Annotated in this window: 49 protein-coding genes and 2 tRNA genes (2 of these 51 running past the window's edge); 22 read left to right on the top strand and 29 right to left on the bottom strand. The window is 39.4% G+C overall.

The features are described 5' to 3' along the window. From FAZ19_RS18815 to FAZ19_RS18805, 3 genes are all read right to left on the bottom strand, one after another. Nucleotides 1-1,456, bottom strand: partial view of a RagB/SusD family nutrient uptake outer membrane protein gene (locus FAZ19_RS18815; RefSeq protein WP_136822298.1) — the 5' portion only. The gene continues 572 nt to the left of window position 1, outside the view; the window shows 1,456 of its 2,028 coding nt (coding positions 1-1,456); its start codon is at nucleotides 1,454-1,456; its stop codon lies off the left edge, out of view. A 10-nt stretch (nucleotides 1,457-1,466) separates the two neighbouring features. Then, the gene (locus FAZ19_RS18810; RefSeq protein WP_136822297.1) at nucleotides 1,467-4,904 is read right to left on the bottom strand and encodes a SusC/RagA family TonB-linked outer membrane protein; all 3,438 of its coding nucleotides are present in this window, start codon (nucleotides 4,902-4,904) and stop codon (nucleotides 1,467-1,469) included. Nucleotides 4,905-5,173: 269 nt separating this feature from the next. Then, the gene (locus FAZ19_RS18805) at nucleotides 5,174-9,475 is read right to left on the bottom strand and encodes a hybrid sensor histidine kinase/response regulator transcription factor (RefSeq protein WP_136822296.1); all 4,302 of its coding nucleotides are present in this window, start codon (nucleotides 9,473-9,475) and stop codon (nucleotides 5,174-5,176) included. Between the two features lie 203 nt (nucleotides 9,476-9,678). On the opposite strand from FAZ19_RS18805, the gene FAZ19_RS18800 reads away from it, so the two are divergent. Further along, complete coding sequence (locus FAZ19_RS18800) at nucleotides 9,679-10,104, top strand: nuclear transport factor 2 family protein (RefSeq protein WP_136822295.1); 426 nt, start codon at nucleotides 9,679-9,681, stop codon at nucleotides 10,102-10,104. Nucleotides 10,105-10,233: 129 nt separating this feature from the next. Then, nucleotides 10,234-10,998 carry a type I methionyl aminopeptidase gene (map, locus tag FAZ19_RS18795; RefSeq protein WP_136822294.1) on the top strand — a complete coding sequence of 255 codons (765 nt, stop codon included), beginning with the start codon at nucleotides 10,234-10,236 and terminating at the stop codon, nucleotides 10,996-10,998. Nucleotides 10,999-11,015: 17 nt separating this feature from the next. Here map and FAZ19_RS18790 read toward each other — a convergent pair whose 3' ends face one another. The 7 genes from FAZ19_RS18790 to FAZ19_RS18760 all read right to left on the bottom strand — a co-directional run bounded on the left by FAZ19_RS18790 (nucleotide 11,016) and on the right by FAZ19_RS18760 (nucleotide 14,469). Further along, nucleotides 11,016-11,651, bottom strand: a complete 636-nt coding sequence (locus FAZ19_RS18790) for a nitroreductase family protein (protein ID WP_136822293.1) — start codon at nucleotides 11,649-11,651, stop codon at nucleotides 11,016-11,018. Between the two features lie 89 nt (nucleotides 11,652-11,740). Next, on the bottom strand, nucleotides 11,741-12,163 hold the full coding sequence (locus FAZ19_RS18785; protein WP_136822292.1) for an organic hydroperoxide resistance protein: 423 nt from the start codon (nucleotides 12,161-12,163) through the stop codon (nucleotides 11,741-11,743). A gap of 4 nt (nucleotides 12,164-12,167) precedes the next feature. Continuing rightward, on the bottom strand, nucleotides 12,168-12,593 hold the full coding sequence (locus FAZ19_RS18780; protein ID WP_136822291.1) for a MarR family winged helix-turn-helix transcriptional regulator: 426 nt from the start codon (nucleotides 12,591-12,593) through the stop codon (nucleotides 12,168-12,170). Nucleotides 12,594-12,699: 106 nt separating this feature from the next. Further along, nucleotides 12,700-13,101, bottom strand: coding sequence for a VOC family protein (locus tag FAZ19_RS18775; protein WP_136822290.1), 402 nt, complete (start codon nucleotides 13,099-13,101; stop codon nucleotides 12,700-12,702). Between the two features lie 11 nt (nucleotides 13,102-13,112). Beyond that, a complete protein-coding gene (locus FAZ19_RS18770; protein ID WP_136822289.1) occupies nucleotides 13,113-13,562 on the bottom strand; it encodes an SRPBCC family protein in 450 nt (149 codons plus the stop codon). Nucleotides 13,563-13,643: 81 nt separating this feature from the next. Next, nucleotides 13,644-14,027, bottom strand: coding sequence for a DoxX family protein (locus FAZ19_RS18765; RefSeq protein ID WP_136822288.1), 384 nt, complete (start codon nucleotides 14,025-14,027; stop codon nucleotides 13,644-13,646). 19 nt (nucleotides 14,028-14,046) lie between these two features. Then, nucleotides 14,047-14,469, bottom strand: a complete 423-nt coding sequence (locus FAZ19_RS18760; protein ID WP_136822287.1) for an SRPBCC family protein — start codon at nucleotides 14,467-14,469, stop codon at nucleotides 14,047-14,049. A gap of 145 nt (nucleotides 14,470-14,614) precedes the next feature. Between FAZ19_RS18760 and FAZ19_RS18755 the strand changes: the two genes are divergently transcribed. After that, complete coding sequence (locus FAZ19_RS18755; protein WP_136822286.1) at nucleotides 14,615-15,595, top strand: GlxA family transcriptional regulator; 981 nt, start codon at nucleotides 14,615-14,617, stop codon at nucleotides 15,593-15,595. 127 nt (nucleotides 15,596-15,722) lie between these two features. Next, on the top strand, nucleotides 15,723-16,031 hold the full coding sequence (locus FAZ19_RS18750; protein ID WP_136822285.1) for a hypothetical protein: 309 nt from the start codon (nucleotides 15,723-15,725) through the stop codon (nucleotides 16,029-16,031). A 4-nt stretch (nucleotides 16,032-16,035) separates the two neighbouring features. On the opposite strand, the gene FAZ19_RS18745 is transcribed toward FAZ19_RS18750, so the two are convergent. The 4 genes from FAZ19_RS18745 to FAZ19_RS24275 all read right to left on the bottom strand — a co-directional run bounded on the left by FAZ19_RS18745 (nucleotide 16,036) and on the right by FAZ19_RS24275 (nucleotide 21,323). Further along, nucleotides 16,036-17,904, bottom strand: coding sequence for an MGH1-like glycoside hydrolase domain-containing protein (locus FAZ19_RS18745; protein ID WP_136822284.1), 1,869 nt, complete (start codon nucleotides 17,902-17,904; stop codon nucleotides 16,036-16,038). Next, nucleotides 17,901-19,439, bottom strand: coding sequence for a glycoside hydrolase family 43 protein (locus tag FAZ19_RS18740; RefSeq protein ID WP_136822283.1), 1,539 nt, complete (start codon nucleotides 19,437-19,439; stop codon nucleotides 17,901-17,903). Before FAZ19_RS18740 ends, FAZ19_RS18745 begins: the two co-directional genes overlap by 4 nt. 107 nt (nucleotides 19,440-19,546) lie before the next feature. Then, nucleotides 19,547-20,845 (bottom strand): dicarboxylate/amino acid:cation symporter, encoded by a 1,299-nt coding sequence (locus tag FAZ19_RS18735; protein ID WP_136822282.1) that lies wholly within the window; start codon nucleotides 20,843-20,845, stop codon nucleotides 19,547-19,549. Between the two features lie 91 nt (nucleotides 20,846-20,936). Next, nucleotides 20,937-21,323, bottom strand: coding sequence for a hypothetical protein (locus tag FAZ19_RS24275; RefSeq protein WP_229707641.1), 387 nt, complete (start codon nucleotides 21,321-21,323; stop codon nucleotides 20,937-20,939). Between FAZ19_RS24275 and FAZ19_RS18730 the strand changes: the two genes are divergently transcribed. Together FAZ19_RS18730 and FAZ19_RS18725 are read left to right on the top strand one after the other, a co-directional pair. Beyond that, nucleotides 21,310-22,143: a mechanosensitive ion channel family protein gene (locus FAZ19_RS18730; protein ID WP_229707640.1), complete on the top strand. Its 834-nt coding sequence runs from the start codon at nucleotides 21,310-21,312 to the stop codon at nucleotides 22,141-22,143. The two genes, FAZ19_RS24275 and FAZ19_RS18730, sit on opposite strands and share 14 nt — an antisense overlap. Before the next feature lie 77 nt (nucleotides 22,144-22,220). Then, nucleotides 22,221-22,601 (top strand): DUF1304 domain-containing protein, encoded by a 381-nt coding sequence (locus FAZ19_RS18725; protein WP_136822280.1) that lies wholly within the window; start codon nucleotides 22,221-22,223, stop codon nucleotides 22,599-22,601. A 25-nt stretch (nucleotides 22,602-22,626) separates the two neighbouring features. Here FAZ19_RS18725 and FAZ19_RS18720 read toward each other — a convergent pair whose 3' ends face one another. Then, complete coding sequence (locus FAZ19_RS18720; protein WP_136822279.1) at nucleotides 22,627-23,121, bottom strand: hypothetical protein; 495 nt, start codon at nucleotides 23,119-23,121, stop codon at nucleotides 22,627-22,629. A 131-nt stretch (nucleotides 23,122-23,252) separates the two neighbouring features. Further along, a complete protein-coding gene (locus tag FAZ19_RS18715) occupies nucleotides 23,253-23,891 on the bottom strand; it encodes a hypothetical protein (RefSeq protein WP_136822278.1) in 639 nt (212 codons plus the stop codon). Between the two features lie 120 nt (nucleotides 23,892-24,011). On the opposite strand from FAZ19_RS18715, the gene ychF reads away from it, so the two are divergent. Further along, on the top strand, nucleotides 24,012-25,112 hold the full coding sequence (ychF, locus tag FAZ19_RS18710; protein WP_136822277.1) for a redox-regulated ATPase YchF: 1,101 nt from the start codon (nucleotides 24,012-24,014) through the stop codon (nucleotides 25,110-25,112). 142 nt (nucleotides 25,113-25,254) lie between these two features. Here ychF and FAZ19_RS18705 read toward each other — a convergent pair whose 3' ends face one another. Beyond that, nucleotides 25,255-25,569, bottom strand: coding sequence for a hypothetical protein (locus tag FAZ19_RS18705; RefSeq protein WP_136822276.1), 315 nt, complete (start codon nucleotides 25,567-25,569; stop codon nucleotides 25,255-25,257). Nucleotides 25,570-25,675: 106 nt separating this feature from the next. Between FAZ19_RS18705 and mazG the strand changes: the two genes are divergently transcribed. Next, entirely contained in the window at nucleotides 25,676-26,485 is an 810-nt protein-coding gene (gene mazG, locus FAZ19_RS18700; protein ID WP_136822275.1) for a nucleoside triphosphate pyrophosphohydrolase, read from the top strand. Between the two features lie 13 nt (nucleotides 26,486-26,498). On the opposite strand, the gene FAZ19_RS18695 is transcribed toward mazG, so the two are convergent. Beyond that, the gene (locus FAZ19_RS18695; protein WP_136822274.1) at nucleotides 26,499-27,188 is read right to left on the bottom strand and encodes a hypothetical protein; all 690 of its coding nucleotides are present in this window, start codon (nucleotides 27,186-27,188) and stop codon (nucleotides 26,499-26,501) included. A 77-nt stretch (nucleotides 27,189-27,265) separates the two neighbouring features. Between FAZ19_RS18695 and trpS the strand changes: the two genes are divergently transcribed. The 3 genes from trpS (at nucleotide 27,266) to kdsB (ending at nucleotide 29,835) form a co-directional block, all read left to right on the top strand. Next, entirely contained in the window at nucleotides 27,266-28,264 is a 999-nt protein-coding gene (trpS, locus tag FAZ19_RS18690; RefSeq protein WP_136822273.1) for a tryptophan--tRNA ligase, read from the top strand. An 8-nt stretch (nucleotides 28,265-28,272) separates the two neighbouring features. Beyond that, on the top strand, nucleotides 28,273-28,887 hold the full coding sequence (locus tag FAZ19_RS18685; protein WP_136822272.1) for a deoxynucleoside kinase: 615 nt from the start codon (nucleotides 28,273-28,275) through the stop codon (nucleotides 28,885-28,887). Between the two features lie 204 nt (nucleotides 28,888-29,091). Then, nucleotides 29,092-29,835: a 3-deoxy-manno-octulosonate cytidylyltransferase gene (kdsB, locus tag FAZ19_RS18680; protein ID WP_136822271.1), complete on the top strand. Its 744-nt coding sequence runs from the start codon at nucleotides 29,092-29,094 to the stop codon at nucleotides 29,833-29,835. A gap of 28 nt (nucleotides 29,836-29,863) precedes the next feature. Here the strand turns inward: kdsB and FAZ19_RS18675 are convergent, their stop codons facing one another. The 3 genes from FAZ19_RS18675 to FAZ19_RS18665 are packed head-to-tail and all read right to left on the bottom strand — an operon-like array spanning nucleotide 29,864 to nucleotide 32,418. After that, nucleotides 29,864-30,769 carry an aldo/keto reductase gene (locus tag FAZ19_RS18675; protein ID WP_136822270.1) on the bottom strand — a complete coding sequence of 302 codons (906 nt, stop codon included), beginning with the start codon at nucleotides 30,767-30,769 and terminating at the stop codon, nucleotides 29,864-29,866. Then, nucleotides 30,759-31,430, bottom strand: a complete 672-nt coding sequence (locus tag FAZ19_RS18670; protein WP_136822269.1) for an FKBP-type peptidyl-prolyl cis-trans isomerase — start codon at nucleotides 31,428-31,430, stop codon at nucleotides 30,759-30,761. Before FAZ19_RS18670 ends, FAZ19_RS18675 begins: the two co-directional genes overlap by 11 nt. Before the next feature lies 1 nt (nucleotide 31,431). Continuing rightward, the gene (locus FAZ19_RS18665; protein ID WP_136822268.1) at nucleotides 31,432-32,418 is read right to left on the bottom strand and encodes a glycosyltransferase family protein; all 987 of its coding nucleotides are present in this window, start codon (nucleotides 32,416-32,418) and stop codon (nucleotides 31,432-31,434) included. 190 nt (nucleotides 32,419-32,608) lie between these two features. Here FAZ19_RS18665 and FAZ19_RS18660 point away from each other — a divergent pair, with 190 nt between their 5' ends. After that, nucleotides 32,609-33,550: a zinc dependent phospholipase C family protein gene (locus FAZ19_RS18660; protein WP_136822267.1), complete on the top strand. Its 942-nt coding sequence runs from the start codon at nucleotides 32,609-32,611 to the stop codon at nucleotides 33,548-33,550. 59 nt (nucleotides 33,551-33,609) lie between these two features. On the opposite strand, the gene trxA is transcribed toward FAZ19_RS18660, so the two are convergent. Beyond that, nucleotides 33,610-33,930: a thioredoxin gene (gene trxA, locus FAZ19_RS18655; RefSeq protein WP_136822266.1), complete on the bottom strand. Its 321-nt coding sequence runs from the start codon at nucleotides 33,928-33,930 to the stop codon at nucleotides 33,610-33,612. A 97-nt stretch (nucleotides 33,931-34,027) separates the two neighbouring features. Then, nucleotides 34,028-38,446, bottom strand: a complete 4,419-nt coding sequence (gene dnaE / locus FAZ19_RS18650) for a DNA polymerase III subunit alpha (protein WP_136822265.1) — start codon at nucleotides 38,444-38,446, stop codon at nucleotides 34,028-34,030. A gap of 137 nt (nucleotides 38,447-38,583) precedes the next feature. On the opposite strand from dnaE, the gene FAZ19_RS18645 reads away from it, so the two are divergent. Continuing rightward, nucleotides 38,584-38,814, top strand: coding sequence for a PLDc N-terminal domain-containing protein (locus FAZ19_RS18645; protein ID WP_136822264.1), 231 nt, complete (start codon nucleotides 38,584-38,586; stop codon nucleotides 38,812-38,814). Nucleotides 38,815-38,868: 54 nt separating this feature from the next. Here FAZ19_RS18645 and FAZ19_RS18640 read toward each other — a convergent pair whose 3' ends face one another. Both FAZ19_RS18640 and FAZ19_RS18635 read right to left on the bottom strand, forming a co-directional pair. Beyond that, nucleotides 38,869-39,435, bottom strand: coding sequence for an OmpA family protein (locus FAZ19_RS18640; protein ID WP_229707639.1), 567 nt, complete (start codon nucleotides 39,433-39,435; stop codon nucleotides 38,869-38,871). Then, nucleotides 39,428-41,635: a glucoamylase family protein gene (locus tag FAZ19_RS18635; RefSeq protein WP_136822263.1), complete on the bottom strand. Its 2,208-nt coding sequence runs from the start codon at nucleotides 41,633-41,635 to the stop codon at nucleotides 39,428-39,430. Before FAZ19_RS18635 ends, FAZ19_RS18640 begins: the two co-directional genes overlap by 8 nt. Nucleotides 41,636-41,820: 185 nt before the next feature. On the opposite strand from FAZ19_RS18635, the gene FAZ19_RS18630 reads away from it, so the two are divergent. Together FAZ19_RS18630 and FAZ19_RS18625 are read left to right on the top strand one after the other, a co-directional pair. Beyond that, nucleotides 41,821-41,893, top strand: a tRNA-Gly gene (locus tag FAZ19_RS18630). A gap of 5 nt (nucleotides 41,894-41,898) precedes the next feature. Continuing rightward, nucleotides 41,899-41,983: transfer RNA gene (locus tag FAZ19_RS18625), tRNA-Leu, on the top strand. 73 nt (nucleotides 41,984-42,056) lie between these two features. Here FAZ19_RS18625 and FAZ19_RS18620 read toward each other — a convergent pair. Further along, on the bottom strand, nucleotides 42,057-44,615 hold the full coding sequence (locus FAZ19_RS18620) for a BamA/TamA family outer membrane protein (protein ID WP_136822262.1): 2,559 nt from the start codon (nucleotides 44,613-44,615) through the stop codon (nucleotides 42,057-42,059). Nucleotides 44,616-44,954: 339 nt separating this feature from the next. Here FAZ19_RS18620 and FAZ19_RS18615 point away from each other — a divergent pair, with 339 nt between their 5' ends. Then, nucleotides 44,955-45,653, top strand: a complete 699-nt coding sequence (locus tag FAZ19_RS18615; protein WP_136822261.1) for a DUF4397 domain-containing protein — start codon at nucleotides 44,955-44,957, stop codon at nucleotides 45,651-45,653. Between the two features lie 198 nt (nucleotides 45,654-45,851). Continuing rightward, nucleotides 45,852-49,394 carry a chromosome segregation protein SMC gene (gene smc / locus FAZ19_RS18610; protein ID WP_136822260.1) on the top strand — a complete coding sequence of 1,181 codons (3,543 nt, stop codon included), beginning with the start codon at nucleotides 45,852-45,854 and terminating at the stop codon, nucleotides 49,392-49,394. Between the two features lie 42 nt (nucleotides 49,395-49,436). Here the strand turns inward: smc and radC are convergent, their stop codons facing one another. Next, nucleotides 49,437-50,123 carry a RadC family protein gene (radC, locus tag FAZ19_RS18605; RefSeq protein WP_136822259.1) on the bottom strand — a complete coding sequence of 229 codons (687 nt, stop codon included), beginning with the start codon at nucleotides 50,121-50,123 and terminating at the stop codon, nucleotides 49,437-49,439. Between the two features lie 153 nt (nucleotides 50,124-50,276). Between radC and FAZ19_RS18600 the strand changes: the two genes are divergently transcribed. Beyond that, on the top strand, nucleotides 50,277-50,735 hold the full coding sequence (locus FAZ19_RS18600; RefSeq protein WP_136822258.1) for a peptidylprolyl isomerase: 459 nt from the start codon (nucleotides 50,277-50,279) through the stop codon (nucleotides 50,733-50,735). A 17-nt stretch (nucleotides 50,736-50,752) separates the two neighbouring features. Continuing rightward, on the top strand, nucleotides 50,753-51,157 hold the full coding sequence (locus FAZ19_RS18595) for a DUF5606 family protein (RefSeq protein ID WP_136822257.1): 405 nt from the start codon (nucleotides 50,753-50,755) through the stop codon (nucleotides 51,155-51,157). A 56-nt stretch (nucleotides 51,158-51,213) separates the two neighbouring features. Here FAZ19_RS18595 and FAZ19_RS18590 read toward each other — a convergent pair whose 3' ends face one another. Continuing rightward, nucleotides 51,214-51,975: a carboxylesterase family protein gene (locus FAZ19_RS18590; RefSeq protein WP_136822256.1), complete on the bottom strand. Its 762-nt coding sequence runs from the start codon at nucleotides 51,973-51,975 to the stop codon at nucleotides 51,214-51,216. Nucleotides 51,976-52,093: 118 nt separating this feature from the next. On the opposite strand from FAZ19_RS18590, the gene FAZ19_RS18585 reads away from it, so the two are divergent. From FAZ19_RS18585 to FAZ19_RS18575, 3 genes are all read left to right on the top strand, one after another. Then, nucleotides 52,094-52,375, top strand: a complete 282-nt coding sequence (locus tag FAZ19_RS18585) for a SelT/SelW/SelH family protein (protein WP_136822255.1) — start codon at nucleotides 52,094-52,096, stop codon at nucleotides 52,373-52,375. Nucleotides 52,376-52,483: 108 nt separating this feature from the next. After that, nucleotides 52,484-53,713 (top strand): metallophosphoesterase family protein, encoded by a 1,230-nt coding sequence (locus tag FAZ19_RS18580; protein ID WP_136822254.1) that lies wholly within the window; start codon nucleotides 52,484-52,486, stop codon nucleotides 53,711-53,713. A 3-nt stretch (nucleotides 53,714-53,716) separates the two neighbouring features. After that, nucleotides 53,717-56,755 (top strand): AAA family ATPase, encoded by a 3,039-nt coding sequence (locus FAZ19_RS18575; protein ID WP_136822253.1) that lies wholly within the window; start codon nucleotides 53,717-53,719, stop codon nucleotides 56,753-56,755. A 54-nt stretch (nucleotides 56,756-56,809) separates the two neighbouring features. Here the strand turns inward: FAZ19_RS18575 and FAZ19_RS18570 are convergent, their stop codons facing one another. Then, nucleotides 56,810-57,671, bottom strand: partial view of a M16 family metallopeptidase gene (locus FAZ19_RS18570; protein WP_136822252.1) — the 3' end only. 2,006 nt of this gene lie beyond the right edge of the window; only the last 862 of its 2,868 coding nucleotides appear in the window; its start codon lies off the right edge, out of view; its stop codon occupies nucleotides 56,810-56,812.

Raw genomic sequence — 57,671 nt, 5'->3', positions numbered from 1 at the left:
CCAAAAAGTTCGAATCGTAGGTATATATCTTCGGGGAACCTGTACCGAAAGCGCGTTCACGAACCTTTTCTAACGCTTGACGTGCAGATAAACCTCCTGCAGCTTCATGAACAGCATCTGCATTTTCAATTTGACTCATTGCCTCAGCATACATTAAATACACATCCGAATAACGCATCAATATCCAGTTCACCCCAGTCGCAACCCTACTTGTTGCCGTTCTGTGTAAGGCCAGATAAGCATCTGACATCCAATATATCCTCCATTTGCCGAGTTTGACATCATTGGGATTTGTATTGATGGATTCCTTGTTCTCCGATGTATAACGCAACCAAGTTAACGTAACATCTCGCCGTTGATCTTCCCGATCAAAGGAATAAAAATAATAGGCTGTAGAGGTTACATAACTTCCTCCAAACCCCCGAGTACCGTACCGGGAATTGCCCGCAACCTCGTATCCCATTAGTGATCCAATATCTCCGTTATTCCCCATACCAAAAGCCACTTCAAATAAGTTTTCATTAAACGAATTAGGACGTCCGCCACACACGGATTCCCAAACATTCTGAAAGCTTGGATCCAGACTATGGGGATTTTCGGACGAGCCGATAATTTCAGCAGTTTGTTGTGCAGCGATACGGTAATAGTCTCTCCAATTTTGAGGTCGGCCTACATAATATCCACTTATCTCTGATAGTGTAGGATGTTTCTCTGCTGTCGAATTCGGAAATTGGTTCGCGTCACGCAGGGACCATCCGCCGGCAAACAGTGCGACTCGAGCTAATAATCCTTTTGCAAAACCTTTTGTGACACGTTCTACAGTCCCGTATTCGGCATTGCCCCCTTTCCAGGGAAGATAGCTTTGGGCTTCTTCCAAATCCTGCACTAGATAGTGATATACCGTATCCTTATCCGACTTGCCCATATAAACGTTGGAAAGATCTGATTTTGACGCCTCCTTCTTGTAAGGAGCATCACCCCAATACCGTACGAGCTCAAAGAAAGCCAGCGACTTGAGTGTCAACGCTTCGCCCAACAGCGGTTTCATAGTAGCATCACTTTCTAGGATTGGTGAACTGCGAATACCGTCTACTACCGCCGTGGACATTTCTGCGAACTCATAAAGGCGTTGCCACCGAGTAGTTTGGTTGTTCGAATCTCCAAAAAAATTACCTGCTCCATAATCGCTCGTTGGCTGGTTGTACTGCGTTTCACTGAATTGTCCATTGGACTCTATATCCGACACCCCCTGCCAGTTTACAGACAGCTTTTGCCCGTAGATGTACGTTTCCGTCATTCGACCATATAAGCCCATTACAGCCGCCTTTGCCATGGAACTGGTATTAAACACCGTTTCGGGACTTAGCGATGATGGGGAACTAGTTTCTAAAAACTTCTTGCAGGACGCAAAAATTACAACCATCAGTATAGAAATAATCAATAATATTTTTTTCATCTTCAATAGTTTAAAATGTAACATTTAATCCAAAAAGTACCTTTTTCGATTTGGGATAGGCGGAGTAACCTACACCTGGTGTTAACGGATTGCGTTGTGTATCCACTTCGGGATCCTGCCCCGTATAATTGGTCCACACATGGAGATTATACGCTGCTACATAAACTCGTAGTTGGCGCATGAGCAAACGGCCAGCTATATGCGAAGGCAAGGTGTACCCCAGTGTAAGATTGCTTAACCGTAAAAAAGAACCGTCTTCTACAGCCCAATCGGTTAAAACGCGTCCGTTGGCGGCAGCCGGGTTCCACATCGTCTTACCTTCATTCAGTTCCTGAAACAGGATAGGATCAGCATTGTTGCCAAACATAATATTGACACCGGTCTGCGGATCTATCGTCGTAAAACGCTCAGACAAACGCATATCGTTACTGATGTTTTGATAGCGTTTAGATCCCTCATAAGCTGTAAAATCAACTTTGTCTGCGTTATATATATCGTTACCATAAGACCAGTTGAACATGGCTGCTAGATCAAAACCCTTAAACTGGCTATTCAGCATAAAACCTCCTGTATGTTTAGGCTGCGCTCGGCCTATGACGACACGGTCGTCATCTAGGGATACGACCTCTCCTTCGCCTCCCATCTTTTTCAGCTTGATATGTCCGGGGCCGAAATAATTGCCCGAACGAGACATGACGTGAGAGGCATCTACGATTCCTTCATTGAGCATCCATCTATTTTGATCGTAATCAAACGTAAAATCATCGAACGTATAATAGCCATCTGATACGAAGCCATACATCAGACCTACCGGTTGGCCAACAATAGCACGGAAATCATCGCGACCAAAATCTAACCAGGCGGATGCAGGCGTATTCATCTCACTAAGTCCATCGATTAGTGAACGTACTTTATTCCGATTGAACGAGATATTAAAATCCGCAGACAATTTGAAATCTTTCTTCTCGAGGAGTATTGCAGAGGCGCCAAACTCCAATCCTTTGTTGGCAGTGCTACCTACATTTTGATATTGTTGCCCATACCCTGAACTCGAAGGAAGTGGGACTTGAAGTATCAGGTCATTCGTGATATTACTATAGGCGTCGACGGTTAAGTTAAATCTGCTATTTAGAAAGCTCAAGTCCAAACCTAAATTGGTGGATACTGTACTTTCCCACGTTAGGCTTTCATTTTTAAGTGTATTTTGCGTTCGCAATGCACTCTGAGGGGTCTCGTTGATATAGTATAGCTGGTTGCCCGCAGTTACAAAACCATACTCTTGCCTCCAATAGGAACCTACTCTCGCATTGCCTACGGCACCACGGCTCAAACGCAGTTTAGCATCAGAAAGCCACAATTTGGTATTTTCCATAAACTGTTCTTCAGAGAATCGCCAAGCAAGCGCTGCGCCCGGGAAGAATCCCCATTGATTACCTGGAGCAAACACGTTCTTACCGTCTGCTCTTCCGGTGAATGTAAAGATGTATCGGTCATTGAACGTATAATTTACGCGTGAGAAAAAAGAGGACACTCGAGATGGCTCTCCAATAGTGGTATAGGTGGGCTGTGGTGTCCCGTAATTCCACATCGCCAATACATCATCGGGTGTAAAATCATGTGGATAAAACTTTGACTCCAGAAGCATGTTATTACGTTGATTGTTGGTCAATTCCTGCCCCCCTACCACAGTAAGACGATGCTTACCGTCTTGGAGATCTAGGTCATAGGTCAAGACATTCTGTATAGACCATTGCGTACCTTTTTGATCTTCTCTCCTCGCCACCGGCTGCCCTCCATTTGAACTCGATTGCCCTGTACCACGTACCCAGATATTATCTGTAAAATCTTTATTAAATGCAAATGATCCTTTGGTACTGAAACGTAAACCTCTAATAATATTCCAATTTAACCCTGTATTGAAGGTCGCATTGAATCTATTTTGATCTTTATATTCGTTAACAACATTCACTACTGGATCTTGCAATGAACTCAAAGCCTCTGCAGAAGTCATGTCTTCTGCTCCTCCTAATGCATCTTCCGTCAAAGATGCCAAACTCCTAACCGGCGCGTATTTAACTGCCTCCCGCAATTTTCGGCCATTTGATATACTTGGCCCCGTAATAACTGTATTGGACATTCTTGAGTTAAATTCGAAGGACAAGTTTTTACTGATTTTTTTGTTGAGCTTAGCACTCACATAATCGCGCTGATATGCAGAGTTCAACATGATATAATCCTCGCCATCACGGGTATAGTTCAAGTTATAATTTAATGTACCATCTGAATCTCCACCACTCAATCCGACGTTGTCGCTTTGTTGTATTCCTGTATTACCATATAATCTATCTTGCCAGTTGATACCTGCTTTAGACTTGTAGATATCGATATCATCCCATAGACCGTACATGGAATTAAAACTATTGTTATTGGCGGTAGAAGGGTCAAGTTCACGTTGCCAATAGACATATTCGTAAGGAGACAAAACCTCCGTAAGGTTGTAGACATTACTCATCGCCGCATAGGAGCTAAAAGTAATTTGCGCCCGCCCTCCACGACCTGATTTCGTGGTAATCAGGATTACACCGTTAGCACCCTCTGAACCATATATGGCGGTAGATGCGGCATCTTTCAACACATCGATGGTTTCTATATCCGTCATGGGGATATCATTGATATTGGCTACCCGAAAACCATCTACGATATATAGTGGAGAGTTATCCTGCGTAATGGAACTTCCTCCGCGGACTCTAACCTTAATGTCAGCGTCTGGCGAACCTTCGGTAACTGTTACATGAACCCCCGGCAATCTACCCGAAATGGCCTGGAGTACCGATACAGTTGGAAGATCTTTAAGCTTGTCTGCATTGATCGAAGCCACCGAACCAGTTAAATCTTTACGTCTGATTGTACCATATCCAATAGCAACGACTTCTTCAATATGCGTAGAGCTCTCCAGCATGACGACATCTACTTTGGATCGATTACCAACAGTGATCTCTTGTGTATTAAATCCTACAGATATAAATATCAATACGGCATTTTGAGGCACCCCACTTAGTGTATACGCCCCCTTCGCATCGGTAACCACCGTTCGATCTGTCTCTTTAACCGATACACTAACTCCTGCAAGCGCTACGCCATTAACATCTGTAACCGTACCAGACACATCTATGTTCTTTTGTTGCTCAGCAGAGGGAAAGATGGCCGCCATCGAGTTTGGTGTTGGAACGGGATGTTTAGTCAATCTGGCATTACTGCCATAAGTCGGAGAAAAACAAACTGTGGTAAGAAAAAACAAAGTTATACCACTTTTGAAAATGTGTAATGGAAGTGAGCCAGCCCCACTTCTCTTTCTTTGTCTTAGTCCCTGAGGGTCATTCAGCTCCAAGCAACCGATTGCACAAAGTGGGTGTAAATCTTGAAACTCACATAATTTTAATCTATTCATATAAGTTGGTTTATAAGTGTTTATTTTATTTGTAGAAGTATATCTATGTATACTTCAGGTTATGCTTTTTTTGGGTTTATAACTCTTGTGGTGTATCGTACGTTGGCAGGTTTAAACAAAGTGTCATTTCCGATCAATCACATGATTTAGTTAAAGCAAATGTAAAAGGATAGTGTTCGAAAGAGGTTTAATTTTTGACATAAAAGGTTCAATAATTACTCTCTCAAAACTAACACACTTAAAAACAACATATTAAACAAAAAAAAATATTATAGGCTCTTGGAGAATTCTTTTGGTGACACCCCGAATTTATCTTTAAAGCATGTACTAAAATATTTTGGATTATTGAACCCTACCATATAGGCGACTTCTGCAACAGTATGCCTACCATCTCCCAACACTTGATAAGCCCGTTGGAGTCTCATATCTCGTACAAATTCGATTGGAGCTATTTTAGTAAGGCTTTTGAACTTTTTGTAAAAAGTATTTCTACTCATGTGGAGTCCGTCGGCCACCATATCTATATTGAAATCGGGATCTGACATTCTTTCTTCGACTACCTGCACCACATTCTTCAAGAATTTTTCGTCTGTATCAGTGATGATCAAATCTGAGGGCTTTAGTACCACCTCACGTCGCTCTACCATAGCCGAAAAAAACTGCGTACGCCTACGGATCAAGTTGTTCACCGAGCTCAATAAGAATTCTGTATGGAATGGTTTGGTAATATAGAAGTCCGCGCCATATTGTATTCCTTCTATTTGACTTTCGATAGCGTGCTTGGCGGACAACAGCACTATTGGGATGTGGCTTATCTTCGTGTTTTGGCGGATCTGAGCAAGCATCGTGATTCCGTCCATGTGGGGCATCATAATGTCACTAATGATCAGGTCGGGTATCTGTTGCTCGGCAACAGCTAGCCCCTCTATGCCGTCATGCGCTATCAAAACCTTGTAATACAAGTTTAATTGCATTTTTAAGAAGTTCATCAAATCTTCATTGTCTTCAACAATCAAGACAACTGGCTTCTCGACGTCGTCTTTCTGCTCTTCCGCGTTTCCTGAATAGCTTTGCTGTTCAGAAGCCGTCTCATCCCGTACCTGTTGTGGTATATGTGACTCTTTTTGCTGCACAACAGGAAGGGTGACAATGACCGAGAGCCCCCTATCGTCATTATTGAATGCCCTAATCTGACCATTGTGCAAATCGACCAATTCTTTTGCCAATGCGAGCCCTATCCCAGTACCCTTAGTATTTTTGCTAACGGTTTTGGATTCTACATAAAACAATTCAAAGATATTGTTCAACATTTCATTGCTCACGCCACAACCTTGATCAGAAACCTGCAGGTTGAAGACCCCCTGTTGCTCGTCCAACGAAACAACGATCTCCGTATCATCGGGTGAATACTTGAAAGAATTGGATAATATATTAAACAATATCGTCTCGATATGGTTTTCATCAGCTTGAATCAAAATCGAATCGGAAGAAAAAGATGTTTTCAGCGTCATCCTTCGCTCTCTTGCTATCGGTCGAAAATTATCGATGACCTGTCTACTCAGCGCTATAACATCGAACATCTCAAACTGAACTTTGAATTTATTCTCTTGAATCTTTCGCAAATCTAGCAGTTGATTGACAAATGTTTCCATCCGAGTCGCATTCCGATACACCATATTCAAATATTGTTCGCCTTGTGAAGAAAGTTTTTCGCTACCCAACAATTGTTTAACAGGACTCAATATTAACGTCAATGGCGTGCGCAGTTCATGCGACACATTCGTGAAAAAGTCCATTTTCATTTCGGCTACTTTCTTTTCGATCTCGACCTTATTTTTCAAATCTATCATCGTAGACAATATCCTCCAAACTAAAGTAGCTATGCATAACAACAGCACAAAATAAATAGTGTATGCCCACCACGTGTGCCACCAAGGTGGCAAAATAATGATAGCTAAACTCTTATAAGGCAATACGGTATATAAGTCGCTTTGTGCCTTTACTTCCAAACAATATTGGCCAGGTGATAGGTTTGTAAAGGTAACTCTGTTCAATTGCTTGTCGGTATGCCAGGTCGAGTCCAAACCTTGTAGTCTGTAGAGATAATTATGTTGACTATAGCGATGATCTGTGATGGTAAAATCAATACTGATATTATTTTGATCATAATTCAAAATAATCTTATCCGCATATTGGATATTGAAAGCCTGCCCATCTATTTCGGGGTTTGGCCGCAAATCCTTATTATTAACCTGTAAGCCACTAAATACTAGAGTTGCCTTTGATTTACTAATGATCTGCTTAGAAGGATCCAATAGAATGGTTCCTTTCGATGTACCCCATATAATTTCTCCGTAAGGGCTTTTGGCAACAGTCTTTTCTGAAAAGTTGAAACCCGGTTGTTCATGAAAGGCATCAAATGGAAAAAATTGTTCAGACCTGAGGTCAAATTTAGAAATGCCCCCTTCGGTAGCTAACCATAAATTACCATCTGAATCTTCGGCTCCACTCAAGATATAATCATTGCTTAAACCGTCCTCATCTGTGTAGTTTTTGAACTTTAATCCCGTAAAAGGATCGCCTGTTGCCTTTGTCAACCCTCCTCCTGAAGTACATAGCCACATATCGCCATTTGACGCTTTCAATATATACTGCAGATCGTTCCCACCAATACCATTACCTGTTTGATAGCTATCTCTGTACACCCTGAAGTGTCCTTTTTGCGAATAAACCACCAAGCCAAAGGTCGTGGCAATCCAGATATTTCCGGTATCATCTACCGTCAAATACCTAATTTTATCAAAACTTCCCTGAGGATATGTCTTATTGTTAAAGGTGATTGATTTAAAGTCTATGAGGCCGTCCTTCCATTGTACTTTTATTAACCCTTTATCAAATGTGCCTAACCACACATCTCCACGATGATCTTGCAACACAGTATATATTTGATCGCTCTGCAACGTACTATTCATTGTATCGTAGTGCGTTAGGCTATAGTCAGTTTGCTCTTGATTCTTCGGTGTAGCTACATATAGTCCCTTATTTTTGGTGGCTATCCATATCGTATTGCTTTTGTCCTCTAGCATAGCATATATACCTGAAAAACCTTGGACTGGAAGCTTGTCTATAGGAGCGGATGTATAGGTATCATTTTTCTTTACGACTAGACTTCCCGACTTTGTCCCAACCCAAAGCCTACCTTTGGTATCAAACATAAGGCTTCGTACTTCGGGATCTTCTTCAGGACTTAATGCTTTGACTAACTTATCACTATCGAAATTATTGTTACGTAAGACCATTTTTATCAGTCCGTTTTCTTCAGTACATAACCAAACGACACCTGAAGGGTCATAATGCAAACTATAAATCAGTTGGGGAAATGATGTATAGTTACCCGACATATCCTCATTTTTCGTCACAAAGGAGGCGGACTTATAGTCATAATATCCGAAACCTCCTCCTTTCATGCTGACCCACACGACATCGTTGATATCTTCGAAACAGCTAAAAAGTGCTTTTTTGTCTTGCTTTTTGCTTGGGCTATAAAAATGGTTTATTTTGCCTGAAGTGCGGTTCCAGAATACCACCCCTTCAGAACTAGGCTCTAACCATAGATTGCCACGGCTATCTTCAAAAAGATGAATGAATTCTTCAGCCCCTTGTAGATATATTTTAGAAGCTGCGTTATCAATGTCATAACCGATAACCTTTCCAGAGGAATCTGTCAAATAAAGTATTTTACTTCGTTTTGATAGAAAAATATTATTGATTGGATAATCCGAAACTCGTCGCTTAGTAATGAGTTGCGTTTGCTTATTGTATACAATAAGTATACCCTGAGCGGTAGAAAAATAAATCTGATTTCGATCTTCTTCAAATTTCGTAATATTTAAACCGAGTGTTTCTTTAATGATGAAAAGAGTATTTCTAAGACCCTCGTTCTCGCCAACTATTAAACTATTAAGGCCGTTGATGGTACCGATCCAGATTTTTCCTTTTTTGTCCTCGTGTAAAAAATTCACCTCATTCGATGACAATATGTTATCCGATCCTTCAGCTTCGCGAAACTGCCGGATACCTTTGGTGGAAATATCGCGAGTTGAAATACGAAATAGACCATCCGCTACCGACCCCAACCAAACATGATCTTTTGAAACATGTAAAATTTTATTGAATAGAATTTTCTTTTTATACCGCTCTTCTATTATTGTGGATAGCGTCGCAAATTTCTCTGTTTTTTTATCAAACCAATATACCTGCTTGTCGTACGTTTTGATCCAGAGTAAGTTGTTCTCTCCATCCAAAATCTGTACAATCCTTTTACTTTCCAGATAAGAGTTACCCTTTAAAGAAGGTTTGTAGGTTTTGAAATTTTTACCGTCGAATCTGTTTAGTCCATTCCATGTACCCAACCACATAAAGCCGTCTCGGTCCTTTACGATGGCAGTTACCGAACTATGGGCTAGGCCGTCCTTTCCTGAATAATATTCTACCTTACAGTTTACCTGTGCAAAGGAAAGTGTAGAAATCATGAAAAGGACGACGAAAACAGATCTATATATATTTGGCATTTATTATTAGAAAATAGGACTAAAGATACTAATATATATAAAAGCTTAAATAGATAGTGTCTACTATTTTCACCGATTATATTTCTGCGTTTACCGAATAATTTGGTGCGCTAGTCTAATCGTTCTTCCCCTACAGCAACTTCTCCTCTACTTTTGATTCCAACAATAACACAACAACTCAAAAAACGTAAATATATTGAACCATGAAAAACATCATCTCTACTATCGTCACGACATTTATCTTGATGACTTCATTCAGCTCCTTTGCTGCTGAAAAAGTAAATCCGTTAAAGGATATGAATGCCAAGGGTGTCGTCGCCGCTTATTTGGACGCCACGGCGTTGGGTAACACGCAGTTTAACGAGCAATTATTTGCCAAAGATTTCGAATACTACAATACCGCACACGATCGCAAATATGATAAAAAGGCGTACACTAAATTTCTAAAACAAAATAAGGGATTACAGTACAACTGCAAAACGACCTATCAAATACTGGATGAATGTGGTAACTCCTGTGTAGCGAAGTCAACTATGGAGTTTGCAAACTTTACGCGGGTAGATCACATCAGCCTTTGCCACACGGAAGACGGCTGGCAGGTTAGTAAAGTGGTAACGACATACCCGTAAACTGAATATTTTGGATGCTCGGCTTGACCTGATTTCATTAATAAATCGTACTTTTACACGTTGATAACTTGCCCGGCAGTTACCTGGTAAAATGTCATCTAACGTGTGGCTAAATAATAGAAGAAAACGATGTCGATAACAAAAGAAGAGGAACTTACAGGAATGCAGAAAGCAGGTGAAGCTGTTGCATTTACCCTGAAAGAAATGGTAAAATATGCGCAACCTGGAATGACAACGAAGGACCTTGATGAATATGGGGGTAAAATCCTTACGGGTTTTGGTGCCAAATCGGCTCCTCTTCTTACGTATGGTTTTCCGGGTTGGACGTGTATAAGTGTCGATAATGAATTTTGCCATGGAATTCCCTCCGAAAAAAGGATACTAAAAGATGGTGATTTGATCAATATTGATGTCTCCGCCGAACTTAATGGCTTTTGGGCGGATAACGGGAGTTCGTTTATTCTTGGCAATGACATCCATCACCGTCAGAAATTGGTTGATGCTTCGAAGGAAATTCTTCGGAAAGCAATTGATCATATCAAAGGAAGTATAAAAATTGCAGACATCGGACAATTAATGGAAACCGAAGCTAAAAAAAGGGGATATAAGGTAATTAAAAACCTTGGCGGCCATGGAATAGGTCGAAGCCTGCACGAACAGCCCGACGAGTTGCTAAACTATAAAAACAGACTTGACCAGCGACGTTTTAAGAAAAACTCGGTGGTTGCCATCGAAACCTTTATATCTACAGAATCGACTTATGCAACGGAATTAAATGATGGTTGGACGATGGTTGGTAACAAAGGTGGCTACATGGCGCAGCATGAGCACACTATTGTTATAACGGACGGTAAACCAATTATTTTGACAGCAATGAACGATATATTCATATAGCTTACTGACTGATCTGATTATTTAACCGTAATTGCAAATTCTTCTATCGGGTTACGTACCTTTGCCATAGATGACAACCAATCCCGTTCTTTGTCGCCGTAACCGATATAAAGCAGTGAAACGCTTTTAAGTCCGTACTTCGGCAATTCTAAGACCTCATCTACTAATGCATTATCAAAGCCTTCTGCTGGTGTACTGTCAATCTTGAGTTCGGCAGCCTGAGCCAATGCCATCGCCAAACCGATATAAGATTGTTTCGCTGCATGTGTAAAATGGCCTTCTATTGGCAATGCTGCATACATTTCTTTGAGTTTGTCAGTATAAGAATTGAAACGTCCCCTAGGCAAACCTCTTTCATCAGTAGTACGATCGTAAATCGCATCAATTCGCTCAGCAGTATATTCGTCCCAGGCTGCAAAAACCAATACGTGTGATGACTCCAACATACATTCGGGGTTGAGTGATCCAGGAACTAGTTTCGCACGAACCTCTTTATTTTCTACTACAATCACTCGGAATTGCTGTAGTCCGGAAGATGTAGGTGCCAAACGTGCAGCTTCTAGAATTTTGTTTAAATCGGTTTCGCTTACTTTTCTATTCGGATCGTATGCCTTGGTAGCATGACGCCATGTCAAACCATCTAATAATGTCATATTTTTGAGTTTTTCTTATTTAATAAATATGGGGGAACTGACTAAATTTTGGATACCTAAAATCAAATTCAGAAAGCATTTTCGCTGTTTTAGTTATTGCTAACGGATAGTTTCACTTCGATATTACCGCGTGTTGCATTGGAATACGGACAAATCTGATGTGCCTTTTCCACCAATTCATGGGCAACTTCAGCGCTTACGTCCGGAACATTCACTTCCAGTGTCACTTCCAATCCGAATCCGCCGTTTTCAATTTGTCCAATACCTACGTTTGCGGTGACAGTGGTAGTACCGGTCTGCGTTTTTGACAGTTGAATAACGCGGTTTAGTGCACTATCAAAACAAGCTGCATACCCCGCTGCGAAAAGCATTTCAGGATTGGTATAATCATCGTTTGCACCACCTAAGGCTTTGGGCATTCTTACATCTAAATCCAAAATACCGTTTTCTGATTTCACGTGTCCGTTTCTTCCTCCCGTGGCGCTTGCTGCTGCTGTATACAAAGTTTTCATTTTACTATTTTTTTATTTTCAACAATTTATTTATAATGTTTTTCATTACGGTGATCTCTTCGAGCGATATGCCTAACTCTTGTATTAACTTTAAAGGAATTTGTTCTGCTTTAGTGCGCAGTTGCTTTCCTTCGTCGGTAAGTGAAATCTCCACAACCCGCTCATCTGTTTTACTTCTTTGGCGGATGACGAGCTGCTTTTGCTCCAGTCGTTTCAGCAAAGGGGTAAGTGTACCGCTATCCAAAAGTAATTTTCCTCCGATCTGATTCACGGTCTGTTGCTGATGCTCCCATAAAACCATTAAGACCAAATATTGTGGATAGGTCAAATCTATTTCGTCTAGCAAGGGACGGTATCGCTGTATCACCTCCCGTGATAAAGCATATATTGGAAAACATAATTGCTTATCCAGTTTTAAATAGTCTTCCATTTCCTCCTTATGTGATTCGTTACGTATACAAAGATATAAATATTTCTTAAAATTAAATTGCACGCAATTTAATTTGACATTAGTGTGGTATTCGATCTTTTAACGTCTAAACACCCAATAGCCACTTCACATCAAAGGCATCTGTTATTTCAACTAGTTGGTGTTCGTCGTAATTCTTTAAAAAAAAGTTCTTATTATTACCTTCCAGTTTTTCGATAAGCTCCTTCCGATCGGACATATCCTTGCAAGGAAGAAAAATGGAAATATAGTTTCCAACTTTTCTTCCTTCGTTGTATACAAGATCCGAACCGTGAATGATTATCCTGTCTGAAATAAGCGACCCACTAATAACGGGCATTTCGCTGTACCCCTTTAGGTCCTTTCCAAAAGTTTCGAATCGCAGTATCCCTCCAAAGCAGGTGTGATAAAATGTGAGTGCTTTTTTACAGTTTCCGGAAAATGTGATGAAAATCGAACTTGTTAATTTATCGTTATGATGCGCACTCATACTTGATTAAATTAAGCGTCAGGAATTTCGGGTTCTACAAGCTTGATCAATTTCTCCAACGATTCCTGCCAACCTAAATAGCACATTTCAGGCGGTATTACATCTGGAATCCCTTCTTGTAAGACGTTAAGCTCAGCGCCACAAGAGACCGCATTTAGCTGTATGGTTGTTGTCATCTCTCCGGGCAAATTAGGATCGTCAAATTTATCGGTGTATTTAATAAGTTCATTGGGTTTTATTTCAAGATATTCTCCGCCGAAGGAATGACCATTACCTGTACTGAAATTGGTAAACGTCATTCTAAACTTACCGCCAACTTTAAAATCCATTTGTTGCACCGTGCATAAAAAGCCATAAGGTGGGAACCAAAATGAATTTGCAACTGGGTCTGCAAATGCCCGGAATACCTTTTCGGGGCTCGCGTTAATTATCCGATGTAGTGAAACAGAATTGTTTTTCATTTTATTAAAATTTAAAGGTGATTAATCAATTATTTCTCGTTCTTCTTTCCTGAATCTTATTTGTATTCATCAATTGCTTGACTATTTGCTCAAACCATTAGGCTGGATTTTATTGTTATAGATATAGGAAATGACAAGAATACCCAATACCACTAGTGGCATTAGCATAAATCCTATATTTTGATCTACATATGCATGGCTGATGAAGGCAAAGATCAGGCTAAATGTGAACCCTGCATATGCCCATTCTTTTAGCTTAGCTGGTGTTTTCGGGAAAGAAATTGCGACTACACCCAGCACTTTAAAAATAATAAGCGTGTAGGAAAAGTAATCGGGATAGCCTAAAGGTTTCGTACCCACATTCACGTACTCTGGTGCAAATAGTAGGGTTCCAAGTGGCATTACTCCTTCCCAGAGTAGGATGATGATTGTTGCCACCCAAAAAATTATTTTATTCTTTTTCATAAGATTGATATATAGTTTACTAATTAGTTGATTCGGTATATTTAACAAAATTATTCAAGATAGCTTGCCATCCTTGCTTCTGCATTTCAGGATCATTTTCTGTTTCCGCGTCAAATGTAGTTTCCACTTTGGTTTTGCCATCGTGCTCTACAAACAATGTTGTAGCCTTTCTTCCGTCACCCATGGTATACGTGATCTCCCTATGCAGTTCTATCTTATCATAGGTCCCTTCAAAATCAAAACCGAAGCTTCCATCTTTCGCTTCCATTCTATTCTTAAATTTACCGCCCACCTTTAGGTCGTTTTCACTACTTGGGGTATGCCAACTCGGATCTGCACTATTCCATTGCATGATGTCGCTTGGTGTATTCCACACTTTCCAGATTTTTTCTACGGGAGCATCTATTATTGCTTCTACCGAAATACGTGTTACTTGTGTCATCGCTGTTACCTTTTTTGTTTATACAAATTCTACTATTCAAAAATACAACAGCGTATACGATTATGCTTGTTGTAAAAATGACAAGTTTAGGGGTAAATTATGACAAAATATTTTTTTAGCTTTGACGCTTAACATATTATAAACTATGCGAATTTCAGTCTTTGTACCTGAGTATGGCGCAATTGAAGGGATTACACCTCCGTTTAGATCCTTTCATACCGCTAATGAATTTTTAACAGCATTTGGTAAAAAACCTATTTTCGACGTGGAATATGTGGGTCTAAGCGAGCATGTTCGTGCTAACAATGGCGAATACACGATAAAAACGGATCGATTGCTGTATGATGTTACTTGCACCGATTTACTCATTATACCGCCTACTTTTGGTAATACCACCAAAGGAATACAGGCCAATACAGAGGCAATACCTTATTTTAAGAAATTGCACGAAGCTGGTTCCAGCATTGCCAGCTTATGTATCGGTGCTTTTCTTCTAGCTGAAACGGGATTGCTTAATGGTAAAAAGTGTTCTACGCATTGGGCTTATATTAATGAATTTAAAACGAGATACCCCGATGTGGAAGTAGAAGATGGAGCTGTAATAACGGAACATGATAATATTTACAGCAGTGGCGGAGCAAATAGCTTATGGAATTTAGTATTATACTTTATTGAAAAATTTGCTGATCGAGAAATAGCGGTACTCGTTTCGAAATATTTTGCGCTAGATATCGGGAGAGATAGTCAGTCGCAATTCGCTATATTCAGAGGTCAAAGAAATCACGGAGATGCTGATATTCAAAAGGTACAAGATTATATTGAAAAGCATTATGAGGATAAAATAACAATTGAAACCTTGGCTAATTTAATTCATCTTGGCCGTAGAACTTTTGAAAGAAGATTTAAGGAAGCGACCAATAATACACCGATCGAATATATACAGAGGGTCAGAATCGAGGCTGCCAAACTCTCTTTCGAAGCTTCAAGAAAAAATGTAACCGAGATAATGTTTGATGTAGGCTATACGGATACGAAAGCGTTTAGAGGTATATTTAAAAAAATTACCGGACTTACACCTATCGAGTATAGAAATAGATTTGCAAAGGTGACAAATGAAGTTGAATAGATTAGCTTAGCGTGTTCTCTCGGCTATTTACATTTCTTTCCATTCATGACAAAACATAATGTACAGATATCGGTTGTATATCATGAACGTCTACAAGGAAATGACGTTCAACAAGAAATAAGTAGCTATGAAAAGTATTATAAATGTCGACGTACCATCTTTTTATCAATCAGGGTACAAAGTATTATCTTGGATCATCGAGGAACTGACCGAAAATGGACTAACATCGTCGGTTCAAATGGATTCCACGTCAGACAAAGAAGAGATTCAGGAGGCTATTAAGGATCATATTGATAATATTATTACTGCGATACAAGAGAACGGTGATATTATGGACTATGAAGTGAAACTATCCTTTAATGATGTAAAAGACGGCCAAAAAAACGAGTTTCGCGAAGCGTTTTACGAGCACTATACTGGAAAAAATACCATTTAAATATCTACGGTTTTAAATTATCTAAATCTATTACCAGACTCGTATTAAGTTTCGAACTCTTTTGTACCAATTTTTTATCAACCCAAACGCAAAGCATACTTTGCTCACCTGACACCTCCGGTTCCCAATCTTTTTTCCAGATAATATCCACATCGTGGTTGTGGTATCGTAGATTTCCCAAAAAGAAATAATCCCATTTATCTTCCGGCAGTAACGGGGATATCGTAAACTTATCCTCATGATATGCTTTAAATCCTAAGAGATCTTCGATGATAATATCTGGAAAAGTGGAATGAAAATAATCTTGCTCTCCGCCAAACGTTTCCCCATTGCTGGGGATATACCATTCACCGATATTTAACTGAGTGGTACCATGCATGTGAGCCAATTTTTGGATATAATCGTACAACAGCTCTCTATCCGTCTCTAGAACGTCCTTTTTATACTGACGTAAATAGTTTGCATAAGCTTTATAGACGATGGAGTTTTGGAATGGCCATCCCCGTCCGTTCCAAGCATACGCTTGCTCGTTATAATAGGGATGCTGTCTTTCAGCAGTAGTCATTCCTGCATTGTTATAGAATCCTCGTGGAGAAGAAAACATATCCCAAGCCTTTTCATATTTATGATTTTCGTGAGATGGAATCATATTAAAATACCAAGGAGTGTACCCTACGGACTCCCGCACTCTCGCCTCATAATCGGCTTTTCCGAACGGGTTATCTCCTGCGCTATAGGAATTAAAGAACTCATCTTCCTCATTCCACAGTACATTTAAAACATTTCCCTGTATGGCTTTCGCACGCTGGTCATAGATTTTCACCTTTTCTTGAACGACTTTATCACGTTCGAGATTCTCATGGAGTTTATATAGGTTAGAAAGTGATCGTGTATTACCGTAAGCATACGCGTTAACGGACGGACGGACCAAATAGAAATCCGGATACCCTTTACGATAAGCAGTTGGAAATTCTTTGGCCTCCATAGACTGTGCCGCTCTGTTCGTCGTTTCCCATCCCAGATAATAATCTTTCCAACTTTCATGTGTATAGAGATTATAAGCACCTTTGCTTTCTATGAGTCCCAGCACCGCTGAAAGGCTAAATTCCATCCCATCATAAAGATCTAAGACCTTGTACATACCATCCGTTTTGGAGTGGGGCTCAGCTACAGTAAACAAACTATCCCACACCTGTTGATGCGATTCTAAATGAGGCAGTATGTCGCGAAGCCAAGTCTTGTTAGGGTGTATCTTTAAAAAAGCTTCTACGCCATCAATCATCCAGCTAGAGAAATGGTGACTTTCAGGGCGACTTAAATAGGTAAGAAAGTTACCATTTTCGCGCTGATTCAACCTAGAAGCAGACCCTTTCATAAAATAATCGGCATAGGAAGTCAAAAACTTAGGATCCCGAATCCATCGCACATCATAAAATTGATGACCAGCTGGACAGGTAATGGCTCCACTTAGCGACGCCCAAGGCTTTATGCCGAAGAATTCAGTCACAACCCAGTACTTCTTCTGGTCTTCTATGTCATCATACTCTTTTAAATGTTTACTGATCATCCACCAACGGTAATTATACACTTTGGTGATGTTATCATCCGAACTAGCGAATAACGGAATATTCTCCACGAGAAAGGCTTTATTATTCGATGCATTAAATGGACCATCGGAGGCTGGACGCCCGGTATAGTTATTGAATTCGTCTACGTGCAAACCAAGGACATTTTCTGACATTGTTCTCAATCGCTTCAATTCATTGTCGTAAACCAATTTCCGGGGTGTAGAACAAGACAAAAAAAAGCTTAAAAGGAAGAATGATACTCCTCCAATCAGGAAAGGGCGGATAGGGGTCTTACTGAAAATCATCGTGTATAATTTAAATATACGCTAAGAAACATGGCAGCTTCATCCTCTTCTCCATGGAAATGAAGCCCTGGTCTAGGACTCCTGTCCCACGGAGAAATACGGTCAATACGTGTAAGTCCGCGATCATCGGGAATCATCTCTACCCAGAGGGACGACTGTTTATAAAATGCACGACATTCCAGATCTGGCCTCAGCTCCAATTTAAGTTCTATTTTTGTCATACTACTAGGAAGTGCTTCGTGTTTAATCTGCCTCTTCTTACCATCTTTCACCACCCAGAACTGTATGCTATCTCCGATAACCCCAACACCTATTGATCTATCTTTATCTCCGTAAATAGCAAGTCCTTTTTGAGCTGTTTTACTGCTATTAATTAAATCGATCTCTGTCCCCAATTCATAAATTATTGAGCTCGGACGCCATGTTAACACCATACCTGTAGGATTCTCCAGTTGGATTGTTCCTCCTAACCAAAGTCCGTCTGCTGTGTATTGCAGTTCCGCTTTTGAATACCGAAAATCCCACTGCCAATGAGGTTTGCTTTTAAGATGGCTATTCAAGTCGACGCGAATATTGTGTTCTTTATTTACACTAAGTGCAGGTTTAAACACAAAAGAAGGTTCACCCTGTGAGGACCATTGAAGTTCGGCAAGTAACCCCTCCCTCCCCGTATAGGTGGTACCTACTTTACTATATCCATGAAACAGGTAATACTTTTTGTCATCCTTTCCGTCAACAAATGTGCCGTGGCCCATGCATTTCCAGTCTGCATTTTCACCAAGGAGAACCCGGGTATCAATCCTTTCATACGGTCCTGTGAATGTTTTGGAACGCACAGCCTGTACGTGATAATCACAGCCTAGTCCACAGCAGTTCCCTACGGAATAGAACATATAATAATATCCGTCCTTTTCTAAGAAGCTTTGTCCCTCTATTCCAACGCCGGCAGTATCTAGAAGCAGGGAGAACGGCTCACCTTCCAACCGAAAGCCATCGGCAGACAATCTACTGCCAAGCAGTTCTATGGGGCGGCTGTCTAAACCATAGGCCTTCCACGTCATATAGAGATCTTCGCCTTCCTTAACAACAAAGGCGTCTATGGATTCAGAACCATAAGCGACGACGATTCCACGATCGACGAAATCACGATCCGGATAATCCGAAGTCGCTACACCAATACATGAAACCCCATCTTCTTTCCTTTTGGCGGAATAATAAAGGTAATAAACCCCTTTATGGTAGAAGTATTCTGGTGCCCAAAACGACGATTGTGCCCATTCAGGAGGCGTTGAAAAAACAAATCCTGTCTGCGTCCAGTCGAGCAAATCTTCCGATGTATAAATCGGAAAATGTGGGCCCCATTCACTAGACGTGCCAATACTATAATATTTACCGTCGGCATATAAAACTGTGGGGTCAGGAAAATCGCCAGCGATTGTAGCTTTTTGTTGTCCGAATGTTACATCGAAAATGAATAAAAAAGCAAGTAAAATTACTATATAATTAAGCCTCTTTTGATGGTTTATTTGCTTCATAAATCGTTTTAACTAGTTAATCGGCAAAATACAAAAAAGAACTCAAAAGTCCAGCTTCTGCAACTTGATCTTTTTATCTAAAACCGGCTGGTAATAAACCGGCCTCGTTAAGAGACTTCATTCAACGTTTTATCGAGCTGCTCTACATCAAGTTGATTTTCCCATTTGGCCACTACTACAGTGGCAACGGCATTGCCGACCAAATTAGTAAGAGCCCGACATTCGGACATAAACTTATCAATACCTAATATCAGCGTCATACCTGCTATAGGCACTTCAGGTACAACTGCTAATGTAGCGGCTAAGGTAATAAAACCTGCCCCCGACACGCCTGCTGCACCTTTGGAACTTAGCATAGCAACTAGCAACAGTAAAATCTGTTGGTCGAGACTCAGATCGATATTACACGCCTGGGCAATAAATAATGCTGCCAATGTCATATATATATTCGTTCCATCGAGATTAAAGGAATACCCTGTCGGAACAACCAGACCGACTACCGGCTTTGCGCAGCCTGCCTTTTCCATTTTTTGCATAAGGGACGGAAGGGCAGATTCGGAGGAACTGGTCGCTAAAACCAATAATAATTCGTCTTTAAGATATCTTAATAATTTAAAAATTGAAAATCCATTGTATCTGGCCACTCCGCCCAGCACAAACGCGATAAAGAATGCGGAGGTCATGTAAAAAGTAGCAACCAGCATGATCAGATTACTCATAGAACTCAACCCATACCTTCCTATCGTAAAAGCCATCGCACCAAAAGCGCCAATAGGTGCCAACTTCATTAAAATACTAACAACTTTGAATATAGGGTGCGCCAGCGCATGTAAGAAATCAAGAACCGGTTTGCTTTTATCCAATGTTAAAGAAATACCTATTCCGAATAAAATCGCCGTAAATAGCACCTGCAATATATTGGTTCCGCTGAGGGGGCTGATTAAAGTTTGGGGGATAATATTCAATACAAAATTCAATAGACTTGAATCCTTTGCATTTGCTACGTAATCCGAAACACTGTTAAAGTCTAACGTAGCGGGGTCTATATTGAGTCCCTTACCTGGCTGAACAAGATTACTTATTATTAATCCCAGTATCAAAGCTAAGGTCGAAAACGTGATAAAGTAGATAAAAGATTTTCCCGCAACTCGCCCAATTTTCTTCATATCACTCATGGAGGCAATACCTGTTGAGACCGTAAGAAAAATAACTGGGGCGATAATCATCTTTATCAGCTGTATAAACCCGTCACCAAGAGGTTTCATCTGCTCTCCCAAAGCTGGATAAAAATGTCCTAATGATATACCAATCGCTATTGCAAATAACACTTGTATATAAAGGAGTTCGTAGAATCTTGGCTTTCTTTTAGGTTCTGTTGGCAATGGTGTTGCGTTATCAATTATCATGTTACGTACAAGCTTTTCGAAATAATATTTTCAATCGGCAAAATAACACAAAAATTTTAACATTGGAAATGTTGCATCGCTAGACATAGACTCATATAATACAGCGGGTAAAGCCCATTATTTCAAAGCGAAAATTATAAAATAATAAAAACACCTTCCCTTTATAAGGGTTAATAAGGTAACTAAAAATAGTAGAGATGACGACAAATCTAGCACAACTTTCTTTAAAAATGCCATCCTGGGCTTGGAATCTATTTGTAATTTTATTTTCTATCCTTATCGGAATAGTTTTGATATCCATCCTTATTCCATTTTTACGAAAGCAAGCTAATAACCTCACTACATATTCGCCTTTGCGATCAATAATAAAACATTTTAGTAAAATATCAGCAGTTTTTATTCCGTTGCTTGTATTCGCTTCGCTACTACCAATAACGCGATTCAATAAAGAGACTTTTATCGTTGTGGACAAAATCATTGAAATCTCATTTATACTCTGCTTCGCCATTATCTTCATTCGTGTACTGCGTCTTGTGGAAGACTACTTCTACCATAAATTTGATATTACAAAGGAAAACAACTTACGAGAGCGCAAAATACGGACACAGATTGTATTTATCCGCAAATTATTAATCACGATCATTGTTATATTTACCGTTGCCATTATCCTCCTTAGTTTTGAAAATATGCGTAAAATAGGTACGGGCTTACTTACTGGTGTCGGTATCGGCGGTGTCATTATTGGTTTTGCCGCACAGAAGTCGCTGGGGAATTTGCTGGCTGGATTCCAAATAGCTTTTACGCAACCGATCCGTATGGACGACGTATTGGTTGTAGAGGGAGAATGGGGGAAAGTAGAAGAGATAAACCTAACATACGTAGTCGTTGCCATATGGGATAAACGACGTTTAGTACTTCCTATCAACTATTTTATAGAGAAGCCTTTTCAAAACTGGACACGTACTACCGCTGAAATACTGGGAACTGTGTTTATTTACACAGACTTCTCTATTCCTGTCGAAAAATTAAGAGAAAAACTGACATCGCTACTTAAATCCAACAGCCTTTGGGATGGGCAGGTAAATGTTTTGCAGGTCACGGATTTGAAAGAGCGTACAATGGAAATTCGCTGTTTGATGAGCTGCAAAAATTCGGGGCAGGCCTTTGATTTACGCTGCTATATCAGAGAAGAAATGATCCAATATATCAAAAATGAGTTTCCCGAAAGCCTAGCGCAAACGCGCGTGAGCATTTCGTCGTACGAAGAGCTTTACAAGCGTGCAGAAATTAAAGCGTAAAACGAACGTTCTACATTTGTGTCACCAATGATCGAAAGACTTTTGTATCTTGCGGTATATAATCTAACTTTACTATTATGGAAGGAATAACTGGCATCATTGCAATGGTGTTGATAGCTATAGTTGCTATCGAACACCTGTATATTTTATGGATGGAGATGTTTGCGTGGGAGACTGTCGGAAAAAAAACATTTAAATCCTTACCCGAAGAATTATTTGGTGCGACGAAAGGCCTAGCTGCGAATCAGGGATTGTACAACGGTTTTCTTGCTGTTGGACTTATTTGGTCCTTGTGTATCGACAATATAGAGTGGCAACGCTACATAGCACTGTTCTTTCTGGGCTGTGTAATCATCGCGGCTATCTTTGGGGCAGTAACTGCATCGAAGAGCATATTTGTAAAACAGGGAATCCCAGCTATAGCAGCGCTCATTTTCGTTTTACTTACCTATGTATAATAGGTGCCAGTAGGAAGTCCCCAATCTACCTTCTATTTCCGCGGCCGTTGTTATGCTTGTTTTTCTTTTTGTGGTAGTTCTTTTTAGTATCATACCCGCGATCTAGTCTCCTGTCATCCCCCCTACGGTATTCCCGATCCCTGCGTGCATCTCGTAATACCACCTGTGAATAATTGTTGGCATATCGCGAATAAGAATTCCGATGCGTGCGGTGATATTGCCATGGATTACGATCATTTAATACAACCTTATACGTACGATATAAATTAAATTTTTTGTATCTACCTGGGAGCTTTGACTTCGTAATCCATCTATTACCCTGATAATACGTATACCTTCGATGTATCACATCATAATATACGTCAATCTCAGGCATGTAATAATAATGGGCATACGCATGACCTACAGGACCCCAAAGTGGCTGACTTCCTATATTGACACTGACATTCACCTGAGCCTTACCAACCTGTACAAAGCCAACTCCTAAAAATACGAGTGCGAAGTAAACTATTTTTTTCATAATAAAACCTCCTTTAAATTAAATGCCCAAAAAAGGCGATAATTTTCTATCCAATTTTATTATTATGACTACATAGCGTACCAAAGGGATTAACACGTTAAACGTTAAAATATGTAAAGAAAAAGCTACAATTAGAATGTCAGTCCAACTTTAAGTCCCCAATTAAATAGATTCAACTCTTCTGTATGTTGAACCACAGCATCTCCGCCCACTAATTCATAAACGCGTCTCTCCGTTTGTTGATATTCAAAATAGGGCCCGGCCACGATCCCCAATCTATTTCTGAAACGAATACTGACTCCGGTGGATACATCGGCAATAAAGCCTGATTTGAATTTCGTATCATCTGAGTCAAAATTTACTCTGTAAAAATCTTTAACATCAGAATTCAAATTCACACCAAAAGCATAACCGACAGAGGTGCTGATAAAAGGTGATGCTTTCTTATCCAAAAACCGAACATTAAGATGACCATATAACGGGATCATTAATTCTTGATTAAAGTCCGCATCAAACCAGTCATCATCCCAATTCGAATAATCGAAATCAAGATAATGTCGAATTCCCGTGCCGGCACCCAGAGATACATAGGGACTTAAGGCAACCTGTCCAACATAGTCAAACTTCAGTTGCATCATCTCAATTTCCTCATCCAGCACTGTAAACCCCGAACCAAAGGTCACTTTACTTTGAAAACCAGGTTTAAAACCAGTTTGCCCTATAGCTGTAAAGGAAACGCAGGTCAATAATAAAAAGAAAAAGTTCTTCATAATTTTCGTTTTTATTATAAAGATAGTTTTTATGAGACAAATTTCAAATACACTTATCTTAATTTAATTGACACCATTTTCCTATCTTTGTGGAATTTTAAAATTATCAGCAAAAAACTAATGGCTTTACAATGTGGTATCGTTGGCCTACCAAATGTAGGTAAATCAACATTATTCAACTGTTTGTCCAATGCAAAAGCGCAGGCGGCTAACTTTCCTTTTTGTACTATAGAACCTAATGTGGGTGTCATCACTGTACCTGACGCACGTTTAAATAAATTGGCTGAATTAGTAAATCCGCAACGTATAGTACCAAATACCATCGAGATCGTGGATATTGCTGGCCTGGTAAAAGGGGCCTCAAAAGGCGAAGGACTGGGTAACCAATTTTTGGGCAACATCCGTACGACGAATGCAATTATACATGTATTGCGTTGCTTTGACGACGGCAACGTTATTCATGTAGACGGATCAGTAGACCCTATACGTGACAAAGAAATCATCGACACGGAGCTTCAACTGAAGGACTTAGACACCGTGGTAAAGCGTATCCAAAAAGTGGAGAAAATGGCGAAGACAGGTGGAGACAAGGATGCGAAAAAGACTTTTGAAATTCTTTCTGTTGTAAAAGAACATTTAGAGTCTGGTAAATCTGCTCGCACAGCTGCCATATCTGAAGAAGATTTTGCCTATATAGAGGATCTTACCTTACTAACTATCAAGCCCGTGCTATATGTATGTAACGTAGACGAGGCTTCTGTAAATAGCGGAAATGATTATGTGACACGTGTAAAAGAAGCGGTGAAGGAAGAGAAAGCAGAGGTATTGATTATTTCTGCTCAGATCGAATCTGAAATTGCACAGTTAGAGAGCTACGAAGAGCGTCAGCTATTTTTGGATGACTTAGGTTTAACCGAATCAGGCGTACATAAACTCATTCGTGCCGCCTATTCACTATTGGATCTCGCGACATATTTTACTGCTGGTGTACAAGAGGTACGCGCATGGACGATAGAAAGAGGATTTACGGCTCCTCAGGCGGCAGGTGTAATCCATACTGATTTTGAGAAAGGTTTTATTCGTGCGGAGGTTATTAAATACGATGACTTTGTACATTTCGGCTCGGAAGCGGCCGCGAAAGAAGCAGGAAAACTCGCTGTAGAAGGCAAGACATATATTGTTGCAGACGGTGATATCATGCATTTTAGATTTAATGTCTAATTCACTAATATTACCGTAAGTCAAAAAAGGGAATGATTGTTCATTCCCTTTTTTTCTGAAAGTGTCTATTTCTCAAAGGCCATCAAGAACTTTCATGCCTGTTGGTGATTCAATGGATCATGAAAGTTTTATTTATATATCCTTAAAGCTTGTTTTGGGCTTGCTTAGAACGAATTTCTAAATTGACAATAATATCGCGTTTACGACCTTCTATCAGCGATAGATTGCCGGCCACAAACACGCCCTTATGGCCTGAACTCGTGTTTCGAATACCATAAACCGATGACTCATCGCTGGGATCGGTTATACCTTCATATCGGTATAAATAATCGATGGTAAAATCGTCAGATTCTGAAAACAACTCATCAAACTCCTGATTGTAATCGATCGTATATCCTGCTTTACTTAATTTTTCTAATGCTATGACGGGTGTGTCGTAATTGAAAATAGTTTCCATAAATTTTCTTCTTAATATAGAATATAACAAACAACGGTACTTTAGGTTTCTACTATCTGGATTTTTTTTAAAAATTGCTGTACATTTGCAATCAAATATAAACGTCATGTCACATATTCCGCCTGAAAGAAAACACACACCTTCACAAGCTTTTGATCGATTATTACGGGTGCTCCATACGTTACGTGAAGAATGTCCATGGGACAGAAAGCAAACTATGGAAAGTCTTAGGCTTCTTACAATTGAGGAAATGTACGAACTGACTGATGCGATCTTAGATAAGGATACAGAAGAGATAAAGAAGGAATTAGGTGATGTGATGATGCACCTGGTCTTTTACGCACGAATTGCAGAAGAACAAGGACGATTTGATATTACAGATGTGTTAAATGGAGTGTGCGATAAATTAATCACAAGACATCCACATATCTACGGGGACATTCAAGTAACCACTGCAGAAGAAGTAAAACAAAACTGGGAGACGATTAAACTAAAGGAAGGTAATAAATCCGTACTATCCGGTGTGCCGAATGGATTACCGGCTTTGGTAAAAGCTTATCGTATACAAGACAAGGTTCGTGGCGTAGGATTTGACTGGGAAGATAAAGCACAGGTGTGGGAAAAGGTGGAAGAAGAGCTAGCGGAGTTTAAAACTGAATTTAACATCCAAAACGAGGCTGAGATAAATTACGACAAAGCCGAGCAGGAATTCGGTGATCTACTCTTTTCATTGATCAATTACGCTAGACATATGGGGATCAACCCAGAGAATGCCTTAGCAAGAACAAACAAGAAATTCATCTTCCGGTTCGCCCATCTTGAAAAAAGAGCTAATGAAAATGGACGACAACTTAGTGAAATGACCTTAGCTGAAATGGATGTCTATTGGAACGAAGCCAAAACGCTTGAATCTTAAATCGACTATCCTGCTAAGGCTCATCGCAATCTAACGTTTCTAGTTTAGTAAACAATTTTTCAAATGCTGCAAATTGTCGTCCGTCGTATGAAATATGGGGTAGTCGATGGTTTACAGCATTCCACCAGCCATACACTAATACATAATCAAATGCTAGTTCGTACTTATTTACTTGTGCAATGTTAAATTGATAGTTGTCCCAGAGCCGTTCCGGATAACCATTTTTTTCCATCTGCTTTTTGGTCAAATATTCATAGGCTGCTAATAATTTTGTCTTCCCTTCAGCTAATGCTTCCGAATACAGCTTGATATCAGCATCTTCCTGATATATACGAAGTAATACAACTGGATCATCCTTTGCTACCAATTGGATTAGCTTAGCTTCATAAGTCTTGTCGAGATAAAGATGTGTAGAATCGAGAAGAGACTTAAAGAAAGACTCATTTACAATAGATAAATTCGCTAGCTTACTTTTAATCTCCGCATAGCTTTTTTCCATTTCTTCTCGCTTCTCACTGTAATTGAAGTATACACCTTTTATCAATTCATGCGTATCTTTTAATTGTTTCTCTGTATACTTCTGGCTGTCATAGAAGCCTTTATAGGTACACCATTCATCTGTAAAAACAACCGACTTCTCCTGTGCATGAACCAAATTGAAGATGATGCTAAATAATACAATGTGTATACGTTTCTTTCCCATTATCCAATACGTATTGATAAACCTAAATATACGCAAGATTAATAAATTAACGAATTAATACGTAAATTCGCAGGTATATGGAAACTGTTGTCAGTGGTATCAGAAGTACCGGAAAATTACATTTAGGAAATTATTACGGGGCGCTAGGTAATTTTGTGAAGATGCAAAATGAATTCAACTGCTTCTTTTTTATAGCAGATCTACATTCTTTAACGACTCATCCTACTCCTCAGGACTTACAATCTACTGTTCGTCAAGTAGTAGTGGAGTATCTAGCGGCGGGTATCGACCCCGAAAAATCGACTATATATGTTCAATCGGATGTACCAGAAGTTGCAGAACTATACCTATATATGAACATGAATGCCTATATGGGCGAATTAGAGCGTGCAACCTCTTTTAAAGACAAAATCCGTGCAAATCCAAATAATGTAAATGCGGGGCTACTGACTTATCCAGTATTGATGGCCTGCGATATCTTGATACACCATGGCATAAAAGTACCTGTCGGCAAAGACCAAGAGCAACACCTCGAAATGACCCGAACATTTGGAAATCGTTTTAATCGTATGTACGATGTCGATTATTTCAAAGAAGCTTTTGCATTTACCTATTCTGAAAAACTGGTAAAAGTTCCTGGATTAAGCGGACAGGGTAAAATGGGGAAATCCAATGGTGAAGGCGATTGCATTTATTTATCCGATTCACCTGAGGTGATACGAAAAAAAATTATGCGTGCACAATCTGATTCGGGACCGACAGAAGTGAACCAAGCAAAACCGGACGCCATTCAGAATCTCTTTGATCTGATGAAGGTCGTTTCGGCTCCAGATACGTTGCAACATTTTGATACGCTGTATAATAATTGTGAGATCCGTTATGGCGATTTCAAAAAACAATTAGCTGAAGATATGGTTTTAGCTACGGAGCCAGTTAGATCCCGGATACAAGATATATCCAATGATAATGATTATATTAAGAAAGTGGTCAAATTAGGGGCTGAGAAAGCGCAAGCTAGTGCACAGAAAACGATTAGAGAAGTAAGAGAGATAATTGGACTTAAAAAACTATATTAAATTTAAATATGCATATAGCAATAGTAGGAAATATAGGTGCGGGAAAGACGACATTGACAAAATTGTTGGCACATCATCTGAAGTATGAACCTCAGTTTGAAGCCGTAGACAACAACCCCTATTTGGAAGACTTCTACAGCGATATGAAGCGTTGGGCATTCAACCTTCAAATCTTCTTTTTAAATAGTCGATTTAGACATATCGTCGAATTACAAAGTAAGGGCATTAAGATGATTCAGGATCGTACCATATACGAAGATGCTTACATCTTCGCGGAAAACCTGTACGACATGGGCCTGATGAGTGCACGCGACTTCGAAAATTATAGCAATATTTTCCAAAGTATCATCCACTATATCAAACCACCCGACCTCTTAATTTATTTGAAAGCTTCCGTACCTACTTTGGTGAATAATATTCAGCTTAGAGGAAGAGATTATGAATCGGGGATTCGCTTGGACTACCTATCTAAATTAAACGATAAATACGACAAATGGATAGGCGGTTATGACGAAGGAAAATTGCTGGTGTTAGACAAAGACAACCTCGATTTTGCCAATAATCCGGAAGACCTAGGAACTATTATTCAAAAAATCGAAACGGAACTGTTCGGACTGTTTTAAAACTTATATGTTGAGTTGTAACTTTTGACTTGGATAAACTTAGCGGAGCGTCTCATGAATTCATTTGAAAAACTAACGGTAATGAATAGATAACCAAGCTTGCCAGCTCACGAAGTAACCGCGAAGCACTCATGAATTCCTTTGAAAATGATCATGAATGAATAATGCTATTGAAAGCATATATTAATGAATAACCATATACAAATGAAAATAATAGGAATAATTCCAGCTCGATATGACTCATCCCGCTTTCCAGGTAAGCCCTTGGCAGATATCGGAGGTGTATCGATGATCCAACGGGTATATAATCAGGCAAAACATGCTTCCGTACTTAGCGAAGTAATCGTAGCAACAGACGACCAACGCATCTATGATCACATCAAAAGTGCCGCTGGGAATGTAGTCATGACGAGAAAGGATCATGAATCTGGGACGGACCGCTGCGCGGAGGTAATAGCATCACTTCAAGGTTTTGATATTGCCATTAATATTCAAGGCGATGAACCCTTTATTGACCCGCAACAGATCAACTTATTGGCCTCATGTTTTGAAAATCCGGCGACACAAATCGCTACCCTCGTGCATAAAGTGTCTTCCAATGAAGAACTATTAGCCGAAAACAAACCGAAAGTGGTCTTGAACAAAAATGGTGAAGCCATTTATTTTTCAAGACAAGCTATCCCGTTTCTTCGAGGTACCAAAATTGAAGATTGGCTAACAAAGAGGCCCTTTTATAATCATATCGGTATCTATGGTTACCGCACTGAAGTACTGAAGGAGATCAGCGCACTTCCTTTATCCGACCTCGAACAAATGGAAGGTCTGGAACAACTGCGTTGGTTGGATAATGGCTATAAAATCCAAACCGCATTATCAGCACACACCAACGATGCCATAGATTCACCTGAAGATCTAAAGTATATTATAGCTAAGTACTTTGGTAATTAGGTCTCCCTATGTACGGATCTACACGCCGTTAGATTAAATGTGCTGTATAGTCGATGGGTCGTATGGCCGTTAAGAGCGTGCTGAGATCCTGATGCCTCAGTTTTTCAAGCTCACGACAGGCTTGCCAGAGATCCTTCATTTGATTTGCTGTACGCACCCCCACTACGGCACTGGCTACCAACGGCTGTTGTAATACATATGCCAGCGCAATAGCTTGCCTAGATACTTCAAGCTGTTGGCCGAGCTTCTCTATATTCTCATTCAATAATTCGATTTCTGTAGGTTCGTATCCAAGATAAGATTTTGCCTTTTTACCCAACAGAAGCCCCTGTGCCAAACTTCCCCTGGATATTATACACGTATTATGCGTTTTGAATAGCTCCAAATATCGTTCAGGTCTCCGGTCAAGCAAACTATATTGCATCATATTGGAAACGACATTTGACTTCTCAAGGTATTGGGTAAAGACATTTGGTCGGATCGAAGAAATGCCATAGTGTTTTATTTTGCCTACTTGGACCAATATCTCAAAAGCTTCGACAACATCATCCATGGTATCTTCAATCGTGCCCCCGTGCAACTGATACACGTCAATATAATCTGTTTTAAGTCGTTTGAGGGATTCATCCGCCGCACGGAGAATATATTCCTTCCGCGGATTCCAATCCCATCCTGATCCGTCGGTACGCCACTCATTTCCGACTTTTGTCGCTAAGACAATTCGATCTCGGAATGAATGGACGGCTTTACCGATCAATTCCTCGTTAAGTCCCTTCTCATATAGATCTGCCGTATCAAAATAATTTATTCCATGATCAAAAGCTTCAGAAATTAGACCGATATTTACATTAGAAGCACCTCCTTCCAAAGACATGCAACCCAAACCTATTTCTGAAATTTTTAAATCTGAATGTCCTAAATTATTATACCGCATTCTTTGCTTTGATTTCTAATAGTTCGACCTCAAATATCAACGTGCTGAAAGCAGGTATTTCACCAGCTCCACGCTCGCCATAACCTAAATGATAAGGAATATAGAACTTATACTTTGACCCTGTTTTCATCAAAGGTATGCCAATTTTCCATCCTTCTATCACGCGGTCCAAATCTAAATTAACAGGCTCCCCACGGTCGTACGAACTATCAAATTGTTTACCGTCTATCAGAGAGCCTTTATAATGTACAACGACTTCGTCTTCAACAGTAGCCTGTATACCTTCTCCTTGCACCAAAACTTCATATTGTACACCCTCTGCGGTTATCTTTATATTGGGGTTAGTTTTATTTTTTGCTAAAAAATCTTCCCCAGGTTGCCTCAGCACGGCGTTACGTTCATCCATTAACTTCTTAACAGCTCCTTGTATAATCTGCGAATTCTGTTCGTCACCGAATACACCTTCTTGTTGTGCTAAGGAGGAAGAGATTGCCTCGCTAAGTACTTGGATGTCTATATCAAAACCTGCGTTTTTAAGAGAAGAGCCGATGTCCCTTCCAAGCGCATACGACAGCGAATCTTTTGATGTTGCAAGGCTTTGGGCCTGAGCCGTTGAAGCAACTAGGGAACTTACAAAAATCAGGGGCAAAAATTTATTCATATTATTGATGTTTATTAATAATTTGTTCAACAATCTCCATGGTGTTATCGCGGTAATCCACCTGAACAGCGGTTTTACTATTAAGCCAAAGAGCTATATCGTACTCGTGTTTCTTTTTCAAACTTTTAATCACCGGTAACCCCATCTCTTCCAATGCAGCAGAATTCAGATGCTGCTCGTATTGGTTTTTCATAGGAATGACCAGTAATTTTTTCCCAAGATACAAAGCTTCCGCCGGAGTTTCAAAACCTGCCCCACACAATACACCTTCCGAAGAAGCCATACTTTTCACAAAGGCCTCACTATTAATTGGATTGATGGATATATTTTTATAACGTATAGGACGCATGTTGTGCTTTGAAAACACTTCCCATTTGACACCATGAAACTTCGAAAGATGCTTCAAGATATGTGCATCATCGTAAGAAGGAAGGTATACAGTGTAATGTCCTTCATTTGTTGGTTCTAGCTCTCGAATGGGCTTACGGATCACTGGTGTAAAAATATCTTCGTGGTAACTTTTAAAATGGAAACCATACGAATGTGTACAAGGAGCATAGTTTTTCATAATAAACTTCCCCATCATATCACTTTCCTCCGGCTTCGGGCTGCTTTTATGCATAGCTCCAATCTGATGGCTCAATCCAATGCAGGGTATATCACGCGTATGACAAGCCCATGCGGTAATGGGTTCAAAATCATTTATTACCAAATCATACTTCTCCACCGGAACAGAATTTATTTCTTGAATAAATTTACGTACCGTCGAGCTCATAAACGTTTTCCAAATATCTACTCCTCCGGATTTACCAAAAATAAAACTCATTCCGTGAAGGCGATATTTGATTTCAAAGGGAAGACGGATATCCGCCTGTATACCGCTGATAAGTACATCCACCTCACCAAATTTTTGCAGACAAGGTATAACATCCATTGCCCGACATAAATGTCCGTTTCCCGTACCTTGAATGGCATAAAGTATCTTCATAGCGTCCAATATATGTATCCGAATGTAAGCATTTTTTTAAAATGATTCTACTAAACCTACTTAAATAAAATTTAGTTAACTTTAAGTTTATAATCAATTAATATTAAAAATTGTACAGGTAGTCAAACTGTGCCACAAAAGATCTCGTGAAGCTTGATTCAAAGGTCAGCCCGTGAAATAATTAACATACATGAAACATATTGCCATTACACTTCTCAGTCTAATTTTTATTGTTCTATTCAGCTCATGGGGGTTCTATGCCCATAAACAAATTAACGAGAACGCCACTTACACATTACCTGCATCATTAGCCAAATTTTATAAAAAACATCTTAATACCATAACTGAAAAAGCAGTAGATGCCGATAAGCGTTGCTACATCGACACGCTAGAACCCTCTAGGCACTATATCGATCTAGACAGATATGACGCAGAGACGGACTCCATCCCCATTCATTGGAGCAAAGCTGTCGCAAAATTTAGCGAGCGGAAACTGCTGGCAAATGGGGTTGTTCCCTGGCAGATATGGCGAACGTATCAAAACCTAGTGAGCGCACTTAAAGAACTAGACCACAACCGTATTATTCGGTATAGCGCTGATCTGGGGCATTACGTGGCAGATGCACATGTCCCATTGCATACTACCAGCAATTACAATGGTCAATTTTCAGATCAAATAGGAATCCACGCATTTTGGGAAACAAGGCTACCTGAAATGTTCAGTCATGAATATGATTATTTTGTGGGAGCTGCTGCATACATCGACGACCCGTTGCAATTGGGTTGGCAGATTGTGAAGGAAAGTAATGCATTAGTCGATTCTGTCTTGCAAATCGAAAAGCAGCTCTCTCAAACGATGAAAAAATCTGAACAAAAGAGCTATATTACACGCAAGAACCAACTGATATTGAACTATTCAGATACATATGCTAACTCTTACCATCGTGCATTAAATGGCATGGTGGAAAAAAGGTTCAGATCTTCTATCTATTATGTAGGATCATTGTGGTACTCGGCTTGGATCGATGCAGGCCAACCTAATCTCGCTAAAAGAACCGATTTGACAGAAGTTGTGGAAGACAAAATTGAGTATTCTGATAAAAAGATATTAGGACGAGAAGAGTGGCACTAAGAAAGCTTAAAGCAAAAAAAAGAGCGAATATTCGCTCTTTTTTGCTAACAATAAACCAACTATGATAATTGCTTATCTAATTTTTCAACCAATACAGACTTAGGTACGGCTCCGATTTGTTTATCTACAATCTCACCATTTTTAAAAAACAATAAGGCTGGAATATTTCTGATGCCAAAGCGAACGGAAATGTCCGGATTATTATCTACATTAACTTTTCCAACAACTGCCTTGCCATCATACTCATTTGCAATTTCGTCTACCAATGGTCCTACCATACGACATGGTCCACACCATTCGGCCCAAAAGTCAATTAATACTGGTTTATCTGATTTTAAAACAACTTCTTCAAAGTTGCTATCTGTAATTTCTAGTGCCATAATAAACTATCTTTTAAATTTAATCAAACTTATATACAAATATAAATAAATCCCTCCAAATGAATTCTAATTGCGATGCAATAATATCTATAGCTTATCAATTTAATCTATAATTGACACCTTCCATTTCCTCCAGCCCGTCTAATAGCTCATTCGTAATATGGATTCTCGTCGACTTGGCTGGCATTTCTACCACGAATTCATCCTGTACATCCATTACCTTAAACTTCAGTTGGCAGTTGGCCGGATTGGTTTCGTCTACAGTCGATTGTACCAGATTGTTTATTTCATCTACCATCTTATTATTTAATTTGTGTAATGCAATCTGAATCGTGAAACTCTTCGCCAGCTTGTCACGGAGATCAGATAACAGCTGAATGCTCTTCATCTCGAATCCCCAATTCCCCACTTGCTTGAAGCGTTCTTGAACCAAACCTCTTACCTGCACAAAATATCCTTCTTGCAAGTAGCCTTTGAATTTGACATAATCTTCCCCAAAAACGGCAATTTCATATGAGTCATAATAGTCTTCAAGAATAAAGGAACCAAATGGTTTCCCTGACTTCGCTACTTTATGGGCAGCACTGGCAATAATGCCACCAATGATAACTTCTTTATTTTTTATACGATTGAAATCCAACAATACCTCTTGCTCAACCTCAGAGGCCTTTACTTTATTGATCAACTGTAGATCTGTTACGTTATTCTGGCAGAAGTGCTTAATTTCAAACTTATAGGTATCCAACGGATGGCTGGTCAAATAAATTCCGATAACATCTTTCTCGTATTTCAGTTTTTCAATCAGTCCCCATTGCGGGCAAGGCGTTAAAATAGGTTCTGGTAAGTCGGCTGCCGCTCCGCCGCCAAATAAACTTGCCTGAGCCGACTGCTCATTTTCTTTAAAACGCTGGCCAAATTTCACGGCCTTCTCTATACCTGTAGAACCATCCCCGTCTCTGAAAAAATACTGCGCCCGATGCGTATCTGTAAATCCGTCAAATCCGCCGCCATATGCTAAACTCTCAAAGGCTTTTTTGTTCGCTGCCCGCAGATCAATCCTTTTGGCAAAATCAAAAATCGATTTGTACGGACTTGTAACCCGAGTCTGCACAATAGTATCTACTGCACCCGCACCCACTCCTTTTACCGCACCTATTCCAAATCGTATCGCACCCTGCTCATTTACCGTAAATTTATAGTGAGATTCATTTACATCAGGTCCTAGCACCTGTAATCCCATCCGTTTGCATTCTTCCATGAAAAATGTAACCTGCTTAATATCATTCATATTATTGGAAAGTACAGCTGCCATATATTCTGCGGGATAATGGGCTTTTAGATATGCAGTTTGATAGGCGACCCAGGCATAGCACGTAGAGTGCGATTTATTGAAGGCGTACGATGCAAAAGCTTCCCAGTCTGTCCAGATCTTTTCTAGAACCTTTGGATTATGTCCCTTCTCTGCTGCTTGTTCCACAAACTTAGGTTTCATTTTATCCAGTACCGCTTTTTGCTTCTTACCCATTGCTTTCCGTAATACATCGGCATCACCCTTTGAAAAGCCTGCTAATTTTTGAGACAAAAGCATGACCTGTTCCTGATACACGGTGATACCGTAGGTTTCCTTCAGGTATTCCTCACAGGCTTCCAAGTCGTAAATAATAGGCTCTATACCATGTTTACGTTTAATAAAAGAAGGAATATATTCAATAGGTCCGGGACGATATAGCGCATTCATTGCAATCAAATCGGCAAATACCGTCGGCTTGAGCTCCTTCATGTATTTTTGCATCCCGGGCGATTCATACTGGAACACCCCTATCGTCTCGCCTCTTTGGAATAACTCATACGTCAAAAGATCGTCAATAGGAAATTCATCGGGATCCAAGGCTACACCATGTCTCAATTTCACGTTCGATACGGTATCTTTGATGAGCGTTAAAGTCTTCAGCCCTAAAAAGTCCATTTTAAGCAAACCTGCACTTTCTACGACCGAGTTATCAAATTGGGTAACATATAAATCCGAATCTTTGGCTAGCGATACAGGTACAAAATTCGTAATATCATCAGGTGTGATAATCACCCCACAGGCATGGATACCGGTGTTACGCATCGAACCTTCCAGCACTCTGGCCTGCTTGATGGTTTCGGCTTCTAAACCGGCCCCTTCAGCAAGTGCCTTTAGCTTATTAACCGCCTCCAATTCATCCGACCGTAAAACCTCTTTCAATGCTTTCTCTTCGAGCGAGAAAATTTTACTCAATTTGAGGTTGGGAATAAGCTTAGCAATCTCATTGGAATCTTGCAAAGGCAAATCTAATACGCGTGCAGTATCTTTTATGGAAGATTTGGCAGCCATTGTACCGTAAGTAATAATCTGCGCCACCTGAGAAGCACCGTATTTATCAATCACGTATTGCATGACTTTCCCACGACCTTCATCATCAAAATCAATATCGATATCGGGCATGGATACACGATCTGGATTTAAGAATCGCTCAAAAAGCAGATCGTATTGAATAGGATCTAAATTTGTGATCCCTAAGCAGTATGCCACCGCAGAACCTGCAGCAGATCCACGACCGGGACCAACAGAAACGCCCATCCCTCTTGCAGCAGCAATAAAATCCTGAACAATTAAGAAATATCCAGGATACCCTGTACGTTCGATTGTCGCTAGCTCAAAGTCCAATCTTTCCCGAATTTCGGCCGTAATCTCTGCATATCGCTTTTCGGCACCGACATAGGTAAGATGGCGTAGAAAGGCATTCTCTCCGCGTTTACCCCCGTCTTCATTGTCCTCAGCATATTGGAATTTATCTGGAATTTCAAACTTAGGAAGTAAAACATCGCGATTCAATGCGTATATTTCAATTTTTGCCAGCACATCCTGCAGGTTGAGAATAGCTTCTGGTAAATCTGCAAAAGCTTTTTTCATTTCATCTGGAGATTTGAAATAATACTCTTGATTAGGCATTCCAAAACGAAATCCACGACCTCGCCCTACGGGAGTGGTTAACTTTTCACCATCCTTTACACAAAGTAGAATATCATGTGCATGCGCATCAGCTTTATTTAAATAATAGGTATTATTAGTTGCGACCAACTTCACATCATGTTTTTGTGCGAGTTGAATTAAAGACTGGTTTACTCTGTTTTCATCTTCTTGTCCATGCCGCATGATTTCCATGTAAAAATCTTCACCGAACAAATTCTTCCACCAGATCAATGCCTCTTCCGCTTGATTTTCACCTATATTGAGGATTTTATTCGGAACTTCTCCCTGCAAATTTCCTGACAGCACAATAATATCTTCCTTGTATCGCTCTATCGTTTCCCTATCGATACGCGGCACGTAATAAAAGCCCTCCGTATAAGCTACAGAAGCCATTTTTGCTAAGTTATGATAACCACTTTTGTTTTTAGCTAACAAAACAACCTGATAACCGTTATCCTTACGCGACTTATCCTTCCTATTTTCGCAAACATAAAATTCACAACCCACTATCGGCTTTATAATCTGTTCGGTTGGTTGCTTTCCGGCTTCAGTCAACTCTTGATTTCTGGCTTCAACCTCTTTATTATGACCAATCACTCTACTAACAAAATGAAAAGCTCCCATCATATTTCCATGATCCGTAAGTGCAACAGCGGGCATATTATATTTTGCAGCAGCCGACACAAGACCACCGATTGAGATCGTAGACTGTAAAACGGAGAACTGAGAATGATTGTGCAAATGTGCAAATACGGCATCTTTTAATGCTGCCGCTGCCTCATGATCCACAACATGCGTTACATCTTCCTTATTTTTGCTTCTTATCGCATCGGAAGCCGCCTTCAGGTTAACATGTTGTAGCCCAACAGTCGGAATTAAAACTGGATTTTCTCTTCTGAATTCAATAAAATATCCAGTATCTACCTGAAGTTCCTCGGGCTTAAACACCTCACGGCGAACAAGTTCAAAGAAACAACGTGTAGTAGCTTCCACATCGGCGGTCGCATTATGTGCCTCAGCAAAGGGTACTCCAAATAAATACGAATGGAGTTCGGTCAGGTTGGGTAATTTATATCTTCCACCGCGCCCTCCCGGAAGTTGAAGCAACTCGGCCGTAACTTCGGTACAGGTATCTAATATGGGCTTATCATTCAGGGTAGTTTGCACTCCGTAACGATAATATTCAGACCCCATAATATTGAGATCAAAACCAATATTCTGCCCCACCACAAATTTTGCTTTCGCCAAAGCGATATTAAATTTATCCAATACCTCTTCTAGTGGTACGCCTTGCTCTTCAGCCAACTCTGTGGAAATACCGTGGATCTTTTCAGAGTCGTAGGGAATATTAAACCCGTCGGGCTTAATTAAATAATCCTGATGCTCGATCAGATTACCCATTTCGTCATGTAGTTGCCAAGCTATTTGAATACAGCGTGGCCAGTTATCCGTATCTGTAATCGGTGCATCCCAACGTTTTGGCAAGCCTGTTGTCTCTGTATCAAATATTATATACATGCATTCTTTTTTTTATAGAAAACAAATTTAACGAATATAATTTAGGCATTTTCCACATAATTATCACAATCTGCCGCGACCTTGATAATACGGAATTTATTCATTATTTTAGAAAAACTATTTAGCAATAAAAAATTATGATCGGTTTTATAAATATAGGATCAAAAGAGATGGTGTTGCTCACACTGGGATTGCTGTGGCTTATTCCCTTTGCGCTTATCATCTACACATTAATAGATCTCTTCAAAAGAGATTTCTCGAATAAGTCTACAGACCGAATTTTAATAATATTCTTAATTGCTTTTGTTCCTATATTGGGATCATTGATTTATTTATTGGGACTGCGAAAAGAGTATCCGCTAAAATAAAAATGCAGCGTTTTTTTGAACGCTGCATTTTTATTTCTGATTTATCGGAAACAATTAGTCCAGAATAACAACTTCTACCCTTCTATTCTGTTGCCTTCCTTCGGGAGTTTTGTTATCTCCTACCGGTTTGGTTTGACCTAAGCCCTTAATCGCAATACGGGAAGCCGCAATACCCGAATCCTCTAAGTACTTCTTTACAGAGGTTGCTCTTTTTTCAGACAACCATTGATTATATCCAGCTTCACCTGTCGCGTCAGTATGACCATCAACTCTTATTTTTTTTCCACTATCTTCCTTTAATATTTTAGCCAGCTTGCTGATTTCGATCTTCGCTTTATCTGTCAAGAACGAAGAATTCGATGGGAATAACACATCAGAAGATAAGGTGAATTTTATTCCTTCATCGATACGTGCTGCATCATCAAATTCGGATTTTACATTTTTTAAACCATCATCTGTACCGTCTTTCGAAATAACTGCTCCTGGTAATGCCGTTATTTTTTGTTGTTTGCAGGCTGTAAACATTAGGGTTGTAACCGTCACAGATAATAAAAATACTTTCTTCATATACGTTAGCTCATTAATCCGTATAAAGATAAACGAATCTTTTAAATTATTCATTAATAGGCTCAAGATTTTTGGCAAATAGGCTTTCTCGCAGAGCTTTTAATTCAGGAATTTGGGCATATAATTTCCAAATCAACCCCGAACGATAATTTTCCAAAGCAATGGATAGCGTCGATTGATTAGCGGCTAAATATTCATCTGAAACGTCATCATTGCGTAAATCTAGCCAAGATCTAAATCCATATTCTGTAAATAACACATTCCCATATTGATGGTATAGCGCTAAGATTGCCTGCAATCCGATCTCTTTATCCACGAAAATAGATGAAGGCGCTATGGAAGGATTAATGCGATAGTTACCTACGCTATCCCGATGTTGATAAAAGCCCCAGATGTCGCTATCGGTAGACCCTACCCCTATCTCATTATCACGTCGCTTTACAAAATGAACATAAGAATTCAAAACTTCTTTAAAGTCAAGAATGGTATCTTGCAGAAGTTCTGGCGAAATCGTTAAAAAAGGCCTATATAACTCCATAAGACTTCGGTTATATTCCCCAAGCTTGAGTGAGTTACCATATAAAAGCGTATCTCGCAAAACTGATGTTTGAATAAATGTGTCTATTAACGCGACCACCTTTTGACTTTCTATCAATGCTGTCGTATCCGAAGCTAGGCTATCGGTATATATGTCCACTTCACCCTCTTCTGGCTGTTCAGGCACATAAGGACTATAATTGTGATACACAGCATTATAATAACTTGTTAATGGCAACGGAAACTTTGGAGCAGCCATAGCTAAAAAATAGGTATTGATCGACTCATTGATACCGTTCAGTGTAGGTTTAAGTGGTGAATTTAAATCCTCAATAGCTGGCAATGAAGATCTCAAAATATCATCCGTTCCTTCCAACGTAAGTTCTTGCCAATTAACACTTTCATAAAGTTTGGTGATTCTTTTTCTTAAATCCAATTCTTCGGCAGAGTCTCCGGAAAAATATTCTCGGGCAATCAACAGTGCCTCAAGTATATTGGAGGTGGCCGATACATCATATTTAGGGCTGTCACTTCGATACTCGGGAACTCCCCCCCTTCCATTAAAATAAGAAGGGAATATCCCTTTGTTGTTTTGAGCTTTCAGCAAAAAATAAACAATTTTTGATATCCGTCCGTACGCATATTGGCGGGAGACAAACTTACGATCAGCTCCTATCAACAAGGAAATAATAGCGCCCCCCGTTTCTTTTGTGGATACAATAGCTTTATCTTTTACCCGGAATGGCATATACATCCCACTGTTAACGTCATAGTTCTCAATAAAATAATTGACGTGTGCCAACTGTATTAAATCCAGCAATTGACTATCTTCCAGCTCTTTCGTCGTAATTTCCTTTACACCGGAGAATGGTGACTCTTGGTAATTGTAATCAACCCAAGTAATTTTGTAATAGTATTTTCTACCCAAAATCGGAACCATATCCAGACAAGACTGCATCTGAACCGGACGTATTCCAATAGGCTTAAAATTTTCGCCATCTTCCGATCGATAAATTTTAATGTAATGAATGCTTGGTGTTAACGGCAATTGCCATTTCAAATGCACCTGGCTGTCGTAAGGTACGGCATCAGTCAGAATCGCTGGCGAAGACAGTTTTACCTGTGGGTAATTCTTTGCCAAAAATTCGATCTGGTCAATAAAAATGTGCTGCATACGATTCGAACTCCTGTGCTGTTGAAATCCAATGGCGGCAATAGGGTCACTAAAATTAACATCACTTATAGCATTTATGGGAATCTTTACCTGAATCCATTTATTGGTCTCATAATTCTTGATAAACTTTTCCAGTGAAAATGAGGCAGAGGTACTACTCCGTTGCTTTATGTATAATTTTGGTAAATCATTCACTTCTGTCCCCGTACTCTTTACAAAAATTCGAATACTCAAAAAATCATCATTACTAAATTTATAGTGGTGTTTTTGACGACTATAACGAACTTCAGTATTCCAATTTCCTTCTTCCGCCGAAATATATTTTAATGATAAGGCATTGCCCGGTGTAAAAAAGAGTGTATCGGATACCAACAAATGTTGGTTTACATTCTCTACCCAACTCTTTCCGCCATAGTTTACCGTACTTTTGGCATAGACACCTTTAACCAGACTGTTGTCGAAAATAACCTCTGGATAGGTATCTGCTAGTAAAAATGCAGGGGCAAAGAGAATATACAATACTAAGAGTCTAAATACTTTCATATAATCCAAGATGGTTTGAAAACAAAAATAGGCAAAAACGAGACCAATTCAGCTTTCAAATGACATAATAGTGTAGAGATTAAAAATTAATTTACACAGATTGAGCATTTTATCTTGACAAAGCAGAAAATAAATTACTATCATTTTAAAATTTAATTTTTCTAGCTATATTTGCAGCACGTTAAGCGAAAGTAGCTCAGTTGGTAGAGCACAACCTTGCCAAGGTTGGGGTCGCGAGTTCGAATCTCGTCTTTCGCTCAGTTGCCTAGGTGGTGGAACTGGTAGACACGCAGGACTTAAAATCCTGTTCCCGTTAAGGGAGTGCGGGTTCGATTCCCGCCCTAGGTACAAATAAAGCCCTTCTATCTTCCATAGAAGGGCTTTATTGCATTCGGAATTAAAGACCTTAATTTATATTTGCTTAAAAAGAAAGACCGACTCGGATGTAAGGAAGGGTAGCTTCCTGACTGAAACCCAAAGCAGCCTGTATAACAAGAAGATCTCCGGGCATAAAATAAAGCCCTCCTCCATATCCCATATGCCATCTATCCGAGTTTTCGCTGGTCATCCATACTCGTCCGATATCATAGAAGCCTATAGCTCCGACGGTGCCAGGAAGCAAATAGCTCGCAAAGCTCCATAATTTGAAACGCAGATCGAAATTATTGTGAATTGCTGTTTTACCTGTAAAGCGTCGTGAATTGAATCCCCTCAAACTAGTTTCACCGCCGATCTGCGCATGCTGATAATGATAAGGGCTTCCCCACACTGCTTCAAGACCTGTTCTATTTGCAATCGTAATATAATCGTTGGCAAAGGTTCTATAGAAAGAAAAGGAATTCTCCATCGCTGCATACGTTCTCTTAAGACCTCCTACCTGCGCATTATAGCCTAGCCGAGAATAAACGTGAATTCCCGACTTTGGGTTCGCCGTATTATCCCTAGTATCAACATCCACCCCTCCGGCTATTCCGGTGAAGAAGAAGCTCCCATAAATGGGCTCGCCGGGGTTATTAGCTTCAAAATCGGCAAAATACCGACCCCTATTATTCGACTCATTACTATTGTAATATTGAGATGAAGAACCAACGAACAATTTAACACCGGCACGCACGTATTTTTCTAAAAATAGATCTCCGTTCACGAGATCGAATCTATTTCGATAATAAGAAATCCCTCTTTGCGCTATTTTCGTAAAACGTGATTCATTACCATAGCCAAAAAAGTTACTGAGATTATAAGGTCCTAAGGAAGATAACGTAATGGACAGATCATGACCGGCAATTAACTCCTTAAAAAGCCCTTTGTAATCCAAAATAAATGATTCTCTTCCTGTAAGGTAATTTGCAGAAAACTGATGTCTGTAGGCGAAAGGCTCCTTTCGAAAACCTTGGTTCTCGATCAAATAACCGAGGCCAAAGATCAATCCCCGATCAATGCCATAATTCAGATTTACGAGAACGCCCTTACGATCGTACACGAAGCTATCGTATTTATAATCGTGGATTGCTGTATCCGTATTTAGTCGCAAACGAACTCCCTTATTTATCGAGAACATATTGGAAGCCGTGTCTTTCGTATCGTAAACATATAATTTACTCGCGTTAGAAAAGCTTTTGGTGGAAGCAAATACATCATATCCTTCTCCTCCTATCAAACGAAGCTTGATGGGGGTACGGCCTGCCCCATGAACTTTATATTCATCATTTCCGGCTATTCCATATAAACGTATTTCCTGTGTGTAATCAGAGAAGAACTTCCGTTTTAACAATCGACGTCCTTTGGAGCCATCTTTCTTTTTATTATGTACGTCAATGGTTATCGTACCATCTTTATTGTAATCAACATCAATAAATTCCGATTTCCCCGATAGGGGAATATCAACATACCGGGCAAGCGAACGGTAATAGGTTAACCCGGTTGACATTAGCTCATCACGCCGAGAACGAATATTAAATTCTAATTCTTCCCCACTCAACACAACAATTGTATCGGGCATAGATAACATCGCTTGGTGAATCACAGAATCTGTTACCACTTCCTGTACGTATTTTATCTCGCGGATCCAATCATTTTCATTTAAATGGTTTAGGAAAAATCGATCAAAATGCCGTGCATTAAAATTCCAGTGTGCAACATTACGGATATGTGGACTGAAAGGTTGAAGATGAGCTTTTAGCCATTGACGGGATAGCAGAACTGGAAAAACGCCCGACGTTTTATAATATACTTTATCACGGTCTCGGGGAACTGGTGTATAGATTTTCTTTCCATTTTCCTTTTCCGGATCCCAGCGCCAATTATCTTCATGACGATCCCAATCACCAAGAATAAAATCTAAAAGTCTAGCACGTAGGGTAAGCTTTTGGTCTATTTGCGTATCATTATCATCCAGCACTTTTTGGATGACTTTCACCGTATTATCTGTTTTAACGTCTTCAAATGGCATACGTGGCTCGAGCATGTAAGCGCGGTTCCTGAGCAATTCGCGGTACTCGCCCAATTTAAGATCGTCGCCTACATACACCAGTTCAGGTGAAGCGTGCGGTATATCCAGCGCTACGTTAAAAAAAGGTACGGTGAGTGCACCAAAAGGATGTGCAATAGAAATTTGGTCTTGTACAATATCTTTGACAATCGTCTTACGTAAGCTTTCGGGCAGACTACGTTCGGGAAATTTTTGTATAGAACGCAATACCCACTCCCGCCCCTCTACATCGACCATCCGTAGAGATTGAGTCTGCATGCCTCCTCCCAATTTTACACCCTCTAACCCTCCCTTCTCTGTACTTAAATCTACCAAACGCATCTTTACGGGCGTGTTATAAAGTTTGCGATAGCTGTCGCCAAGCCAAAAACGATGTGCTATTCCAACCTCATCGTATTCGGAGGCAATAATCGCCACTACACTATCTCTAACCTGGGCATTTAAGTATACCGTGCAGATCAAACAAAAGGCTATAAGTACTATTCTCTTCATATCAAACGCCAGGTTATATATTCCTCGTAAAACTATTTAAAACATGTTCTCGACGCGCATAACGCGCTTACCTAGATACCTCTTTAAAAGATTCCTTTTGAGGCACTTAGCATAAAGTGTTTTTGCAAATCAGTAAAGCCCTAAAATTAGGATAAATATAAGGCTTGAACAACTATTTATTACTTCAATAGTTATAGCACGTAAGTGCAAATCATTTCAAGCGGTTCATGAAGTGAGCCGTGATCTAAAGCATGATTTTCATTTTTTTTAATTTTATTGTAGCCTTCTGAATGTCTCCTTCGTTTTTGATAACAGAAATGAAAATAAAATTCAAGATATATGAAACTATTAAATTTTAAACTCTTATTTACAATTGTACTTGGTACAATAATCATGAGTAGCTGTTTGAAGGACAAGGATTATGAACCCGTGCCACACGCAGTATTCACCATGGTAAATGGATACACCGAAGACACTAAATTGGCTTACTACGCCGATAACAACCGTATACCTCTACCATTTGGCTTTTTGCAATACCAAGAAATGGAAAGGTATAGAAATTTGTTTGTTGGTAATCGACGCATACGCATTGTAGATGAAAGCCAAAAAACAATTATCGATACAAATTACACCTTTAAGGACAGTACATCCTATACCTCTTTTGTATTCGGAAATGATGAAGCAACAGAACACATCATTACAGAAGATCAGTCGGTCGAAGATTTGGGAGACGAGACAGCTGTACGTTTTTTACACCTGTCGACTATTGCAGATGAAGTTTCTGTTTATATAGGGTCAGACAGTGAGCCGGTGTTCGCAGGGAGAACAACAGAAAGTGCTTCATCGCCTGAGGAAAACCATTTATTCGTTGCTAACACGAGTGGAAAACAAAATATTGTCGTAAAAAATACAGATGGAACGACAATAATCGAGCGGGAGTACGATTTCAAACCGGGAAGATATCTATCTATTATTTTGGTAGGCGAACGAGATAACACCGAAACACCACTGTATCTCGGTATCGCAGAACAATATTAATACTCCGTTCAGTACAGAGAATACCACTGTACTGTAATCGTTGATTAAAAGATTCCAGTACCCAATGAAAAAACGTATCAAAGCCTTATAGCCAATCCGCTATAAGGCTTTTGATTTGTTGCTTATCGAATATCTAACATCTATGCGCTAATATCGAGAAATTATGTACTTTCGTAACTTAAATTTAACAATAAGTGAATGGAGCTAACTAAACTTGAAATCAAGGGATTTAAAAGCTTTGGCGATAAGATTACGATAAATTTCAACGAGGGGATTACTGCAATTGTGGGACCAAATGGATGCGGCAAATCAAATGTGGTAGATGCTATACGTTGGGTACTCGGTGAACAAAGCACCAAAATGCTACGTTCAGAGAAAATGGAAAACATTATTTTTAACGGAACTAAAAACCGTAAGCCAGCTAACCTAGCTGAGGTATCGCTGACATTCAATAACAATAAAAACGTTCTTCCTACAGAATTCACGACGGTGACCATCACCCGTAAACTATACCGTAATGGTGATAGTGAATATCGCCTCAACGATGTAAAATGCCGCTTAAAAGACATTACAGATTTATTTTTAGATACGGGGATTGGCGCAGATACTTATTCAATAATAGAGTTAAAAATGATCGATGAGATCATTGCCAATAAGGACAATTCACGTCGTAACCTTTTTGAAGAGGCCTCTGGTATTTCTAAATATAAAGTACGTAAAAAACAAACCCTAAATAAGTTAAAAGATACAGAAGCTGACTTATCGCGTGTGGATGATTTGCTCTATGAAATAACAAAAAATCTTAAATCTTTGGAAAACCAAGCAAAAAAGGCTGATAAGTACTTTAGGTTAAAAGAAGAGTATAAAGAAGCTAGCATCGGGCTTGCCTATTATCGCTTAGACAGTTTTAGTTCGGATCTACAATCCTTATCCGAGAAGGAAAACAATCTTCAGCAGTCGCTTCAGCATACTTTGGAAAAAATAGACACCAAAGAGATTACTTTAAGAAAAGATAGAGAAGATATTCTTGCTAAAGAGAAAGCATTGTCGGCCCAACAAAAGGCAACGAATGAATACATCAATAAAATCCGATCTTATGAGTCTGAGAAGAAGGTTAAAAACGAACGGTTGCACCACTTGCAAGAAAAAGAAGCACGTATCAGCACAGAACTTAACCTCGACAAACAACAATTAAGTCATGTAGATTATACGTTAAAAAGACTCCATGAAGAGCTCTACGAAGAACAGGCCAAATTAGATGTCTATCAAGGCGATATAACCCAAAATAAAACAGAGGTCGAAGAATTAAGAGGTCAGCAACATACTTCAAAAGTACAGCTTGACAAATTCGTTCAGGAAAACTTAGAAATTCAGAATAAAATTTACAGGTTAGAAAAAGAGATCGCGGTTTTAAATATTCAGAAAGAAGCTCTCGAACAGGAATCTTTACGCAACATCACGGATACCTCATCCAAAGAAGCTGAATTAAATCAGTTCAACAAGGCTGTTGACGAAATTCAACGAAAGGTTGAAACACAACAAGATCAATTTGAGTCCGTCGTACAAGCCGAAAATGAGTTAAACATTAAAATTCGACAAGCGGAGCAACAACTCGACCTGGTTAAATTAGAACTAAATAAGGAATCCCGCTTAGTCGATGCAAAACAAAATGAGTATAACCTTACGAAGTCGCTAGTAGATAATCTCGAAGGTTTTCCCGAATCCATTAAATTCTTACGTAAAAATGCAGGCTGGCAAAAGCCATACCCTTTATTTTCGGATGTTTTATTTTGTAAAGAAGAATATCGCGTCGCCATTGAAAACTACCTGGAGTCGGTAATGAACCATTATGTGGTCGACACGCAGAGCGATGCCGTACAAGCGATTAATTTGTTAAGTGACTCTTCACGCGGCCGGGCTAATTTTTTTGTGCTGGAAGCTGTGATAACTGACCAGGAGATCCAGCCTATTCTTCACCAAGAAAATCTTATTCCTGCAATGCAGGTAATTAAAGTGGATGAGAAGTACAAGCCCCTCTGTTTGGCGTTGCTAAAGGATGTCTATCTATTGGAGTCTGACGATGCCAGATCCATCGAACTCGAGTTGCCGGATAAAAATATCATTGTTTTACACCACGAAGGTAAATTCAGCAAGAATAGATTGGGTATCAGCGGAGGTTCTGTTGGTTTATTTGAAGGTAAACGTATTGGAAGGGCTAAAAATTTAGAAAATCTAGCCAAAGAAATCAAAACCATAAACCTACGGATCGCAGAACTGCAAAAAATTGAAGCAGAACAAACTGAGTTATTGGTCTCATGGCGTTTGGAATCGCAAAAAGATCTAATAGATGAATTACGCGTACAATTAAATAGGTTGCAAAATGAGTGGACATCGGTAAAAACAAAACAAGAACAGTATCAAGCCTTTATATCCAATAGCCAAACTCGTAAACAGGATATTGAACATAAAATGCGGGGCATAGCGGAGGAGCTCGCAAAATCAGAACCTGAACTGAAAACCCTCCAAGCCGAAAGTGATGAAAGACGTAAGAAACTAAATGATCTCCAAGCCGCATTTAATGAACTAAACGAGCTATTGACTGAAAAATCTAATGCATATAATCAAGAAAACATACGTCTTCATCAACAGCAAAATAAGGTATCGGGCGTCCAAAAAGATCTAGAGTATCGCGAAAGCCAAAAAGAGGCACTGGAAACCCGAGTGATCAAAAACACTGCAGAACTAGAGCAAGTGAAGATCGGTATGCAGGATGCATTGAAATTCACCGACACCAATGACGATGATCTTCGGGATTTATATGAGCAGAAAGAACTGTTGGAAAAGGCACTCCATGAAATGGAAGAGGAGTTCTATTCCTCCCGCAAAGTAATTAATGATCTGGAGGAAGAAGTAGCCCAACTCCGTAAATCTAAAGATCAATACGACTTCTTGATCACTGAATTCAAAGACAAAAAGACGAATTTACAGATTGATCTAAATTCGTTAAAAGAGCGGTTATCTGTAGAATTCAGTATCGATATTAAAACCCTTATGGAGGGCGAAATGCCAGAGATAACCGCATCGCAAACGGAATTAACTGAATCATGCTCCTATTTGAAAAAACAGCTTAATGAGTATGGCTCTATTAACCCAATGGCAAAAGAAGCTTATGATGAAATTACCGAGCGTTTTAATTTCATCAACAAGGAGAAAAATGACCTTTTGGAAGCTAAAACAACGCTGATGGCAACCATACAGGAAATAGATAGCAATGCTAACGATAAGTTTATGCATGCTTTTACAGCAGTCCGCGAAAATTTCATTCATGTATTCCGGTCATTATTTAACGAAGAAGACAGTTGTGATCTCGTTTTGAGCGACCCTAAAAACCCGCTAGAGTCGGATATTGATATTATCGCAAGACCCAAAGGAAAACGTCCTCTATCTATTAATCAACTATCGGGTGGAGAGAAGACTCTGACTTCTACCGCATTATTGTTCTCACTATACTTATTGAAGCCTGCACCATTCTGTATCTTCGATGAAGTAGACGCTCCGTTAGACGATACCAATATTGACAAATTCAACAATATCATTCGCGAATTTTCCAATCAATCTCAGTTTATTGTTGTATCCCACAATAAACGCACGATAGCGAGTACAGATATCATATATGGCGTCACAATGGTAGAGCAAGGTATTTCCCGAGTAGTACCTGTGGATTTACGCGACGTAGCTTAATATTAAAGCACAAAAGGCTATATCTGTCCTGCCTTTTGTGCCTTATAGAAGTCCTTCATCCCGAAAACTGTAATACCCACTATCCGTAAAGATCACATGATCATTTACCCGGATATCCATAATCTTGGATGCCTCGTTTATTTTGGTGGTAAGTTGTTTATCCGCTTGGCTTGGCGCTAATGTTCCAGATGGATGATTGTGAATAAGAATAAGGGAATTTGCTTTGTATTGTAGTGCATACCGTAACACTATGCGTATATCTACCGGTGTAAAATCATTCCCCCCCCGACCAATCAGCTGCTTTTCTAACACCTTGCACGCGGTATTAAGATAGAGTACCCAAAACTCTTCGTGAGGTAGATCTTGCACTTGATATTTAAAATAATCGTATACCCGCCTACTGCTATTCAATGTAGGTTTTTCCTCCTGCGATTCTTCCCGTCTTCTTCGACCTAACTCTAACGCCGCAACAATCGAGATAGCCTTTGCCTCACCAATCCCCTTATAATGACAAAAATCGGCAACTTCCATGTGAGATAAATGATTAAGGTTATTTTTAGCATCATTGAGAATACGTCGGCACAACTCTACTGCAGTCTCTTGACGTGATCCCGAGCCAATAAGAATAGCTAATAGTTCGGCATTTGTCAATGCTCTCCTTCCCTGTTCTATTAATTTTTCTCGTGGACGATCCGATTGATCCCATTCCCGGATTACAAGTTTATTCATAAAATACAGTTTATAAAGTAAATAACTGGCTTCCTTAAAATTAGGAATATAATCTGGGATTAACAAACTTTAACGGGTAAAGAACGCATATCTAATCCATATTTTTAAAGGAAAAGCGTATCTTTGTAGCTTAAATCAAAAATTTATTTAGAAATGAGTAAAGCAATTATCAAGACCGAAAAAGGCGACATGACTGTGCAGTTTTACACAGAAGACGCTCCAAATACAGTAGCAAACTTTATTAAATTAGCTAAATCAGGTTATTATGATGGGTTGACTTTTCATCGTGTCATTCCTGACTTCGTTATCCAAGGTGGCTGTCCAAATTCTCGCGAAGGTGCCGCTGGTACGCCTGGGACTGGGGATCCGGGCTACAAAATTGATTGTGAATTGACAGGGGAAAACCAATACCACGACCGGGGAGTATTATCGATGGCTCACGCCGGCCGTAATACAGGTGGTTCTCAATTTTTTGTCTGCCATAGTCGTAATAATACTGCGCATTTAGATCGTAACCATACCTGCTTTGGTAAGGTAGTGGAAAACGTCGATGTAGTAGATGATATTCGTCAAGGAGATCGTATTTTATCCATTGAAGTAATCGAAGCCTAGCCAACTAAGAAAAGACTATGAATTTAAGAGCATTAGTATCCGTAACAGGAAAACCAGGTTTATATAAATTAATGGGCCAAAATAAAGGAGGCTTTATCTTGGAATCTCTTGACAAAGCTAAAATCAAATCTGTTGTGAATTTAAACACAACAAAAATGGCGACGTTAGAAGACATCACAATCTACGGAGAAGAAGAAGAAATCCGTCTTTTGGATATATTTGAAAAAATAAAAGCAAATGATGGAAACACGCCCGATGCTAAAGCTGACGGAAATGCCCTCCGTGAATATTTCCGTGAAGTAGCGCCAGGACATGACGAATCGAGAGTATATACTTCAGATATTAAGAAAATTATCAATTGGTATAATATCATCAAAGAATTTCCACTATTTGAAGAAGAAGCACCTGCTCCTTTACAGTAGTTTTACACAAAAAAATTAATTAAGGGGTAGCGCTTGTCTACCCCTTAATTATTATACTAATTTACAAATTCATTCTTAAATACGGGAGGATTCCAACTTGTTCTCTTTTTACTGAATTCTTGATTACGTCGCTCCTCTGCGGAAAACGAGAACATCCATTCGTAGATTTTATCTTGGTGAAATAATCGTTCTACGCTCCCATGTGTACCACCAGGAATAATAGTTAATGTCGCGTCCGACTTTTGATCAACTTTTTTTATCGCGTTATAGATTTTTTTTGACTCCGATGCCGGAACCACCCGATCAGCACTTCCATGTTGAATCCATAAAGGTACTCTCGCGAGACTTTGTGCATAGCTTACTTTACCCCCACCACATATGGCCACTGCTGCCGCGATACGATCTGGGTACTTACCGGCGACTTCCATTGTTCCGTAGCCACCCATACTCATACCGCAGAGATATACTCGAGATGGATCCGCATTATATTTCTCCAATACATAATCAATTATCTCTATTACATTATCTGGATTCCACCCCCTGCTAGTTTGTGGAGCCACTATAATTCCTGGAATTTCTTTTCCCTTATTTATTGCATACAACACTCCGTATCGCTTAACCTTATTCAGATCGGTACCAGATAAACTTCGACCGTGGAGAAAAACCAAAATAGGCTGTTTATCTCCATCTTGTTGATAATCTGCTGGCAATCGCAACCAAAATTTATATGTGGTGCCTTTTGTGATGGCCTGCAACTGTGCATTTGCTTTAATGCAGCATACAATCAACAACAAGAATATGAACTGAAATTTTATCATATACAAAAATAAATTACTAACGTAAATAGTTTGATCCGTTGGGAATAAAAAACGAAAATAACAAAATTTTCATAAACGGTTTATACATGTTATCACCGATTTTATTTAAGTTTAGTTTATGAATCCAACAATTAAAATAGAATATTGTCCAAAATGTGGCTGGATGCTTAGAGCCGCATATATGGCACAAGAACTGTTGACCACTTTTACAGACGACGTGTATGGAATAATGCTTATTCCAAGTGAAATCAGCGGTAGGTATCAGATTTCGATTAATAACAATGTAATTTTCGATCGTAAAAGAGAAGGTAGATTTCCAGAAATAAAGGAGCTAAAACAATTAGTGAGAGACAATGTAAATCCGCAGAAGGATTTAGGACATTCCGAAAAGAAAGTTTGACCACTTTCGATCAGCACGCGTATAGTCCCCCCTATCAATATATTTGGTTTGTGAATACAGAGCATTTTATCTAAGTTTAACTCTCCAAAATTCCATGGAACAAAAAGCATGAAGATATTACACACAGCAGACTGGCATTTAGGCAAACGTTTAGATTTTTTTTTTCGTATCGAAGAACAAAAAGAAGTTATCCAGGAAATTTGCGAGATAGCCGAAGCCGAAGATGTAGATATGGTAATTGTTGCGGGCGACTTATTTGATGCCTTCAATCCGCCAGTAGAGGCCACGGAATTGCTGTATCAATCTCTAAAAAGGCTGACGAATAATGGCAAACGTCCTGTAATCGCAATCGCTGGCAACCATGATTCTCCCGATCGGATTGATTCACCAGACCCTTTGGCCCGGGCCTGCGGCATTATTTTCGTTGGCTATCCACATGCAGTCATCAAACCTTTTCAACTGCCAGACAGTTTTGAAGTGACCAAATCGGATGCTGGGTTTATCGAACTTGTAATACCTCACCTACCCTATCCTGTCCGTGTTATTAGTACAGCTTATGCTAATGAGTTACGTCTTAAACAGTATCTAGGTTTAAGTGAAAAAGCCGAAAGCCTTAATGAGCTACTATACAAAAGCTGGAAAAATTTAGCCGACAAATACTGTGACTCATCGGGCGTAAATATACTGACAGCACATTTATATATGTTAAAACGTGGTGGAGAAATCTTAGAAGAACCTGACGGAGAAAAACCGATAAAAATAGGAAATGCAGATGTCATATACTCAGATCTGATCCCTCATCAAATTCAATATACTGCACTTGGTCATCTACATCGCTATCAAAACATCGGTGGTCATCATGCACCGGTAGTATACCCTAGTTCTCCTTTACCCTATTCTTTCTCTGAGGCTGGTCAGAAAAAAAAAGTCATTATTGTACATGTTGAACCAAATGGCGCAGCAGCAAAATATGAGACCAGAACGTTGACTAAAGGGCGAAAGCTGTACCGAAAACGATTTGAGCAAATTGATGAAGGCGTAGAATGGTTATATGCCAACCCGTATTCCTTGGTTGAGCTAACCTTGATAAGTGATACCTTTATTTCTTCCACTGATCTAAAGCGAATACATGAATCTCACGACGGTATTATTCACATTATTCCTGTCGTTAAACAACAACAGCTAGCAAATAATCCAAGAGCAGCTATTAATTTGGAACAGGATATGGACGATCTGTTTAAAGATTACTTTAAAAGTAAATATGGACAGGATCCAAACTCTGAGATCTTGAACTTATTTAAGGAGGTTGTAACGCATACCAAAGAAACAGAAGAATAACTTATGCTACCACTATACTTAAGCATCGAAGGACTGTATTCCTATCAGGAAAAACAGGAAATTGATTTTACCCTACTTACAGAGGCCGGATTATTTGGTATTTTCGGTGCGGTCGGTTCAGGAAAATCTTCTATTTTAGAAGCGATTAGCTTTTCTTTGTATGGCGATACCGAACGGTTAAATAAAGCGGACAAGCGAGCTTACAATATGCTCAATTTAAAGTCTAATGGAGCAACCATTGTTTTTGACTTCCTCAATTTCCAACAGCGGAAATTCCGCTTTGTAGCACATTGGAAACGCCGAAAACGCTTTGAGGATATTACTCCCATCGAAAGGCTTGCATACGAATGGAAAGAAGGTCAATGGATCCCTATGGAATCCGCTGATGGCGCATTGGTAACCAACCTCTCTTATCCCAACTTTCGAAGGACAATCATCATCCCCCAAGGGAAATTCAAAGAGTTTTTAGAACTCGGAGGAAAAGATCGTTCAGAAATGATGAAAGAAATCTTCTATCTCAATAAATATGACCTTGGCCCTAAGGTTTCCTTTTTGCAGGCAGAAAACAATAAAAAACTGGAGAACCTACGTGGTGCGTTAACAGGTTTTGAAGAGGTAACTTCTGCGATCCTTGAATCTAAAAAAATAACATTAAACGAGGCAAGATCTTCCCTTCTAGATGTAAAGGAAGAACATAAAAGCATTGAAGAAAGGTACCAAAAGTTAGTTAATATTCAGCAGGACAAAAAAGATCTGGCGAATAAGGAACTGGCGTTAGCTGCTCTTGAACAGCAATCGGATTCGATCAAGAAAATGGAAGAAGAAATTTCGCAATTCGAGAAAACTGTTTCAAATTTTAAAGAGGCATTAAACGTTCTACATCAACTCACGACAGGTAAAGAGGCTTTAGTTATAAAAATACAGAACCTGAAAGAGCAAAAGCTTCGTTTACAACACGAATTAGCAGCTAACGAGGAAAAGTTTGCTCATGTGTCTTCCGATTTTGATCGAATTGATGTGTTCAAAAAGCAAATCGAAGATTACAAGCTTTTAATTACAAATTCGAAACTGGAAAACAAAAAAGCAGAGGTACAAAATAGACTAGAAAAAGGTCAGCCTATTGTAAGAGAAACAAAAGAAAAAGAAACACTCTTAATTCGAGACCTTGAAGAGGAAGAAAACAAACTGGAAATACTGAAAAATGCACGAATGGATACAAGTATCCTTCTTGCTATTGAAAATTGGTACCAGTTTAAGGATAATATCGAAAAATCAACAAAGGATTTACGGTCAAAATTTGAACTAAATCAGTCTCAAATTCACGAATTGGAAAATCAATTTCAAGATGTTCAATTGAATGTGGAAAGCTGGGAGAAACAACTTCAGTTAGCTATTCAGGAATGTCAAAAAAAACTATCTGATTTAGCCAAAGAAGAATCTGACTGGCGCCTAAAACAAGAACTTAGTCAATATGTTCAGAATCTGCATGACGGTGAAAGTTGCCCTTTGTGCGGATCACTCGACCACCCCGCACCCATGCATGCAGAGGATGTAACCATACACTTAAATGAGGTATTAAATTTAAAAACAGAACTTCAACGAGAAGAGTTGGCAAATAATCGAAAAATTCAGCAGTTCACAAAAACAGCAACGCTACTCGCAGATAAAATCAAACTGCGTGCTGAACTCAAAAATGAATTAACAATTTATGCAGAGAAATTGGAATCTCATGATAAGGAATTTAAATGGCTAGAATTTGATAGCACGGATAGAAGCCTCTTTAATACAAAAAAGAAAACGCTTCAGGGACTGGAAAACGACATCAAACAAAAAGAGATACGCATTAAAGAACTCCGAGAAGCAACAATAACTACACGCGAAAAGGTATTGAGATATGAGAAGTCGCTAGCAGCACTAGACAATGAAATAAAGATGCTTGAATCTAATATCCAGCAGAATACAAGTCAATTACGTATTCTAAATATTAACGAACCCCCTCAAATTCCAACAGAACAATACCCAACTATTGTAGCTGAAATCCAACAGAAGATAGTGCATACAGAGGAGGAATATCAGGTGCTTAACAAATCGATAAATGAACTACACAGTAAAATTGCTTCAATATCGGGACAATATGTCGAAAGCTATGAGCACTATACAATGGTGAGTACCCAACTCGGCGAGATACAATCTAAAATAAACACACTGCTCGCCTCATTTGGCTACAATGATATCACCGAGGTTCAGTTCGTCATCAATAAAAATCTACCCGTAGATCAATATAAGATGAAGATCCAGAATCATTACATTCAAATATCTGCATTGCGAAACCGAATTATGGAGTTAAAAAACGTAGCGGATAAGAGCGAGTTTACTGATCAATTATTCGAAGAGACGGAAACTCTATTTCGATTAAAAAAAGAAGAACTAGAGCTTCAACTTACGCTTACAGGTGCTTTGGAAAAAGAATTCCAACATCTATTAACGGAATTTGAAAAGAAAACAACATTGCTCGCTGAATTCGAAAAAGTGAACATACGAAAGGAAAATTTAGAAACATTAGCTAAGATGTTCAAAGGAAATGGTTTCGTCAACTATGTATCCAGCATTCATTTGGAACGATTGTGTGAAATAGCTAATCAACGCTTCCACCGACTCACGAAAAATCAATTGAGCCTAAGTATTAATGAAAGCAATGAGTTCGAAGTCATCGATTTCCTAAATAACGGCTATCGCCGCTCGGTCAAAACGCTCTCGGGAGGTCAAGGATTTCAGGCTTCGCTATGTCTAGCCTTAGCTTTAGCCGAGAATATTCAGTCGATGAATAAAGCAGATAAGAACTTTTTCTTTATTGACGAAGGCTTCGGGACACAGGATAACGAAAGCATCAATACGGTATTTGATACGTTACAATACCTACACCAGGAAAATCGTGTTGTCGGTATCATATCACATGTAGAGGAACTGAAGGAACGGATGCCGAGGGCAATTACAGTTATAAAAGACATCGAAAAGGGAAGCGTGATAAACAACACCTATTAAAATAGAAAAAGAGTGCAGATTAGATTGCACTCTTTTTCTTAGGCCTTCGATAATTTATTTACTTTCTTCTGGTAAGAGAATAAACTTAAATAATCGATCGTCCTTTAGATATTTATTCGCCACTTCCTTAACAGAATCGATCGTCAATTTATCCAATTCTTCTAGGTAGCGTAGGATGTAAGTTGGATCTTCATTATTTTGGTAGGCACCTGCAATCTGTCCCATCCAAAAACTGTTTTCCCGAAATTGTACTTCCAACTGGCGTTTTTGTTCGATAATAAATTTTTCTAAATCTACTTGGGTTGGACCATCCTTTTTCACTTTGTTGATTTCGTCCAACGCCGAATTGATTAAGGATTGATACTTATCTACACCCGTTCCAAAAGCAACGGTAAAACTATAACGTCCAATAGGATACTTGCTCGAAGAACCACGCGCCCCAGTACCATAAACCCCACTTTCGTCTTCTCGTAACCGTTCTAACAATTTAATCGACAGCACACTTTCCAATGCATCAAAATTCAGATTTTCTTTTTCCGAATAGTCGTAATCGCCAAAGTATTTTAGCTGTACTGTGGCTTTGGCTTCTTTGCCTTTATGGACAATTTTTTCAAAACCTTTATTAGGTTCTACTATCTCTAGATTCCGAGCTTCCTCTTTTCGGGATATAGAAGGCAGCGCTGCTAAGTATTGTTCTAAATAGGGTTTAATCTCTTCCTCGCTAAATGATCCAACAATGGTAAAGGTGAAATCTGATGCATCCGCAAAGCGTTCTCTATAAATTTCTAAAGCACGTTGTTGGTCAATCGATTTTATTTTTTCGGGAGTAGGAACTATCCGGCGAACATTATCACCATACAAACTTTTCAGCATTACATCTGAATACACAAAATCCGGGTTGTCTTCTCGATTCTCC

This window comes from Sphingobacterium alkalisoli, from assembly GCF_005049105.1.
Taxonomy (GTDB): domain Bacteria; phylum Bacteroidota; class Bacteroidia; order Sphingobacteriales; family Sphingobacteriaceae; genus Sphingobacterium; species Sphingobacterium alkalisoli.
This window is presented reverse-complemented; position numbering and strand designations above follow the sequence as displayed.

What these genes read in the sequence shown, in the direction of transcription:
- smc (WP_136822260.1), top strand. Translation starts at nt 45,852, where the DNA reads ATGGAGCTAACTAAACTTGAAATCAAGGGATTTAAAAGCTTTGGCGAT.
- FAZ19_RS18575 (WP_136822253.1), top strand. Translation starts at nt 53,717, where the DNA reads ATGCTACCACTATACTTAAGCATCGAAGGACTGTATTCCTATCAGGAA.
- FAZ19_RS18685 (WP_136822272.1), top strand. Translation starts at nt 28,273, where the DNA reads ATGCATATAGCAATAGTAGGAAATATAGGTGCGGGAAAGACGACATTG.
- mazG (WP_136822275.1), top strand. Translation starts at nt 25,676, where the DNA reads ATGTCACATATTCCGCCTGAAAGAAAACACACACCTTCACAAGCTTTT.
- trxA (WP_136822266.1), bottom strand. Translation starts at nt 33,930, where the DNA reads ATGGCACTAGAAATTACAGATAGCAACTTTGAAGAAGTTGTTTTAAAA.
- FAZ19_RS18660 (WP_136822267.1), top strand. Translation starts at nt 32,609, where the DNA reads ATGAAACATATTGCCATTACACTTCTCAGTCTAATTTTTATTGTTCTA.
- FAZ19_RS18735 (WP_136822282.1), bottom strand. Translation starts at nt 20,845, where the DNA reads ATGATAATTGATAACGCAACACCATTGCCAACAGAACCTAAAAGAAAG.
- FAZ19_RS18800 (WP_136822295.1), top strand. Translation starts at nt 9,679, where the DNA reads ATGAAAAACATCATCTCTACTATCGTCACGACATTTATCTTGATGACT.
- FAZ19_RS18705 (WP_136822276.1), bottom strand. Translation starts at nt 25,569, where the DNA reads ATGGAAACTATTTTCAATTACGACACACCCGTCATAGCATTAGAAAAA.
- kdsB (WP_136822271.1), top strand. Translation starts at nt 29,092, where the DNA reads ATGAAAATAATAGGAATAATTCCAGCTCGATATGACTCATCCCGCTTT.
- FAZ19_RS18785 (WP_136822292.1), bottom strand. Translation starts at nt 12,163, where the DNA reads ATGAAAACTTTGTATACAGCAGCAGCAAGCGCCACGGGAGGAAGAAAC.
- FAZ19_RS18715 (WP_136822278.1), bottom strand. Translation starts at nt 23,891, where the DNA reads ATGAAGAACTTTTTCTTTTTATTATTGACCTGCGTTTCCTTTACAGCT.
- map (WP_136822294.1), top strand. Translation starts at nt 10,234, where the DNA reads ATGTCGATAACAAAAGAAGAGGAACTTACAGGAATGCAGAAAGCAGGT.
- FAZ19_RS18740 (WP_136822283.1), bottom strand. Translation starts at nt 19,439, where the DNA reads ATGAAGCAAATAAACCATCAAAAGAGGCTTAATTATATAGTAATTTTA.
- FAZ19_RS18595 (WP_136822257.1), top strand. Translation starts at nt 50,753, where the DNA reads ATGAATTTAAGAGCATTAGTATCCGTAACAGGAAAACCAGGTTTATAT.
- FAZ19_RS18640 (WP_229707639.1), bottom strand. Translation starts at nt 39,435, where the DNA reads ATGAATAATTTAAAAGATTCGTTTATCTTTATACGGATTAATGAGCTA.
- FAZ19_RS18620 (WP_136822262.1), bottom strand. Translation starts at nt 44,615, where the DNA reads ATGAAGAGAATAGTACTTATAGCCTTTTGTTTGATCTGCACGGTATAC.
- trpS (WP_136822273.1), top strand. Translation starts at nt 27,266, where the DNA reads ATGGAAACTGTTGTCAGTGGTATCAGAAGTACCGGAAAATTACATTTA.
- FAZ19_RS18720 (WP_136822279.1), bottom strand. Translation starts at nt 23,121, where the DNA reads ATGAAAAAAATAGTTTACTTCGCACTCGTATTTTTAGGAGTTGGCTTT.
- FAZ19_RS24275 (WP_229707641.1), bottom strand. Translation starts at nt 21,323, where the DNA reads ATGATTTTGTCCACAACGATAAAAGTCTCTTTATTGAATCGCGTTATT.
- FAZ19_RS18780 (WP_136822291.1), bottom strand. Translation starts at nt 12,593, where the DNA reads ATGGAAGACTATTTAAAACTGGATAAGCAATTATGTTTTCCAATATAT.
- FAZ19_RS18750 (WP_136822285.1), top strand. Translation starts at nt 15,723, where the DNA reads ATGAAAAGTATTATAAATGTCGACGTACCATCTTTTTATCAATCAGGG.
- FAZ19_RS18590 (WP_136822256.1), bottom strand. Translation starts at nt 51,975, where the DNA reads ATGATAAAATTTCAGTTCATATTCTTGTTGTTGATTGTATGCTGCATT.
- FAZ19_RS18665 (WP_136822268.1), bottom strand. Translation starts at nt 32,418, where the DNA reads ATGAAGATACTTTATGCCATTCAAGGTACGGGAAACGGACATTTATGT.
- FAZ19_RS18615 (WP_136822261.1), top strand. Translation starts at nt 44,955, where the DNA reads ATGAAACTATTAAATTTTAAACTCTTATTTACAATTGTACTTGGTACA.
- FAZ19_RS18670 (WP_136822269.1), bottom strand. Translation starts at nt 31,430, where the DNA reads ATGAATAAATTTTTGCCCCTGATTTTTGTAAGTTCCCTAGTTGCTTCA.
- FAZ19_RS18675 (WP_136822270.1), bottom strand. Translation starts at nt 30,769, where the DNA reads ATGCGGTATAATAATTTAGGACATTCAGATTTAAAAATTTCAGAAATA.
- FAZ19_RS18775 (WP_136822290.1), bottom strand. Translation starts at nt 13,101, where the DNA reads ATGAGTGCGCATCATAACGATAAATTAACAAGTTCGATTTTCATCACA.
- ychF (WP_136822277.1), top strand. Translation starts at nt 24,012, where the DNA reads ATGGCTTTACAATGTGGTATCGTTGGCCTACCAAATGTAGGTAAATCA.
- FAZ19_RS18770 (WP_136822289.1), bottom strand. Translation starts at nt 13,562, where the DNA reads ATGAAAAACAATTCTGTTTCACTACATCGGATAATTAACGCGAGCCCC.
- FAZ19_RS18745 (WP_136822284.1), bottom strand. Translation starts at nt 17,904, where the DNA reads ATGATTTTCAGTAAGACCCCTATCCGCCCTTTCCTGATTGGAGGAGTA.
- FAZ19_RS18755 (WP_136822286.1), top strand. Translation starts at nt 14,615, where the DNA reads ATGCGAATTTCAGTCTTTGTACCTGAGTATGGCGCAATTGAAGGGATT.
- FAZ19_RS18805 (WP_136822296.1), bottom strand. Translation starts at nt 9,475, where the DNA reads ATGCCAAATATATATAGATCTGTTTTCGTCGTCCTTTTCATGATTTCT.
- radC (WP_136822259.1), bottom strand. Translation starts at nt 50,123, where the DNA reads ATGAATAAACTTGTAATCCGGGAATGGGATCAATCGGATCGTCCACGA.
- FAZ19_RS18635 (WP_136822263.1), bottom strand. Translation starts at nt 41,635, where the DNA reads ATGAAAGTATTTAGACTCTTAGTATTGTATATTCTCTTTGCCCCTGCA.
- FAZ19_RS18695 (WP_136822274.1), bottom strand. Translation starts at nt 27,188, where the DNA reads ATGGGAAAGAAACGTATACACATTGTATTATTTAGCATCATCTTCAAT.
- FAZ19_RS18645 (WP_136822264.1), top strand. Translation starts at nt 38,584, where the DNA reads ATGATCGGTTTTATAAATATAGGATCAAAAGAGATGGTGTTGCTCACA.
- FAZ19_RS18585 (WP_136822255.1), top strand. Translation starts at nt 52,094, where the DNA reads ATGAATCCAACAATTAAAATAGAATATTGTCCAAAATGTGGCTGGATG.
- FAZ19_RS18580 (WP_136822254.1), top strand. Translation starts at nt 52,484, where the DNA reads ATGAAGATATTACACACAGCAGACTGGCATTTAGGCAAACGTTTAGAT.
- FAZ19_RS18810 (WP_136822297.1), bottom strand. Translation starts at nt 4,904, where the DNA reads ATGAATAGATTAAAATTATGTGAGTTTCAAGATTTACACCCACTTTGT.
- FAZ19_RS18765 (WP_136822288.1), bottom strand. Translation starts at nt 14,027, where the DNA reads ATGAAAAAGAATAAAATAATTTTTTGGGTGGCAACAATCATCATCCTA.
- FAZ19_RS18725 (WP_136822280.1), top strand. Translation starts at nt 22,221, where the DNA reads ATGGAAGGAATAACTGGCATCATTGCAATGGTGTTGATAGCTATAGTT.
- FAZ19_RS18790 (WP_136822293.1), bottom strand. Translation starts at nt 11,651, where the DNA reads ATGACATTATTAGATGGTTTGACATGGCGTCATGCTACCAAGGCATAC.
- FAZ19_RS18600 (WP_136822258.1), top strand. Translation starts at nt 50,277, where the DNA reads ATGAGTAAAGCAATTATCAAGACCGAAAAAGGCGACATGACTGTGCAG.
- FAZ19_RS18760 (WP_136822287.1), bottom strand. Translation starts at nt 14,469, where the DNA reads ATGACACAAGTAACACGTATTTCGGTAGAAGCAATAATAGATGCTCCC.
- dnaE (WP_136822265.1), bottom strand. Translation starts at nt 38,446, where the DNA reads ATGTATATAATATTTGATACAGAGACAACAGGCTTGCCAAAACGTTGG.